This window comes from Actinosynnema sp. NPDC050436, from assembly GCF_040655415.1.
In the GTDB taxonomy this organism is placed as follows: Bacteria; Actinomycetota; Actinomycetes; order Mycobacteriales; family Pseudonocardiaceae; genus Actinosynnema.
The window spans coordinates 259,501-315,124 of sequence record NZ_JBFAJV010000010.1 but is presented as its reverse complement, the minus strand read 5'-3'; the positions used below and the strand labels follow the sequence as shown (position 1 = coordinate 315,124).

The window sequence follows — 55,624 nt, the reverse complement described above, 5'->3', positions numbered from 1 at the left end:
ACGACGGCTACCAGGCCAAGCCCGAGATGTTCCTGATCCTGACCGGCCCGGACTCGACCATCAAGTCGCCGAAGGACCTGGCCGGCAAGACGATCGCGATCAACACGTTCAAGAACATCGCCGAGCTGACCGCGAAGGCGACCCTGGAGGCCAACGACGTCGACCCCAAGTCGGTGACCTTCAAGGAGTTCCCGTTCCCGGACATGCAGGCCGCGCTGCAGAACAAGACCGTCGACGCCGCGTTCATGGTGGAGCCGTTCATCAGCAAGGCGCAGCGCTCGATCGGCGCGATCACGGTGCTCGACGCCGCGTCCGGCCCGACGGACGGCATCCCGGTCGCGGGCTACGGCACGACCGGCAAGTTCGCCAAGGAGAACCCGAACACCGTCGCCGCGTTCCAGCGCGCGCTGACCAAGGGCCAGCGCGACGCGGCCGACCGCCCCACGGTCGAGCCGCTGCTGGTCGAGTACGCCAAGGTCGACAAGGAAACGGCGAGCCTGGTCCACTTCGGCGAGTTCCCCACCACGCTCGACGCGACCCGGTTGCAGCGGGTGGCGACCCTGATGAAGACCTACGGCCTGCTGGAGAAGGAGTTCGACGTCAAGCCGATGCTCGTGGCGGCGTCGGGCAGCTGACCCGGTCGCCGGGGGAGTCCGGCGACGGGCTCCCCCGGTTTCGGCGTTCGACCGGCGACGTGAAATGGTGTGGCCGCGGCTTAGCGATCGTTTAGCCCGTTGCGCCGCGAGGTGCGGGACAATGGTTGATTTGCAAAACACCTGCGTCCTGGTCCGAACGGCGGTATGACTTCCGGGGATTTTCCACCAAGATCCACCGGGTTTGCAAGGACGTGTCGTTTACTGGCTGGGGGGCTGGGGAGTGTGCTGACGGTGCGCGGTCACGACGACCACGCCTCCGGGAGTGAACCGGAGCGGATTGAACCCGACGAGACGGTGGACGCCGTTCCGCCCGAACCGGGTCCGAGCACAGGCACCACCGCGCCCGCCGACCGGGAGGTCTCCCGGTGGCGCCTGCGCAACTGGAGGCTGCGCAGCAAGCTCGCCGTGGTGCTCCTGGTGCCCGCGCTGAGCACGCTGACCCTCGCGGGCCTGCGGCTCAACACCCAGCTCGACGACGTCGAGCTGTACGGCAAGGTCCAGCGCGAGCTCCAGCTCTCCGCCCAGGCCGCCGCCGTGGCCGACGCCCTCCACCTGGAGCGCGACGCCGCCGTGTGGTTCGTCGCCGGCGGGCGCGCGGACAACAGCGCCGACCTGGTCGCGCGGTCCGCGAAGGTCGACCAGGAGGTCGGCCGGTACCGCGACGTCGCGGAGTCCACCTCGGGCATCGAGGAGAGCGTGCGCGACTCGTTCCAGAAGTCGATGCAGGCGCTGGACGGCCTGTCCGCGCTGCGCAACACCACGCTGACCACGAAGTACCCCGACATCTCGGTGGCCAGCGCCTACGGCCAGGTGCTCAGCGCGCTCGCGCAGGTCCACCGCACCACGGCCAGCAGCCTGAGCAACGACCGGATCACCCCGCTCTCCGGCGCCAACCTCGCGCTCTACAGCGCGAAGGAGCAGCTCTTCCAGCAGAACGCGATCCTGCTGTCCACCGCGAAGCGCGGCGAGTTCGCGCCGGGCCAGGTCAACGCCCTGCGCGCGGCGCAGTCCCGGTTGGACGCGGCGCTCACCGACTTCGCCAACACCGCGAGCCAGGAGAACCGCCAGCGCTACTCCGACACGGTGTCCGGTGCCGCCGTGGACGCCCGCAGCCGGCTGGTGCAGCTCGCGCTGGTGCAGCAAGACGAGTCCGGCGAGGTGTCCATCTCCGACGCCGAGGTGATGCGGGTCGGCGAGGAGACCGGCGCGCTCTACCGGCGGATCGCGATGGACATCGAGAAGCAGGCCGACGACGTGTCGGTGGCGCTGACCGAGGAGGCCCGGGGCGCGGCCTGGCGCGACGCGGCGCTGGTCGCCGTCGCGCTGATCATCGCCTTCGCCCTGATGGCCTTCGTCGCGCGGTCCATGCTCACGCCGCTGCGCGTGCTGCGCCGGTCCGCGATGGACGTCGCCCGCAACCGCCTGCCGGAGGCGATCAAGCGCATCCGGACGCACCGCGACCCGGCCCGCGCGGCGGAGGAGTCGCTGGTGCCGGTGCCGATCCACACCACCGAGGAGGTCGGGCAGGTCGCGCGCGCGTTCGACGCGGTGCAGCGCGAAGCCGTCCGCCTCGCGGTCGAGCAGGTGGCGCTGCGCGCGAACGTCAACGACATGTTCATCAACCTCTCGCGCCGCTCCCAGGCGCTGGTCGAGCGGCAGATCACCGTCATCGACCGGCTGGAGCAGGACGAGCAGGACCCCGACCAGCTCGCCAGCCTGTTCGAGCTGGACCACCTGGCCACCCAGATGCGCCGCAACAGCGAGAACCTGCTGGTCCTCTCCGGCACCACGGTCAACCGCCGGGTCACCCGGCCGGTGCCGATCTCCGAGGTGCTCGGCGCGGCGGTGTCTGAGGTGGAGAAGTACGCCCGGGTGCAGGTCGCGCCCGCGCCGGAGCTGCGGGTGCAGGGCCGCGTGGTCAACGACCTCGCGCACCTCATCGCCGAGCTGCTGGACAACGCGACCGCGTTCTCCAAGCCGACCACCAAGGTGACCGTGCGGGCCATCGAGACCCGGCGCGGCGAGGTGTCCATCCGCATCCACGACCGGGGTGTCGGGATGCAGGAGCAGGACATCGTCGAGGCCAACACCAAGCTCGCCGACCCGCCCGAGGTCGACGTGTCGGTGGCCCGCGAGATGGGCCTGTACGTGGTCGGCCAGCTCGCCAAGCGGCACGAGATCCGGGTGACGCTGACCAACAACGACGACATAGAGGGCGGGGTGACCGCCCAGGTCGTGCTGCCCGTGTCGCTGCTGCACCGGGGCCCCGAGCCGCTGGCCCCCCGCCCCGCCGCGCCCGCGCTCCCGCAGCGTCCGGCGTCGCCGGAGCTGGAGGGCAGCGGGGTCGGCGTGCTGGCGGGCGTCCCGAAGTGGACGCCGGACCAGGCACCCGCGTCGTTCGCCACCCCGGACGCGACTCCCGCGCCGTTCCCGGCGCCCGCCGAGTCCGCGCCCTACCCGCAGGTCGTGCCCGCCCCGGCGGACGAGGGCACCAACTTCTTCGAGGTCGAGCAGACCTCGGCGGCCGACCTGTTCACCGCCACCGTCGCGGAGACCGTGCCGCCCGCCCAGGGCGCGATCGACTACTCCTACCCCGGCGCGGCCAAGGCCCCGCCGATCGTGGTGGAGGAGGACGACGCGTCCACTCAGCGGCTGCCGATCTACGAGGACGTGCTGTCACGCTGGTTCCAGGGCGGCGAGGGAGCGGAGGCGGCGGTGCAGGGCGAGCTCACCGACGGTGTGCCACCGGAGTCCCCGGCCGAGCGGACCATGTTCGCCGACCGGGTCGACCTGGTCGGCCCCGACGAGCCGTCGTCCGAGCCGACCGCGTTCACCGACCGCGCCGACCTCCTCGACGACCCGGTCCGCGCGGACAAGCCGGAGCAGGTGGAGCGGGTCAGCCCGCAGCCCACCGCCGCCGGCCTGCCCAAGCGCGCGCCCGCGCCGTCCCCCGTGCCCGCGACCGCTCCCGGCTGGGGACCGGCCGACGAGGGTTGGTCCGCTGCGGGCAAGGTGCTCAAGTCCGACGTGGACGACACCACCACCGCCGGTCTGCCCAAGCGGGTGCCCAACGCCCGCCTGATGCCCGGCTCCCTCAGCGCGCCGCCGCCGCGCCCGTCCTCGCCGTCCGCAACCGGGAACCCCGCCGCCTCGGGCGTGGCCACCGCCGCTCCGCCGCGTCGCTCCGCCGACCGGCTTCGCCAGCGGTTCGCCACCTACCAGCGCGGCATCCAACTGGGACGCGAGTCCGCCGACGACAACGGGATGCCCTGGGAGGGCGCACCGTTCGGCAACGGAGAAAACACCGGCAACCAAGGCAAGGAGCAGACGTGACCACCGCAGCCGAGGAACTGGACAACTTCAGTTGGCTGGTCGACGACTTCGTGAGCCGCGTCGCGGGCGTGGCCCACGCGATCGTGGTCTCCGCGGACGGTTTGTTGCTCGCGTCCTCGGAACGGCTCCCGATCGACCGCGCGGAGCAGCTCGCGGCCGTGGCGTCCGGTCTGGTCAGCCTCAACCTCGGCGCGGCGCGCTGCTTCGAGGCGGGCGACGTGAAGCAGACCGTGGTGGAGATGGAGCGGGGCTACCTGTTCCTGATGTCGATCAGCGACGGCTCGTGCCTGGCCGTGCTGGCCGCGCCCAACTGCGACATCGGCCTGATCGGCTACGCGATGACCCGGCTGGTCGAGCGGGTGGGCGTGCAGCTCACGCCGGAGATCAGGTCCCAACTGCACGTCGCCATGCGTGGCTGAGTCCTCTCCTAGGGAAAGCGGAAGCAACATGAACGGTGGCGCTCCCGGTGGGCCGGGCACACCGAGCCCGACCGTCACGTCGACCAAGATCGTGGTCGCCGGCGGGTTCGGCGTCGGTAAGACCACGTTCGTCGGATCGGTGTCGGAGATCGTGCCGCTGACCACCGAGGCGGTGATGACCGAGGCCAGCGTCGGCGTGGACGACCTGTCCAGCACGCCGAACAAGATGACCACCACGGTGGCCATGGACTTCGGTCGCGTGTCGCTGGACCAGGACCTGATCCTGTACCTGTTCGGCACGCCCGGCCAGCACCGCTTCTGGTTCATGTGGGACGACCTGGTGCGCGGCGCGATCGGCGCGGTCGTGCTGGTCGACACCCGGCGGCTGTCCGACGCGTTCGCCTCGATCGACTTCTTCGAGGACCGCGAGCTGCCCTACGTCGTCGGCGTGAACTGCTTCGACGGCCTGCTGCACCACCGGATCGAGGACATCCGCGAGGCGCTGACCATCGACCAGGCGGTGCCGATCGTGCCGTGCGACGCGCGCAACCGGCAGTCGACCAAGCAGACGCTGATCACGCTCGTGCAGCACGCGATGCGGCTGCCGACCTTCGCCTGACGATTCCCCCTCGGCGGGGTCGCGGGAATAACCCCGCGACCCCGCCGAGGTGCGTGCGGGACACTGCGGCGCATGGTGGACCCCTTCGAGGACGAGCGGCTGGCGGCCCTCTACGACACGATCAACGGCTGGGACGCGAGCGACGAGTTCTACCTGCGGCTGGTGATGTCCGCGTCGTCCGTGCTGGACGTCGGCTGCGGCACCGGCACGCTGCTGGCCGCCGCCCGCGCCACCGGGCACACCGGCCGGCTGTGCGGGCTCGACCCGGCCGACGGGATGCTGGACCAGGCCCGCCGGCGGGACGACGTCGAGTGGGTGCGCGGCACGCTGGGCAGCACCGCGTTCGCGGACGAGTTCGACCTCGTGGTGATGACCGGGCACGTGTTCCAGATCTTCCTCACCGACGACGAGGTGCGCGCGCAGTTCGCCGGCGTGCGGCGGGCCCTGACCGGTGGCGGCCGGTTCGCGTTCGAGACCCGCAACCCGGCCGTGCGCGGGTGGGAGCGGTGGAACCCGGCCAACGCCACCGAGATCACCGACGAGGAGGGCAACCGGGTCGTCGTCGCGCACGAGGTGGAGAGCGTGGTGGACGGCGTGGTGCGGTTCAGCGAGACGTTCACCGGGCCGTGGGAGGAGCCCCGGGTCGGCTGGGCGTCGCTGCGCTTCCTGCCCGCGCCGGAGCTGGACGAGCTGTTGCGGGACAGCGGTTTCCGGGTGGACGAGCGCTACGGCTGGTGGGACCGCTCGGCGTTCGCCGAGGACAGCCGGGAGATCATCACCGTCGCCCGGCCGCGTTGACGGTCCGGCGGTGGTCCTATGCTCCGCGCATGGCGATCCAGCAGATGCACCACGTCGGCGTCGTGGTGGACGACCTCCCGGCGGCCATCGCGTTCTTCGTGGCGCTCGGCATGGAGTTGGAGGGCGAGTCGCCGGTCTCCGGCGAGTGGGTGGACCGCGTGGTCGGGCTCGACGGGGTCGAGGTCGACATCGCCATGGTGCGCACGCCGGACGGGCACAGCCGGCTCGAACTGACGCGGTTCCGCACCCCGCAGTCCATCGACGTCGAGCAGAGCGCGCCCGCGAACGCGGTGGGGCTGCGGCGCGTCATGTTCTCCGTGGACGACCTGGACGACGTCCTCGTGCGCCTGCGCGCCCACGGCGGGGAACTCGTCGGCGAGGTGGTGCCGTACGGGGACGTCCTGCGGATCTGCTACGTCCGGGGCCCGGCGGGCATCATCGTCGCGCTGTCCGAGCCGATCGGCTGACCCGCACCCGCCGCGCGACCCGGTCCACGGCACCGGGAACCGAGGCGCGGCAACGCTCTGCGCGTCACCACGGCGTGCGTCACCAGTGCGCGGGTCACCACTGCACGGCGAGGTCCGCGCCCGGCACGTCGCCGACCACCAGCGCGCCCGTCGCGCGCAGCAGCGGGACCAGCAGCCTCAACGCCTCGCCGGCCAGCGGGTCGTCGGGCGGCGGGGCCAGTTCCACGCCGTGCAGGTCGTGCCGGCGCACCGCGGACAGCTCGCGCAGGCCGCAGTCGAACCCGTGCAGCAGCCGCCGGACGCCCATGTCCGCCAACGTGGCCAGGTTGTCCTCCGCCGCGTCCGGACCGTCCTCCAGGCAGCGCGAGTCCAGCCTCAGCCACAACCCCGGCGCGGCCAGGCCGGAGGAGCGCAGCGCGGTCCCGACCGCCGCGGCCAGGTCCGGGTCGCGGGACTGGTCGGCCGACAGCCGCACCACCACCGGCACGTCCTCGGCGGCGGCGAACGCGCACGCCTCGTCCAGCAGCCACTCGCCGAGGTGACCGCTCAACCCCAGCGCGTCGGCGAAGTCGAGGCACTCCTCGTGGCCCACCACGCCGAACTCCGGCTCGTCCCAGCGCAGCCGGGCCGCCACCGCGACGAGGTCGCCGCCGGGCCGGCGCACCGGCCGGTAGTCGATGGCGATCTCGCCGTTCTCCAGCGCGCCCGGCATGGCCGCGATCTGCGCGAGCCGGCCCCGGTCGCGGGCGTCCTGGCCGGCGTCGTAGATGCCCCACTGGCCCTTGCCGCCGCTCTCCGCCCGCCGCAGCGTCGAATGTGCTTGGCGCAGCAGGGACATCGCGTCGCCGTCGCGCGCCGACGTGCGCACGAAACCCATGCCCGCCGTGATGCCGACGCCGCGCCCGGACAGGTACACCGGTTCGGACAGCTCCCGGTCGATCGCCTCGGCCAGCGCGGAGATGGTGGGCGTCGTGGGCGAGTCCTCGATCAGCACGACGAACTCGTCGCCGCCGATCCGGGCCACCGTCGCGTCCTCGCCGGCCACGGCGGCGGTCAGCCGCCGCGCCACCACCCGCAGCATCTCGTCGCCGGCCTCGTAGCCGATGCCGTCGTTGACGATCGCCACGCTGTCCACGTCCAGGTAGCACAGCGTGATCGAGCCGGGCCGGCCCAGCGCCCGCTCCAGGTCGGGCAGGAAGCTCTGCCGGTTCGGCAGGCCGGTCAGCACGTCGTGCAGCGCCTGGTGGCGCAGGTAGTCGCGCAGCACCCGCTGCTCGGTCACGTCCTCGACGACCGCGACGTGGTACTTCGGCCGGTCCTCGGCGTCGCGCACCACGGACAGCGCCACGGTCGTCCACAGGGGATCGTCCAGCGCGCCCGCGAACTGCTGCTCGACCCGGGTGTCCGCGCCGTCCGCCGCCGTCCACGCGGCGCGCAGCGCGGCCAGCTCCGCCGGCGCGAACAGCTCCGCCGCGTCGCCGCCGGCGTGCCCCAGCATCCGCACCAGCGCCGGGTTCGCCTCCACCACCTCGCCCGCCAGGTCGAAGATCGCGATGCCCACGCCGGAGTTGGTGAACACCTGCCGGAAGCGGGCCTCGCTGTCGTGCAGTTCCCGGCGGGTCCGCTCCAGGGTGAGCAGCAGCGCCCCGTGCACCTCGTCCTGCTCGGTGAAGACCTTGGCGCGCAGGGCGTTCGCGTAACCGGCGGCGACCGCGCCGAGCACCTGCGCCACCCGCACCGGGTCCGCGCCGGCCAGCGCCGGGCCCAGCAGCCCGACCGTGCGCCGGAGGCTGTCCGGACCGGTGAAGTTCGCCCGCACCAGCCACTCGCCCAGCGCGGTCGCCGCGTCCGGCCGGAACGCCGGCGCGTCCACCAGGGCGGTCAGCGCCGCCCAGTGGCCCGCCAGCCGCGCGCGGACCTCCGCCCGGGACAGCGGCGTGCAGGCGGAGTCGACGAGGGCGCGGGTCCACCGGCCGACCGGGTCGGCACGTGCGGCACCCGCCCCGGGCGGCGCTCCCGGGGCTCTCGGGTCTGGTGCCGGATCGGTCATCGCGGAGGGGTGGTGCGCATGATCAGGTGCGCTGATCTTGCGTACCCGACCCGTCCCGCGTCAAGGCTTGCGGCCGACCGCCGCGTACATGTTCGCGCGCCCCGGGTCGTCCGGCACGTCCTCGGGCGACTCCGGCCGCCACTCGGGGGTGCACACCAGGCCCGGTTCGACCAGGTCGAAGCCGTCCAGCAGGGCCAGCACGTCGGCGCGCGAACGCGGGGTGACCCGCTCGGCGGACCGCCCGAAGATGCCCACCCCGGCCGCCGCCTCGCGCGGCATCCGGTCGGAGGTGAAGTGCGACAGGGCCAGGAAGCTGCCCGGTGCCAGCCGGTCCCGGTAGCGGGCCAGCACGCCCCACGGGTCGTCCCGGTCCGGCACGAAGTGCAGCACGCTCACCGCGAGCACGCCGACCGGCCGGTCGAGGTCGATCAGCAGCCGGGTCCCGGGCGCGTCGAGCACCGCCTCGGGCCCGCGCAGGTCGGCCAGCAGCGCGGTGGCGCCCGGGTTCGCGGCCAGCAGCAGCTCCGCGTGCGTCACCGCGACCGGCTCGAAGTCCACGTAGACCACCCGGCACGCCGGGTCCGCCTCCTGCGCCACCTCGTGCACGTTGCCCACGGTCGGGATGCCCGAACCCAGGTCGAGGAACTGGGTGACGCCCTCCGCCACCAGCGCCTGCACCGCGCGCCGCAGGAAGGAGCGGTTCATCCGGGCCATGTCGCGCACCGGCAGCACGCCGGCCAGCTCCTCGGCCACCGCCCGGTCGGCGGCGAAGTTGTGGCCGCCGCCCAGCAGGTAGTCGTAGACGCGGGCGGAGCTGGGCACGTCGAGGTCCACCGCGGCCGGAGCCCAGCGCACCCGTTCGGACACCGACCCGCCTCCGCCACCGAGGGATTTCGGCCCACGGTACTGACGGGTAGGGCCGGGCCGCCGCGCGACGGCGCCGCAATCACCCGCACCAGTGACACGCCCCGGGCGTGAAAGGGCCCCGTCGCGCCGGGCAGGCAACGCGACGGGGCTAGACGCAGACCCAGTCGGTCAGCACGGTCGTGCCGCCGGTCTCGAAGCGGAACCGGATGGGCCCCGCCGGGGGCGGCCCGAGCAGGAAGCACCCCAGCTCGTCCAGGCCGGTGTCCTCCACCGGTCCGGTGGCGGTCAGCAGCGCGACCCGGGCCGGTCGCGCGGGCAGCACCTGCCCCGCCACGCCGGCTTCGGTGACCTCGACCTGCACGGAGATCCCCTCGGCGTCGAACACGAGCTGCCGGGCGGTCAGCGCGGCCCGCGCCCGGCCCGCCAGCTCGGCGTCCAGGATCGAGTCGTAGCTGGTCAGCAGCATCAGTTCGGCGTCGACGGTGCGCCAGGCGAACGCGGCCCGCGCCGCCTCGGCGAACTCGGCGGGCACGGCGCGCGCCTCGGCCAGCGCCTCGGTCAGGTCCCCGAGCAGGACCTCATCGCTTCCCCACCCCGGAACGCTCACCGAGCACACCTCCTCCGACTCCGCCCCGGACCGGCCGGGGGTCGAGGTGCCGCAGCACCTCGGGGGTCCGGCGCAGCTTCTCCAGGCACCGGATGCGGGTCGGCCCGATGCTGCCGACCGGCATGGCCAACTGCTCGCCGACCTCGGCGTAGCTGGGCGGCGGGTCGGCCATCAGCCTCGCCAGCAGCTCCCGGCACTGCGCGCTCAACGAGCGGAAGCCGTCGCGCAGCGCCTGCCGGCGCTGCGCGGCCTCCATCTCCTCGTCCAGGTCCGCCACCGCGTCGACCGGGCTGGCCGGCTCCTCGTCGGACAGCGGGTCGTACGGCTGGGTGCGCTGCTGGATGCGCAGCATCCGCAGGCACTCGTTGCGGGTGGTGGTGGAGATCCAGCCGGGCAGCGCCTCGGGGTCGCGCAGCCTGCCGATCTGCTCGACGAGGCGCAGCCACAGCGTCTGGTTGACGTCCGCCGCGTCCGCCGGGCGCAGCCGGTGCTTGTAGATCACCGACAGCACCAGCGGCGTGTAGCGGTCCACGATCTCGTTCCAGGCCCGCTGGTCGCCCTGCGCCGCCGCGCCGACCAGCGCGGCGATGGGAGATGCAGGGGTCACGGCCCCTCCTGGGCTCGGGTCTCCTCGTTGCTTCCACGTACTACGGAGCGCGGACCTCCCCGCCGGATACAGCTATTCCACGAGAACACCGTAATTGGGGAAGAAGACCGGCCCGTCGAGCAGCTCGTCCCGGGCGGCCTCGGCCGACAGGCCGCGCGTGGTCATGGTCTCGGCGATGCGCCCGGCCACGTGCGGCGCGGCGAACGACGTGCCCAGCCAGTAGGCGAAGCGGTCGTAGACGTCCACCACGGCGTCACCGGGCAGCGCCCACCGGCCCTTGAGGTAGGTGCTGGTGCGGTTGCCGACCGCGCACGCGTCCACCCAGTGCCCGAAGTTCGAGTAGCACGCCGGCGCGCGCGAGCCGTCCCGCTCCTGGGCCACCGCCGCCACCCCGACCACGCCGGGCAGCGCGGCGGGCCAGCTCGGACGGTTGGTGCCCTGGTTGCCGGCGGACGCGACCACGACGGTCGTCCGGGGCAGCTTGGCCAGCGCCCGGCGGACCGGTTCGGAGGCCACGTCGTCCTGGGTGAAGCAGCCCAGCGAGATGTTCACGACCTGCACGCGCTCGTCGAACGCCCCCAGCGCCCGCGCGAAGTCCTCCTCGGTGCCCAGCCCCCACTGGTCCAGGGCCTTCTCCGGGTCGAAGCGCACGCCCGGCGCGGCCTGCCGCACCACGCCCGCGACGAACGTGCCGTGCCCGCCCTCCAGCGCGAACACGTCACCGCTGGAGTAGGCCGGGTCCACCTCGTCGGCCTTGGGCAGGAACGCGCCGCCCAGCCACAGCGGGTGGTCGGACCCGGCGGTCTTGGAGATGCCGGTGTCCAGGATGCCGACGACGACGCCCTTGCCCTTGCCCTCGGAGCCGTTCGGCGGGTCCGGGATGGGGCCCGCGACGTGCGGCGGCTGCCCCGGGTGGCCGTGCATGTTGCCGCCGTGGCCGACGACCGCGTGGTGCGGCTGCACGAACGGCACCCGCTCGCCGGGCCACTGGCGGGGGTCGCGCAGCAGCCGGACGATCGCCGGGATGTCGTCGGGGTTGCGCGGCAGCACCAATCGGGCCATGCCCGCGAAGTCGCGCCCGCGCTCGTTCCCGATGCCGTTCTGGGACAGTTTCCGGCCGACCCGCAGCACGTCCTCGGGAATGGTCAACAACTCCCGCGCGACGAACAGGAACTCGCGCCCGCGCTCGGGGTGCAGCCGCAGGTCCTTGTGCTCCTTGATCGCCTGTTCGAACGCTCGCACGTACAGCTCTGGGCGGTTCGACGATTCGGACACCACGGCCTCACATGCAGCGTAGACGGGTGCTGAGCTTGATCAAGCTACCACAGTGTTCTTGGTAATAAAGTGTGGTTCGTGGCCGGTATTTCCGCCGCCGCAGCGCTGGAAGCCCGGCAACGGGACCCGCACGCGGCAATAGAGATGGGCCGTTCGGCGCTGAAGGCGGCGCGGGCGGCGGGCGACGCGCGCGAGGCGTCGACCGCCGAACGGGCGATCGGCCTGTCGCTGCGCGAGCTGCACGAGTTCGACGGCGCGCTGCGGCACCTGAGGCGGGCGGTTCGGATCGCCGAACTGGCGGGCTCCGGCCGGCTCGCCGCGCTGGCGCGGGTCAGCCTCGCGTTCGTGCTGTCCACCACCGGGCGGCACGCGCAGGCGCTGCGCGCGGTCAACGCGGCGCTGCCCGAGCTGCGCGGCGTGGACGCCGACTACGCGCGGATGCAACGAGGCCTGGTGCTGCACTACCTGTGCCGCTACGACGAGGCGCGGCGCGAGTACAACTGGGCGATCGAGGCGGCCCGCCGCGAGGGCGACAAGCTGGGCGAGGCCCGCGCCCGCAACAACCGGGGCCTGCTGCGCGCCTACACCGGCGGCCTGCGGGCCGCCGACGAGGACTTCGACCGGGCCGCCGCGCTCTACCGCGAGCTGGACCAGGAGCTGGCGGTCGCGGACGTGCGGTGGAACGCGGGCATCTCGGCGTCGCGCGCCGGGGACGTGCCGCGCGCGCTGACCATGTTCGCCGAGGCCGAGCGCGAGTACCGGCGGTTGGAGGTGCCGCGCCCGGCGCTGCTGATCAACCGGCTGGAGGTGCTGGTGTCCGTGCCGCTGCTGGAGGAGGCGCGGGCGGCGGCCGACCGGGCGCTGGCCGAACTGGGCAAGGGCCTCGTGCTGGCGCGCTCCGAGGCGCTGTTCTACCGGGCCCGGATCGCCCTGATGGAGGGCGACCTCGACCTTGCCGTGCGGATGGCAGTGGCGGCGCGCAAGGGGTTCCGCCGCGAGAAGCGCGAGGTGTGGGAGGTCGGGGCGCGGCACGTGGAGCTGCGCGCGGCGTACCTCAGCGGCGAGCGGTCGCGGTCGCTGTGCACCGCGATGGCCCGGGTGGCGTCCCGGCTGGACGAGCTGGGCTGGCGGATGGCCGGCCTGGAGGCGCGGGTGGACGCCGCGCTGATCGCCCGCGAGATCGGCGACCGGCGGCGCGCGGTGGTCGAGCTGACGGCGGCCGGCGCGGCCCGGCGCGGCGGCCCGGCGGCGCACCGCGTGCAGGGCTGGTACGCCGAGGCGCTGCGGCGCGACCTGGCGGGCAACGCCCGGGGCGCGCAGAGCGCGCTGCGGCGCGGGCTCGGCCTGCTCGACGAGTACCGGGTGTCGCTGGGCGCGGCGGAGCTGCGCGCGCTGAGCGGCGCGCAGGGCAAGGCGCTCGCGCTGGAGGGGCTGCGCGCGGCGGTCGCCGGCGGGCACGCCGGGCGGGTGCTCCGCTGGGCGGAGAGCTGGCGGGCCGGTGCCATGCGGATGACGCCCGCGCGCCCGCCGGAGGACTCCGGGCTGGCCGACGCGCTGGCCGAGCTGCGCGCGGTGACCTCGGACATCGACCTCGCGCTGCTGGCCGGCAAGCCCACGGCGGCGCTGCGGCAGCGGCAGGTGCGCGGCGAGCAGCGGGTGCGCGAGCTGACCCGGCAGACCAGCGGCGGGGGAGCGGTCGACCGGGTGCCCGCCGTGCGCGAGCTGGCGCAGGCGCTGGCGGACGCGGCGCTGGTGGAGTACATCGACTTCGAGGGCGCGCTGCTGGCCGTGGTCGTCGCGGGCGGCCGGGCGAGCCTGCACCGGCTGGGGCCGCTGGACGGCGCGGTGCGGGAGATCCGGCTGCTGCGGTTCGCGCTGCACCGGCTGGTCACCCTGCCCGAGCACGTCGACCGGACGGCGGTGCGCGCGGGCGCGGAGCACGCGGCGTCCCTGCTGGACCGCCGGCTGCTGTCGCCGTTGCGGCGCAGGCTGGACGAGCGCGCGCTCGTGCTCGCGCCCACCGGTCTGCTCGGCGGCCTGCCGTGGTCGGCGCTGCCCGGGTGCCGGGGGCGCTCGGTGACCGTCGTGCCGTCCGCGACGGTGTGGCAGCGCGCGGTGTCGTCCTCCCGCGTCCCGCACGACCGGCCGCTGCTCGCCGCCGGGCCGAGGCTGCCCGCCGCGCCGACCGAGATCGCCGCCATCACGCCGTTCGCGGGCGCGGCGTCGGTGCTGGTCGGCGCGGCGGCGACGGTGGACGCGGTGGCGTCGGCGATGGACGGCGCACCGCTGGCGCACGTCGCCGCGCACGGCTCGTTCCGCGCGGACAACCCGCTGTTCTCGGCGCTGGAGCTGGCGGACGGCCCGCTCACCGTCTACGACCTGGAACGCCTGCGCAACCCGCCCGAGCGGGTGGTGCTCTCGGCGTGCGACTCGGGCTTGTCGGCGGTGCGGCCGGGCGACGAGCTGATGGGCTTCACGTCGGCGCTGCTCGGGTTGGGCACGCGCACCCTGGTCGCCCCGGTGGTGCCGGTGCCGGCCGAGGTGACCACGCCGCTGATGGTCGACCTGCACCGGCGGCTGGGGCTGGGGGAGGAACCGGCGGTTGCGCTGGCGGGGGCGCAGCGGGCCCACGCGGACGGCGGGGACGCCGCTTTCGCGGCCAGCGTCGGGTTTCTCTGCTTCGGCGGGTAGAGCCCTTCGGGGCCACTCGCCGTGTGATCCCGGCCGGGTCGGTGTCCTTTGTGGCCGGTGCCCGTCGGTGCCGGCACCGCTGGATTGGGCCGGTGGACGCACGGGAGATGCTGGCGGTGGCGGTGCGGGAGGCCCGGACCGGGCTGGCCGAGGGCGGCATCCCGATCGGCGCGGCGCTGTTCGACGGGCACGGCGAGCTGCTGGGCAGCGGCCACAACCGGCGGGTCCAGGACGGTGACGCGTCCACCCACGCCGAGACCGCCGCGTTCCGCGCCGCCGGGCGGCGCCGCCGCTACCGCGACACGGTCGTGGTGACCACGCTCTCGCCGTGCTGGTACTGCAGCGGGCTCGTCCGCCGGTTCGGCATCCCGCGCGTGGTGGTCGGCGAGGCCCGCACGTTCCACGGCGGCCACGACTGGCTGGCCGGCAACGGCGTGGAGATCACCCTGCTCGACGACCCGGCGTGCGCCGCGCTGATGGCGGAGTTCGTCGAGGCGCACCCGGAGCTGTGGTTCGAGGACATCGGCCAGGGCTGGCCCGGCCCGTGCACGAGGGGCCGTGCGCCCCGACGCGCGGTCGCCGGGCACGGTCGGGTGTCCCGCGTGCGGGCACGATCACCGGGTGCGGGAACGCGAACGGCGGGCGGAGCAGCGGCGTCCGCCGCACCCCGCCCGCCGCACCGCCGTGCGCGAGGGGACTAGATCCGCCCGAGCGCCTCCTCCAGGGTGGCGGCCAGGGTGAACACCGCCGTCAGGCCGGTCGCCTCGATCGGCCGCAGCACCGCCCGGCCGGAGGCGACCACCAGCAGCGGCACGCTCAGCTCGGTCGCCCGCTTGCTGCCGGTGACCAGTGACTCCAGGCCCGCCGAGCCGAGGAAGCGGACCTGCGTCAGGTCGACCACCACGCCCCGCACGCCGGCCACCAGGGCACTGCCGAGCGGCCTGGCCAGTTCGTCCGCGCTGCTCGCGTCCAGCTCACCGGACACGCGCAGCACCACCACCCCGTCCGATCGGTCCACCTGTACGGACGCGAGTGCTGCCGAGGGCTCTGGCACGCCCGTCTCCTCTCTCATCGCGCACCGCCGGTGCGGCGCGTGCTCCACGGTAGTCCGGAGCGCACGATCGCGGTGGCCCTGTCCGGGCCTCCCGCAGGCGTGCGGCAACTCCGGGTGATCGACCGCACAGAGCGGACCCGGGCACGCCGAACGGGCGTGGGACCCCGTCCCACGCCCGCCGTCCGCAGATGCGTCATGGCGGTCCAGTACCCAGTGCGGACCCGCCTCAACCCAAACTTCCGGGGGAATTTTCTGCTCAGTCGCGCAGCAGCGCGCCGACGTCCTGGTGCAACCGGACGCACCCGCCGACCAGCACGACCTCCGCGCCGGACACGGCGGCGAGCAGCGGCAGCACCTCGTCCGCCCGTCCGCCGTCGGCGTCGAGCGACCCGACGAGCGGGTCGCTGAGCAGCAGCGTGCCGACCTCGCCGGCTTCCAGCGCCGCCTGCACCGCCTCCACTCCGTGCACGGCTCGCCCGGTCAGCCGCGCCGACTCGTCCCGGAACCGCTGCACCACGGCCCGCCGCCCGTCCTGGTCGGCCCGCCCGGCCAGCGCCGCGACCGTCCGGTCGGGCGCACCCTCCACCTCGACCACGAGGTGCCGGTACCGCTCCGGCAGCGCCACCCGCAGCGACCGCCGCGCGGACAGCGGCCCGGCCAGCACGAGCAGCGGCGCGTCCAGCAGCTCCACCAGCGCGGTCGTCTCGGATGCCACGTCGGCCAGCTCGGCCTGGTCCAGCCGCCGGTCGGGGCGGCGCGCGCCCACCGACGCCACGGCCACCGACCGCCCGGTGGGGTCGACCGCGCGCAGCTCCGCGCCGTGGTCGCGCACGTCCACGACGACGTGCGGCAGCAACGGTTCGGACAGGTCCACCATCGGCAGCAGGTAGGGCAGCTCGCCGAAGCGGGCCACGTACCCGGACGGCGGCACCGGCAGGAACACGTCCACCAGCACCCGCCCGTCCCCGGCGACCAGCGCGCGCCCGGTCATCCCCGGCGGTGTCGTGCTGATCAGCGCCTCGTCGAGCGCGGCCAGGAGCGCGGGGTCGGCACCGGCGCCTTCGAGCTGGTCCCGCGCCGCCCGCCACCGCGCTTCCAGGTGGGTGCCCACGTCGAGGTACACGGAGGCGAACGGGCCCTCGACGCCCACCACGCCCTGCCAGCTCTGCATCGCGGTCCTCCCGTTCGGTGTCACCCGAGAGGTACCCGTCCCACGTCCGGGACAATCGTTTCGTTACTACGGAAGGGGTTCCGCGCGGCGGCGCGCGCCCCGGGCGCGCTGCTCGCACCACACGCAGCTCTCCGCGATGCCCACGGAGGCGAACCCGAGCAGCAGGTGCGCCGCGTTGCCCACCGGCCCGGCGTCCAGCGGACCGCCCGGGTCGCCCAGCCCGTAGGCGAACGCGACCAGGAACAGCAGCGCCATCAACGTGCCCACCAGCCGGGCGGCGCGGGTCCGGAACGCGGCCACGAGCACCGCCGCCCCGGTGAGCACGTGGAACCAGCCCAGCGGGCCGCGCCCGCCCACGAGGTCGACCGACCCCCACACCACCAGCAGCGCTCCGAGGACCAGCGCCGCGCGTTGCGGCCAGGACAGGTTCGCCACGGCGACCACCCGCTTTCCAGCCCGCTATGGGCTCAGTCACACATCATCGAGCAGACTGCGCAACCGGGCCAGCGATCGGCTCAACAGCCGGGACACGTGCATCTGCGAGACGCCCACCGAGTCGGCGATCTGGCTCTGCGTCATGCCCCGGAAGAACCGGAGCACGACGATCCGCCGCTCCCGGCGGGGCAGGCCGCGCAGCATCGGGTCCAGCGCGTGCTGCAGCTCGACCACCTCCAGCGCCGGGTCGTCGAACGCCAGGCCGTCGGCGGTCAGCTCGCCGCCGGTCAGCTCGTCCAGCGACAGCAGGTGGTGCGCGGACGTGGCGTGCAGGCCCTCGTAGACCTCGTCCAGGGTGATGCCCAGGTGCCGCGCGACCTCGGTGGGCTTGGGTGAGCGGCCGGTGCGGCGGGCCAGCTCGACCCGCGCGCCGTCGATCGACAGGCACAGCTCCTTGAGCCGGCGCGGCACGCGCACCGCCCAGCCCTGGTCGCGCAGGTAGCGCCGCACCTCGCCGGTGATCGTCGGCACCGCGAACGCCAGGAACTCGATCCCCCTCCCGGCGTCGAACCGGTCCACGGCGTGGATCAGCCCCAAGGCGGCGACCTGCCTCAGGTCGTCCGCGTTCTCCCCGCGTTCGGCGAACCGATCGGCGATGTGCCTGGCGAGCGGTAGGTGCTCGGTGACCAGGTGGTCGCGCAGCCGCGCGTAGCGCGAGCCGTCACGTTGTGCCGCCGCCAGTTCCACGAACAGCGGCTGGTAGTCGACCGCGTTCATGCCCGGCACCTCAACTCGACGTGCAACAGGCCGTCTCCGTCCACCCAGGTGGCCACCTTGTCGGTCACCGAACTGACGACCCGCCAGTACAACGAGCGGTGGTCGGGGACGGTCACGGCCGATGAGCGGACCTGTGCGCGAAACCGAACCGAATCACCGTCCCGGACGAACCGGCACACCAGCACGGCGGAGCGGCTGGCCTTGGCGATCAAGGTGCCGCACGCCTCGTCCACCGCGATGACCAGGTCGACGGCGAGTCCGGGCAGCGGCCGGGCGACGGCCTTGGCGACCGCGCGGATCGTGGACAGGTGCGCCGGCCGAGCTGCCAGTCTCAATTCCACGTCCGCGCCGTCCATGGGTGGCGCATACCCGGCGCGCGGCCCCCCTACACACCCGTCCACACAGGACCGGGGCTCGGAATCGTGAAAGTCGCGGCGGTTTCCCAGGGGCGGAACCGCGCGGTTCCGGCACGCCGGGAGCACCCGCCGGGCACGCCGTCCTACCGGCTACCGGGTGCGGTGCTGCTGCGCCGTCCGGGCCTGCGCCCGACCGGCCGCCGGGTGCCGGGAGGGTGCGCCGTCCGGGCGTGCCCGCCGCCCGGCCCCGACCGCGCGGCCGGGTGCCGTCCCCGGGTCGGGTCGGCCGCCCTCCGACGGGGTTCAGCCCGCCGGGACCAGCAGCGGGTCGGCCCACACGCCGACCCGCTCGGGGCCGGGGCAGTTGCTCGGGTCGCCCGCCGGCGGCTGCACGCCGATCACCAGGCGGGTCACCCCGGCGACCGGGACGTCCACCGCCCGGGGCGTCCTGCTCTGCACCACCGGGAAATCGACCACGCGATTTCCGTCCGCCAGTGCGAAGAAGTGCAGCGGTTTCGTCTCGGCGGATTCGTCGGCTATTCCGACGAGGGCCTGGAAACGCGCGAACCGGCCGTCCAGCGCGTATTCCACCTGGTTCGAGCCGCACCACGCCCCGGTGGCCGCGACCGCCTTGTCGTGCGGCACGCCGGCCAGCCTGGTCGGACCCGAGGTCCACAGGTTCCGCGCCGGGTCGCCGCGCACCGGGCCGAGGTCGACCAGCGACACCGCGCCGGGCGGCGGCGGTGGTGTCGCCTGCGCGGTGCCGATGGTGCCCGCCGTGGTGGCCGAGGAGCCCGGCGCGGCCCGGGGCGAGGTCGGCTCGGCCGGGGCGTCCTGGCTGCCCAGCACGATCACCAGCGCCAACGCCGCAACGCTGACCAGCGACAACGACAGCAGGACGCGCGGTGCGGGACGGTCGCGGACCCGCGCGGTGGTCAGGATGGTCGCCCCGATCAGCAGGCAGACGACCGCGCCGACGACCTTCAGCGACACCGTGGGGAAGGTGATGACCGCGATCAGCGTGCCGGTGAGGCTGGTCGCCGCGCCCGACCACCGGGCGGCCGTCACGGCGGCCCGCCCGCCCTCCGGGTCGGCCGCCGTGGAGCGCGCCCGCTGGTGCCGACCGTCCATTGGTCGATAATCCTTTCCACGGCAACCATGTCGAGGACGGCTCGCTATCTCGCGGCAGCCCTCGGTTGGCGCGCACAGTAGCACCGATCCGGAGGTTATCAATACGCGGAAAGCGGGAGTCCGAACCCGATCTCACCGTATTAGTGCGGTAATTGCGATTGAAATGGTCGGGCCGGTGAACTGCCCTTGCGGGCAGCGAGCGGTGCCCCGAGGTCCGTCGCCGCGCCGCTGCCGGCGCGACCGGCTCCGGCCCCATCGTGGGTGCGTGATTCACGAGGTGGACGAGGCCCTGCGCCGGCTGGTCCGGGACGACGCGCTGCGCGGCACGGACGTCGAGGTCGCGTTCGACGCGCCGACCAAGGACTGGGCGGCCCGCCGCAACGCCCCCACCGTGGACGTCTACCTCTACGACATCCGCGAGGACATGCGCCGCCGCCAGCGCGGCCTGCTCAACGAGTACGGCGACGGCAAGGTCGTCGCGCGCCACCTGCCGCCCCGCTACGTGAAGCTGTCCTACCTCGTCACCGCGTGGACCCAGCGGTCCGAGGACGAGCACCGCCTGCTGTCGGAGCTGCTGGTCGGGTTCCTCCGGCACGAGTCCGTGCCCACCGCCCTGCTGTCCGGTTCGCTGGCCGCGCTGGAGCTGCCGGTGCCCATGACCGTCGCGCTGCCGCCGCCCGAGGACCGGGCGTTCGCCGACGTGTGGACGGCGCTGGGCGGCGAGCTGAAGCCGTCGCTGGACGTCGTGGTGTCCGCGCCGGTCGACGCGGGCCGGGTCTTCCCGGCCGGCCCCCCGGTGGAGGGCGTGCGCCTGGAGATGGGCGGCGACCCGGTCGCGCACCGGCCCGTCCCGGCGCGCGGGTCCCCGTGAACGCGGGCAGCCTGCCGCACCTGTTCTCCCGGCTCGCGGCGCTGGAGCGGCGCATCCGGGACGCCGTCGCCGCCCGCCGGCAGGCCGACCCGAACCCCGACGACCCGTTCCGGGGCCTGTACCTGTCCGACGAGGCGATCGAGGCACTGCTGACCTCCCGGCGCGACCCGTTCGTGCCGCCGGCCCCCTCGGCGGCGTCCGGGCGGCTGGGCCGGCTGGCCGAGGTCGCCGGGCTGTCCGGGGTGGACGTCGAGGTGCTCCTCGTGGCGCTCGCCCCGGACGTGGACAGCCGGTTCGAGCAGTTCTACGGCTACCTGAACGACGACGTGACCCGCCGGCGGGCCACGGCGGGGCTCGCGCTGCGGCTGTGCGGCCTGCCCGAGGCGTCCGCCGCCGGGCGCGCGCGGCTGGACCCGTCCTCCCCGCTGCTCGCGGCCGGCCTGCTCGTCGTGGAGGACCGGGAGCGGCCGTTCCTGTCGCGCTCCCTGCGGGTGCCGGACCGGGTGGTCAACCACCTGCTGGGCGACGACACGCCGGACGCGGCGCTGTCCGGGGTCGCGGAGGTGGTGGCCGGACCGGCGCTCGCCGCCGACGTGACCCGGCTGGTGCGGGCGCTGCGGGCCCGGGTCCGGCTGGTGTACCTGCGGGAGCGGCCCGGTGGCGGCGCGCGCGAGCTGGCCGCCTCGGCGCTGGCGCGCGCGGGGCTCGCGGTGCTGGAGGTCGACGCGGCCCGGCTGCGCGCCGAACCCGACCACGACGAGCTGGCCGCCGCAGTGCTGCGGGAGGCGGTGCTGCGCGGCGCGGGCCTGGTCCTCGGGCCGGTGGAGGACGCGCCGGCACTGCGCCCGCTGACCCACCCGTCGGTGCCGCTGGTGGTGCACGGGGCCGAGGTGTGGAACCCGCAGTGGAGCGCCGAACCGCCGCTGCTGCACGAAGCTGCGGCGCTGCCCGTCACGTCCCGCGCCGACCTGTGGCGCGAGCGCCTGCACGACCGGCTCGCACCCGGCGTCGACCCGGCGGCGGCCACCGCCCACTTCGTGCTCGGCCCCGGCCAGATCGCCCGCGCCGCGCGGGCGGCCTCGGTGTCCGCGCTGGTCGACGGCGGCGTCGTGACGACCGCGCACCTGCGGGCCGGTGCGCGCAGCCAGAACGCGGCCGGCCTGCAACGCCTGGCCCGGCGCATCGAACCGGCCGTGTCGTGGGAGGACCTGGTGCTGCCGGCCGGGGTGGTGGGCCTGCTGCGGGAGCTGGCGGCCCGCGCCGAGCACCGGGGCCGGGTCATCGACGAGTGGCGGATGCGCCCCGGCGGCGGCCGGGGGCGCGGCGTGACCGGGCTGTTCGCCGGGGACTCCGGCACCGGCAAGACGATGTCGGCCGAGGTGGTCGCCGCGTCGCTCGGCCTCGACCTGTACACGGTGAACCTGGCGACCGTGGTGGACAAGTACGTCGGCGAGACGGAGAAGAACCTGGAGCGGATCTTCACCGAGGCGGCGGGCGTCAACGGCGTGCTGCTGTTCGACGAGGCCGACGCGATCTTCGGCAAGCGGTCCGAGGTCCGCGACGCGCACGACCGGTACGCCAACATCGAGAGCGCGTACCTGTTGCAGCGCATGGAGACCTTCGACGGGATCGCCGTGCTGGCCACCAACCTGCGGGCCAACCTGGACGAGGCGTTCACCCGCCGGCTGGACGTCGTGGTCGACTTCCCGGTGCCCGAGCCCGACCTGCGCCGCGTGCTGTGGGACAAGTGCCTCGGCCGCACCGCGCCGCGCGCGGAGGTGGACCTGGACTTCCTGTCCTCGGCGTTCGAGCTGGCGGGCGGCCACATCCGGTCGGCGGCGGTGACCGCCGCGTACCTGGCCGCCGGGGCCGGGCGACCGGTCGGCATGGCCGAGGTGGTCGGCGCGGTGGCCCGGGAGTACCGCAAGCTGGGCCGCCTGGTCGGCGCGCGCGAGTTCGGGCCGTACCTGGGCCTCGCCGCGTCCTGACCGCCGGCCGGCGTCGGGCGTCGGGTGCCCCGGGGTGGACGCGCCGCAGACACCCGGCTTTCCGCCCGCTGCGGCGGGGTGCTGCGCCGGCCCTGTCCGGACTGCCGCCGGTTGCGGTGGGGGTGGCTGCGCCGGCCTTGCCTGGACCGCCGCCCGCTGCGGTGGGGTGCCTGTGCCGGCCCTGCCCGGACTGCCGCCGGCTGCCCCTTCGGGCAGTCGACAGCGCCCGTGCGGGCGTGCGGCCGATGCCGGCGCGGCCCGGACCGCCCGACCATCCTCTAGGGCGACCCGTCCTCCAGGCGGCACACCTCTCACGCGGGGGCGACCATGCGCGGTCACGAGCACGACGGCGAAACCTCCTTCCGCCCCGGGGGCGACCGGGTCGAGCGCGAGGAGCACGACCTCATGGGCCGCGCGGCGGCGGCCGGGCGGCCCGACGTCCTCGGCCCGGCGGGTCTGCTGGGGCTGCAACGCGCGGTCGGCAACGCGGGTGCGGGCGCCGCCGTCGAGGACGCCACCGAGGAAAGGTCCCCGGTGCACGACGTGATCCGGGCCGGCGGCTCGCCGCTCGACGCGGACGTGCGCGGGGACATGGAGGCCCGGTTCGGCCAGGACTTCTCCGCCGTCCGCGTGCACACCGACGGCGCGGCGCACGAGTCGGCCAGGTCGGTCAACGCGCAGGCGTACACGGTCGGCGAGAACATCGTGTTCCAGAGCGACGAGTTCGACCCGTCGTCCGACTCCGGCAAGCACGTGCTCGCGCACGAGCTGACGCACGTCGTGCAGCAGCGCAGCGGCCCGGTCGACGGCACGGCCGCCGGCGGCGGCGTCAAGTTGAGCGACCCGTCGGACCGTTTCGAGCGCGAAGCGAGCGCCAACGCCGACCGCGTGATGTCCACCGCGCCGGCGGCCCCCGTGCAGCGGCACGAGGACCACGACGGCGCGGAGGCGGTGCAGCGCGAGGACGTGCCCGCCGAGGACGAGGAAGTCCCGGCCGCGCAGACGTACGTGCAGCGCGAGGAAGAAGAGGACGCGGCCGAGTAGCCCCCGGCCCGTCCTCGCAAGCCCGTCGAGGAGTGTCCGGTGCGGCGGTGTCGGCTGCCCCCTGCCCGGTGCGCTCGGGCGGTTGCCTCTTCGGGCAGCTATCGGTTCCCCCTGGCACAGCCCGATGGTCGTTTCGCCGAGGTGCCCGCCGGCCGGAGCATTCACGCCACAGCCGGTTCCGCACGGACTTGGGAGGCAACGCAAATGCCCACCTATCTCTCGCCGGGGGTGTACGTCGAGGAGGTGGAAGCGGGTGCGCGGCCCATCGAGGGCGTGGGCACCGCCGTCGCCGCCTTCGTCGGGTTCGCCGCGCGCGGCCCCTTCAACACCCCGACCCTCGTGTCCAACTGGGCCCAGTACACGCAGGCGTTCGGCGACTTCGTCGAGGACTGCTACCTGGCGCAGTCGGTGTACGGCTACTTCCTCAACGGCGGGGCCAACTGCTACGTGGTCCGCATCGGCGGCGAGCGCGGCAACGGCAGCGGAAACGGCTCGGAGGCCGCCGGACCGCAGGCCGCCCTGGGCGGCTACCGCGTGCACGCCAAGGAGCTGGGCGCGGGCGACATCACCGTCGAGGTGGCCGACCCCGCCGGCGAGAACCCGCCGGACGACCGGTTCACCCTGCTGGTCAAGCAGAACGGCAAGGTGGTCGAGACGCACAACGTGACCACCAAGCGCACCAAGGACAACGTGCTCACCGTCGTGCAGGAGAAGTCGAACCTGATCACGATCGAGGAGACGTCGACCGCGCCGGCCAGGCCCGACAAGGGCGCGGTGGCGCTGAAGGACTCGCCCGCCGCACCGCCCGTGCCGCGCAAGGTCGCGCCGGACGACTACGTCGGCGACGTCGCGGACCGCACCGGGTTCGGCGGCCTGGAGGCCATCGAGGACATCACCATGGTCGCGGTGCCCGACCTGATGGGCTCCTACCAGCGCGGGCTGATCACGCTGGAGTCGGTCAAGGCCGTGCAACTGGCGATCACCGCCCACTGCGAGCTGATGGGCAACCGGATGGCGATCCTCGACCCGCCGCCCTCCCTCACCCCGCAGGAGGTCCGCGACTGGCGGCAGAACGCCGCCGGCTACGACTCGAAGTACGCGGCGCTGTACTACCCGTGGATCAAGGTCTTCGACCCGGCCGGCGACGAGCACCGGTTCGTGCCGCCGAGCGGCCACCTGGCCGGCGTGTGGGCGCGCACGGACGGCACGCGCGGCGTCCACAAGGCACCCGCCAACGAGGTCGTGCGCGGTGCCGTGGCGCTGGAGACCCAGCTCACCAAGGCCGAGCAGGAGCTGCTCAACCCGATCGGCGTGAACTGCGTGCGCTCGTTCCCCGGCCGGGGCATCCGGGTGTGGGGCGCGCGCACGCTGTCGTCCGACCCGGCGTGGCGGTACCTGAACGTGCGGCGGCTGTTCAACTACCTGGAGGACTCCATCCTCATCGGCACCCAGTGGGTGGTGTTCGAGCCGAACGACGACGCGCTGTGGGCCCGCATCCGCCGCACCATCAGCTCCTTCCTGGTGACCGAGTGGCGCAAGGGCGCGCTGTTCGGCCTCACCCCGGACGAGGCGTTCTACGTCAAGTGCGACCGGGAGACCAACCCGGCCGAGAGCATCGACGTCGGCCAGGTGGTGTGCGAGGTGGGCATCGCACCGGTCAAGCCCGCCGAGTTCGTGATCTTCCGCCTGGCCCAGGTCTCCGGCGGCACCAGCCTCGTCAACGAGTAAAGGCGGTTGAGTCATGGCCCTTCCCGACCTCGACACCTCGGTCGGCCATTCGTTCGGGCTCGAAGTCGACGGCGTCGCCATCAAGCAGATCTCCGAGGTCTCCGGCCTGAAGATGGAGCAGGACGTCATCGAGCTCAAGCAGAACACCAACGACGGCAAGTACATGGTCAAGAAGCTGCCCGGCAGGCCCAAGGCGGGCGAGGTCACCCTCACCCGGGGCCTCACCGGCGACAACAGCTTCGAGAAGTGGGTCAAGGACGCCCACTTCGGCAAGATGGGCAACGCCCGCAAGGGCGGCGCGATCATCGTCTACGACTACGAGGGCCAGGCGATCAAGCGGTACAAGCTGACCAACGCGTGGCCGAAGTCGTTGGAGATCGGCACGTTGAAGGCCGGCGACACCAGCGTGCTCACCGAGAAGCTCGTGATCACCTACGAGCAGATGGAAATCGAGTGACGCCATGCGCAGGGTGATGGCGGCAGTGCCCCCGCAGGCCCCGGAACCGGCGTCCGCGCCGGAGTCGGCGATGCGCACCGAGTTCGCGTTCGAGCTGCCGCGCGGGTACGTGGACGACGCGGGCGTCGTGCACCGGTCGGGCGTGATGCGCCTGGCCACCGCGCGGGACGAGCTGGTGCCGCTGCGCGACGACCGGGTGCGGGAGAACGCGGCCTACCTCACGGTGGTGCTGCTGGCCAGGGTGGTCGAGCGGATCGGCACGGTGACCGACGTCCACGTCGGCGTGGTGGAGAACCTGTTCGCGTCGGACCTGGCGTTCCTCCAGGACATGTACCGCAGGGTGAACAGCGAGGGCCACACCCGCGCGGCGGTGGCGTGCCCGGAGTGCGGTCACGGCTTCAGCGTGGACGTCGCCGGTGGCCGCCTGGGGGAACCGTGACGTGCGCGACCGACCGCCTGCACGAGGAGGTCGCGTACGTGGCGTACCACTTCCACTGGTCGTGGGAGTCCATCCTGGACATGGAGCACCACGACCGGGTGCGGTACGTGTCCGAGATCGCCCGCATCAACAACCGGATCAGCCAGGGGCGGTGAAGCGCGATGTGGCCGTGGGGCAGGAGGAAGGCCGAGCCGAACCCCGTGCTGCGCGGCGAGTGGCGCACGCTCCCGCCGATCCGCCGGGTCCTGCCCGACCACCCGCTGGTGAACCCGGTGGAGCGGTTCACCGCGTCGTTGGCGTCCTGGCGCTCGCCTGCCTACCTGGAGCCGCTGACGCACCGGGTGGAGCCGGGCGAGCCGTCCGGCGTGATCGACGGCTTGGTTCGTCCGGTGCGATCGGAGTGGAGCGGGCCTCGTGCGCCGGAGATGCCCTTCGCCCGTGCGCCGAAGCGCGGTTCACGGGGGTCGGTGATCCAACGGCTGCTGGGTGCGGTTCGGCACTCCACCCCCACTCCGGCTCCCGCCCCCACGTCGGTTCCGGTTCCGGTTTCCCCTCCGGCTCCTGATCCGATGCCGGAGCCGGTTCAGAACCTCCTGGCCGAGCCTTCCGCTGTCGACCCGTTGCCGAACTCCGTGCCGGATGAGGTTCTGCCGCCCGCCGGGATCCCGCCGGCGGAAACGTTTGCGGACCCGGTGCTTCCTGTCGCGGAGACGATCCAGAGTGTCGGGACCCCGGTGGACCGGCCGGTCGTGGCGCAGAGGGCAGCGGAGCCGAGGACCGTCGTACCCCGGCTGGGTCTGGGACTGCCCCGGGTCGAGCCTGCTCCCGTGTCCGTTGCGGAGCGCTGGAATGGTGACCCGCCCGGGGTGACCGGAGTCGTGGAAGGGCCTGAAGAGGTGGTGGCCGAAACGTCCGGACAGACCTCGGCTGTGCACAAGGCCCCGACTGGTCCGACACCGAGCAGGGGAGTGGCGAGCGAATCTGTGCCGGGCTCGTCCGCGCCGGGCGCGTTGGTATCGGGCGGGTTGGTTCCTCGCCGGCAGGCTGCGACTGGTTCGCCGGCATCAAGGTTTGCGCCACCAGTAGCTGTGTCACGCAGTGCGGAGCCGAGCGGTGCGCCAACCGGCCACCCCACACCCGCCACTGGGGCACCGGCGCTGGCGCTGGCACCGGCGCCAGTACTGGCACGCGGATTGGGCTCTGCCGGCCTTGATCACGCCGCGCCTGCTTCCACCGCGCCTGCGTCCGGTCTCGCTGGTCCTGCCGCCGTGGGTCTCGCCATGGCCGCCTCTGCAACGCCCGCTGGTGCGGCTCCTGGGGCTGGGTCTTCCGCTTCGAGCACGCCGGCTGCTGGTCCGGGTGTCGACCCTGGCGGGGCGGGGATGGCTGGTGCCGGACAGCGGGTGACCGTGTCGCGGCTCGTCCCGGCGGCCGGAAGCCCGCTGGGGAAGCCCGTGTCGGTGCCCACCGCGTCTGAGCCTCCCGTGCCAGGGTCCGTGCCGGTGGAGGCCGTGGTCGCGGTTTCCAGGGCGCGGGTTGATCGGCCGGTGCTCGGTGGTCGCGCGGTGGGGCTTGGGAAGCCGAGGTCCCTCTCGCCGGTCGGGGCGGCGGCGGAGGTGCCGTTGGTGCAGCGTTGGGAGAACGCCGTGCGGGATGGGGGCGGCGGCCCGGCAGCGGTTGTGCCGGGGGTGGTCGGGCCGGGGGTGTCGGTGCAGGCGGTGGGTGAGGCGGTGGCCGATGGGCCGGCAGTGGCTGAGCACGCAGTGGCTGGGCCGGCAGTGGTTGGGCAGGCAGTGGTTGGGCCGGCGGGGGAGCAGGTCGTCGGGGAGTCGGGTGTGGTGGCCCCGCCGGGCGTCGGTGCCGTTGGTGCCGTCGGGGGTGGTGGGGCGGAACCCGAGGAGTTGCTCAAGAAGCTCTACGAACCGTTGTTGCGGCGGCTCAAGGCCGAGCTCTGGCTCGACCGCGAGCGGCGGGGTGCGTTGACCGACCGGTGGCACTGAGAGGACTGGGCGATGGCTGAGGTGGAAGAGGCGGTTGCCGTGTGCTTCGTGGTGCGCATCGACGACGAGAGCCTCGGGTCCTTCAACAGCTGTGACGGGCTCGGCGTGGAGTTCACCGTCGAGCAGCGCGAGGAGGGCGGCAACAACGGGATGGTGTGGCAGTTGCCCACGCGGATCAAGTACTCCAACGTCAAGCTGTCCCGGCCGGTCACCAAGGACTCCGCCAAGGTGATCAAGTGGATCGCGGGCATGGCGGCCGGGATCGCGCGTCGGACGGCGGTCATCGAGGCGCGGACGTTGCAGGGCACGGTGATCGCCAGTTGGGCGCTGTCCGGCGTCGTCCCGGTGCGGTGGAGCGGGCCGCAGCTGTCCGCCGACTCGCCCAAGGTCGCCACCGAGACGCTCGAACTGGCGCACCACGGCTTCCTGTCGTCGGCGAGGTGAACCACGATGGCCTCCCCGATCACGTTCACGTCGGCCGGCGCGTCGAAGGCCACCAGCTACGCCGCGCCCAGCAACCTCCAGAAGGCCGTGCTCGCCGTGCACAGCCCGCCCAAGGCGGGCGGGGCGGCGAGGCCCGGCGGGCTGCTGCACGAGATCGCCTTCCAGTTCAACCCGAAGGAGCTCTCGCTCACCAAGAACGCCAAGTGGGAGCGCAGCCGCCAGGCCAACAACCCGAAGTCCGGCACGCCGGAGTTCAAGGGCTCGGACCCGGCCAAGCTCGCGCTCGAACTCTTCCTCGACGCCACCGAGCACATGGACGACAGCGTGGTGAAGAAGGTCGAGCTGCTGTTCGCCTGCTGCGTGCCCACCGAGGACAGCCGGCAGCACGGCAAGGGCTCGCCGCCGTGGGTGATCTTCAAGTGGGGCGGCATGACCGGCTTCCCGGCCTACGTCTCGTCGGTCACCGCGAAGTACACCCTGTTCACCCCGGCGGGCACGCCGGTTCGCGCGCTGTGCACGGTGAACCTGGAGGAGATCTCCGGCGAGCAGGGCGGCCAGAACCCGACCTCGGGCGCGCTGGCGGCCCGCGACTCGCACGTCCTGGTCGCGGGCGACACGTTGCAGTCGCTGGCCTACCGGGCCTACGGCAACGCCGAGCTGTGGCGGGAGATCGCGGAGGCCAACGACATCGACGACCCGATGCGGCTGCGGCCGGGGACGCGGTTGCTGGTGCCCGCGCTGGAGGAGGTGCGCGGTGGTCAATGAGAGCTTCGCCAACACCCTCGTGGTCGAGGTCGAGTCCGCGCCGCTGCCCGCCGACGTCAAACCGCTGCTGACGCACGCCTACGTGGACGGCAGCCGCAACCTCCCGGACCTCTTCGTGCTGCGGTTCCGCGACCCCGGGCACGTCGTGCTGGCCAAGGGCAGGTTCGCGGTCGGCGCGAAGGTCGCGCTCAAGGTGCAGACCTCGGACCCGGGCGGGCCGCAACCGCTGATGAGCGGCGAGGTCACCGCCGTCGGCGTCCAGTTCGACGGCGACGGCACGTTCACCGAGGTGCGCGGGTACGACCTGGCGCACCGGCTGTTCCGGGGCCGCCGCACGGTCGCCTACCCGGGCATGACGCTCGCCGACATCGTCCGGAAGGTGGCGCAGCGGGCGAAGATCCCGGTCGGCCGGGTCGACGACGTCAGGGGCTTCGGCGGGCGACCCCACACCCAGATCAGCCAGGACAACCTCAGCGACTGGGACTTCCTGTCCCGGCTCGCCGGCGCGGTCGGCGCGCAGATCACCGTGCTGGAGGGGAAGCTGGAGTTCACGCTGCCCGACGCGCCGTCCGGTGCGCCGGCGAAGAACGCGAAGGCCGGGTCCAACCCGCTGGTGCTGGAGATGCACCGGACCCTGCTGTCGCTGCGCGCCTCCATCACGGCGGCCGAGCAGGTGCCCGAGGTGCAGGTGCGGGGCTGGGACTACGAGAACAAGAAGGAGGTCACCTCCGCGAAGAAGCCCGGGATGACCGGCACCGAGGTGACCGGGGTCGACCCGGTCGAGCTGGCGACCCGGTTCGGCAGCCCGCCGTTCCTGGCCACCGGGCCGTACCGGGCGCAGGGCGAGGTGGACGCGGTCGGCGCGGCGCTGAGCACGCAGCTCGGCGGGGCGTGCGCGGAGATCTCCGGTGTGGCGCGGGGCAACCCGAAGCTGCGCGCGGGCACGGCCGTGGCGCTGACCAACATCGGCGACCCGTTCGCGGGCAGGTACACGCTCACCAGCACCCGGCACCTGTTCGCCGACCACGGCGGCTACACCACGGAGTTCACCGTTTCCGGCCGCCAGGAGCGCTCGCTCTACGGGCTCGCCAACGGCGGTGGCGGCGGACCGAGGGGTCGGTCCGGGCTCGTGCCGGCGGTGGTCACCGACGCCCGCGACCCGGCCCACCTCGGGCGCGTCAAGGTCAAGTACCCGTGGCTGTCCGACGACTTCGCCAGCGGCTGGGCGCGGACCCTGCAACCCGGCGCGGGCCGGGACCGGGGTTCGCTGGTGCTGCCCGAGGTCGGCGACGAGGTGCTGGTGGGCTTCGAGCACGGCGACTTCGACGCGCCGTACGTGCTCGGCGGCCTCCACAACAGCAAGGACACCGCGCCGAAGTACACCAGGGAGCCCGTCGACGGCGGCACCGGCGCGGTGACCGTGCGGGGCTTCACCTCCCGCGAGGGGCACAAGGTCGAGTTCGTCGAGGACGAGGGTATCCTGATCTCCAGCGGTGACGGGGGGTTCTCCGTCAAGCTCGACCAGAAGGCCCAGGTGGTCGAGGTGACCAGCGGCAAGGCCGTGGCGGTCAGGGCGCGCAACGGGATCACCATCGACGCGGGCACCGGGCCGTTGGAGCTCAAGGGCCAGAAGATCACCGCGCGGGCCCAGGCGGACGTCGAGGTCGCGGCCGGCGCGGTGCTGGAGCTGAAGGGCGCGGCCGGCGCGAAGGTCGAGGGCGCGACGGTGTCGGTGGCCGGGCAGGGGCAGACCGAGGTCACGTCGAGCGGCGTGCTGACCGTGCGCGGCAGCCTCGTGAAGATCAACTGAGCGGAGGCGGACATGCCACCAGCGGCCCGCGCGGGCGACCCGACCGCCCACCCCGGCGTGGTCGGGCCGCCGGGTGTGCCGACCGTGCTGGTCGGCGGGCTGCCCGCCGCGGTCGTGGGCAACCCGCACCTGTGCTCGTTCCCCGGCCTGCCACCGCACCCGCCGACCGCGATCGTGCCGCCGGGCTGCCCGACGGTGCTGATCGGCGGCCGGCCGGCAGCGCGGGTGGGCGACCTGTCCGCGTGCGGTGCGCCCGTCGTGGCGGGCTGCCCGACCGTGCTGATCGGGGGGTGACGTGGACTTCGTCGGGCGGGGCCTGGCGTTCCCGGTCCGCACCGACGCCACCGGGTCGGTGGCGCTGGTCGGCGGCGAGCGCGAGGTGGTGGAGAGCATCCGGCTGATCCTGGCCACCGCGCCCGGTGAGCGGCCGATGCGCCCGGAGTTCGGCTGCGCCATCCACGACCTGGTGTTCGCGCCCGCCGACGCGGCCACGGCGGGCCGGATCGCCTACGAGGTGCGGCTGTCCCTGGAGCGCTGGGAACCCCGCATCGCGCTGGCCGACGTGTCGGTCGGCTTCGACGAGGTCGACCGGGGCACCCTGCTCATCGACATCCGGTACGCGCTGCGCGGCACCAACGACCCGCGCAACCTGGTCTTCCCCTTCTACGTCATCCCGCCGCACGAAGCCGACGAGGAGGGGGCCTGATGTCCCTGCCCACGCCGAACCTGGACGACCGCCGGTTCCAGGACCTGGTGGACGAGGCCAAGCGCCGCGTCCAGCAGCACTGTCCCGAGTGGACGGACCACAACGTGTCCGACCCGGGCGTCACGCTGATCGAGGCGTTCGCGCACATGGTGGACGAGCTGCTCTACCGGCTCAACCGGGTGCCGGACCTGCACTACCTGCGGTTCCTGGACCTCATCGGGGTCACGCTGTTCCCGCCGACGGCCGCCCGCGCCGAGGTCACGTTCTGGCTGGCCGCGCCCCGGGACGTGCCGGTGGTGGTGCCCAGCGGTGCGCAGGTCGCCACCGAGCGCAGCGAGGTCGAGGACCCGGTCGTGTTCACCGTCGACCGGGAGCTGTCGATCACGCCGTGCCGGCTGGCGCACCTGGTGACCGCGCCCGCCGACGCCTCGGTGCCGCCCGCCGACCGCACCGACGAGCTGCTGGACGGCAAGTCGCCCGGGTGCTTCGGCGACCCACCGGTCGCGGGCGACTCCGTCCTGTTCGGACTGTCGGGCGCGGTCCCCGGCTGCGCCGTGCTGTTCCGGGTCGAGGCGCACGCCGAGGGCCGGGGCGTCGACCCGCGCGACCCGCCGTGGGTGTGGGAGGCGTGGAACGGCGGCGGGTGGTCCCGGTGCGAGGTCGAGCGCGACTCGACCGGCGGGTTCAACACGGCCGGTGACGTCGTCGTGCACGTCCCCCGCGCGCACGCCGTCTCCGTGGTCGCCCGGCAGCGCGCCGGCTGGGTGCGCTGCCGGGCCGTGGAACCCGCGCCGGACCGGCCGTTCTACCAGCGCCCGCCGAAGCTGTTGTCCGCCACGGCCGCCACGGTCGGCGGCACCACCGACGCCACGCACGCCGACATCGTGCGCGGCGAGGTGGTCGGCGTGTCCGAGGGGGTGCCGGGGCAGCGCTTCGCGCTCGCCCGCACGCCGGTCGTGGTCGCCGACGGCGCGCTGGTCGTCGAGGTCGCCTCGCCGGACGGCTGGGAGCGGTGGACCGAGGTCCGCACGTTCGCCGAGTCCGGGCCGGGCGACCGGCACGTCGTGCTCGACCGGGTCGGCGGCGAGCTGATCTTCGGGCCGGCGATCCGCCAGCCGGACGGCAGCGTGCGCCACTTCGGCGCGGTGCCGGGGAAGTCGGCCGCGATCCGGGTGCCCGAGTACCGGACCGGCGGCGGTCTGCGCGGCAACGTCGCGCGCGGCCTGCTCCAGGTGCAGCGCGACCCGGTGCCGTTCGTCAGCTCGGTCACCAACCGGGAGCCCGCGAGCGGCGGCGTGGCCGGCGAGTCGGTGCGGGACGCGGCGCTGCGCGGGCCGCTCGTGCTGCGCACCCGCGACCGCGCGGTCACCGCCGAGGACTACGAGCTGCTCACCCGCGAGGCCGCGCCGGAGATCGCCCGGGTGCGGTGCGTGCCGGCGGGCCAGGGCTCGGCGGCGGTGCGGGTGCTGGTGGTGCCCGCCGTCGGCCCGGACGAGGAGTCCGACTTCGGGGCGCTGCAACCGGGTGCGGAGGTGCGGCAGCGGATCGAGCGGTTCCTCGACGACCGGCGGTGCGTCGGGGCGCGGGTGTCCGTGGAGCCGCCGTTCTACCAGGGCGTGACGGTCGTCGGGCAGCTCAAGGCCCGTGCCGGCACCCCGGAGGACGTGCTGCGCTCGCGGGCCGTGCAGGCGCTCTACGCCTACTTCAACCCGGTCAGCGGCGGCCCGGACGACGACGGCTGGCCGTTCGGCCGGCCCGTGCAGTCCGGGGAGGTGTTCGCCGTGCTCCAACGGGTCGCCGGGGTGGAGCTGGTCGAGGACGTCAAGCTGTTCGGCGCGAACCCGGTGACCGGTGAGCGCGGCAACGCGGTGCCGAGGCTGGACCTGCCGCCCAACGGGCTGGCGTTCTCCTACGGCCACCAGGTGCGGGTGACGCGATGAGGACCGGCGGACCCACCCTGCCCACGCCGCACCCGCTGGCCGACCGGCTGCCGGCGGTGTACCTGGAGGACGGGTTCACCCAGCGGTTCCTGCTGGCGCTGGACGAGGTGCTCGCGCCGGTGTTCACCGCGCTGGACGGCTTCGCGGGCTACCTGGACCCGCGCGTCGCGCCGGAGGACTTCCTGGACTGGCTGGCGCACTGGGTGGCGCTGGACGTCGGCGAGGGCTGGTCGGTGCGGCACCGCCGGCTGCTGGTGGCCACCGCCGTCCGGCTGCACCGCAGGCGCGGCACCCGGCCGGGCCTGGCGGAGCACGTGGGCCTGCTGACCGGCGGGCGGGTCGAGGTGGTCGACAGCGGGGGCTGCACGTCGACCGACCGGCCGGGCGTGCCGCTGCCGGACGGGAACCCCGCGCGGGTCACCGTCCGGGTCCTGGTCGCGGACCCGGACGCGGTCGACCGGGTGCGGCTGGCCTCGGCGATCGCCGACGCGGTGCCCGCCCACGTGGTCGTGGAACTGGAGGTCGGGGGAACGTGATGGTCTGCGCGCAGTGCGGCGAGCGCAACGCCGGGGGTGCGGAGTTCTGCGGCTCGTGCGGCACCTACCTGGAGTGGGAGCCGAAACCGGCCCCGCAGCCCGCTCCCGGCCGGCACCCGGATCCCGGCCACGGGGCACCCGCCCCGCCTCCCCCCGGGTGGCCGGGCGGGCCGAACCCGCCGGGCACGCCCGCCCGACCGCCGGGTGCACCGGGGGCCGGCGGGAGCGGGTCGCCGGGATGGCCGCCCCCGCCGGGGCACGGAGGAAGCGGGCCGCCGGGCGCCGGGCCGAACCCGCCGGGGTGGCCGGACCTGCCGGGTGCACCGGGGAGCGGCGGGAGCGGGCCGGCGGGTCCGCAGCCCGTCGCACCCCACCCGGACCAGCCGCAGCCTGCACCCCGGCAGCCGGGCGCGATGCAGCCCACCGACCGGCGGTCGGCCCCGGCGGGCCACCGGCCCCGGCTCACCGAGCGGCGGGCACCGCAGGCCGGCGACCTGATCTGCGGCCAGTGCGGCGAGGCCAACCCACCGACCCGGCGGTTCTGCGCGCGCTGCGGGTCGGGCCTGGTGGAGGCGCAGGTCGTCGAGGAGAAGTGGTGGCGCAGGATCTTCCCGGAGCGGGAGGCCGCGCGAGCGGGCACCCGGCACCGCCGCGGGGCGTCGGCGGGCCGCGCGGTCGGGCGGGTGGTCCGGTGGGCGCTGGTCGTGCTGCTGCTCGGCGGCGTGGCCGCCTACGGGGTGGTCGGCCCGTTCCGGCAGGCGATCAACACGCAGGCGGTGTCCGCAGCGAACACGGTGCGGGACTGGTTCTCCAAGGCGGCCGAGCCGGTGCGGCCCAGCGAGGTCACGGCGAGCGCGTCGACCGCCGGCCACGGACCGGACCTGGTCGCGGACAACGCCAAGAACACCCACTGGGCCGCACCCGCCACGCCGCCGCCCGCGCTGGTGTTCACGTTCGAGTCCCCGGTCACCCTGGACGAGGCCATCTTCCAGATCGGCATCGGCGACGACTTCCAGGCCGCCAAGCGCCCCGACAAGGTGCACCTCGTCTACTCGACCGGCAAGACCTTCGACCTCTCGCTCGCCGACCAGCCCGACCCGCAGACCGTCAGGATCGGCAACGCCGAGGGCGTGCGGACCGTCGAGCTGTACGTCGAGACGATGCACCCGTCGTTGCAGGGCAGCGACGTCGCCATCTCCGAGATCGAGTTCTTCACGGTGGAATGAGGCAGCGGTGGTGATCGGACGGACGAACCGGCCGACGGCGGTCGCGGTGGTCTGCGCGCTGTCAGGGGGTCTCCTGCTCGGGGACCGGCCCACGGTGGCGTCCGCGCAGCCGGAACCGCTCGCACCGTACCGGATCGGCGCGAGCCGGGGCGGCCCGCCGGACATCTGGAGCGCCGACTCGCGCGGCGGCGACCAGCGCGCGGTCACCCTCGGCGGCGACCCCGCCGACCGCCACCCCGCCTACTCGCCGGACGGCACGCGCATCGCGTGGACCGAATCCGGCGGCGCGGAGGAGCCCTCCCGGGTGCGGGTGGCGGACGCCGACGGCACGAACGCCCGCTACCTCGACGACCGCCGGGGCGAGTCCCGGCCGACCTGGTCACCTGACGGGACCCGGCTCGCGGTGGAGGACGGGGACTCCATCAGCGTCGTCCGGGTCTCCGACGGCGCGCTCCTGACGACCGTGCCCCGGCCGGACCACCTGCGCAGCCGGGACAGCACGCCCGCGTGGTCGCCGGACGGCCGCACGATCGCGTTCAGCCGCACCAGCCAGGGCTTGGACGTGCCGCTGGTCGCGCCGCGCTCGGTGGGCGGGTCGACACCGGTCGGCGGCGCGTTCACCACCTCGGCCACGCTGCGCACTCCCGCCGTGCCCCGGCTGCCGGAGATCATGTTCCTGGTGGACACCACGGGGTCGATGGGCGAGGCGCTCGCCGCGTTCAAGCTCCAGATCCCGAAGGTGATGGCGGAGATCACCGCGAAGGACCCGGGCGCGCGCTTCGGCGTGGCCTCCTACAAGGACACGCCCGACCGGGGGCGGCGCTACGAGCTGCTGCTCAACCTGACGACGGCCGACGAGGTCGTGGCACTGCTGGGGGACCGGGACAAGCTGAAGGCCGAGGGAGGCGGGGACAGCGCGCCGGAGGACTGGTTCAACGGGCTGCACCGGATCGCCCGCGACCTGGACGCCGGGAACGAGGGCAGGCACCTGGTGTTCGACCGGCCCGGCACCAGCCGGATCGTCGTGCTGGCGGGCGACGCGAGCAGCAAGGAGACCGGCGACCCGTGCGAGTCCGGCGTCCACCCGCCGGTGTGCGAGTGGTACTGGTCCCTCGACCAGGTCGGGCTGGACCTGACCGGGACCTACCCGCCCACCGGAGAACCCCGCGCCATCAAGCTCGTCGCGGTGCCCGTCCTCGGCGGCGGCGACGGCCTGGACCGCCGGCGGCAGGCGAGCGAGCTGGTGGGGCGCACCGGCGGCTCCCTGGTCGACCAGGGAGCGGAACCGCCCGCGATCGCCACCGCCATCGACCAGGGCATCAGGAACATCCCGGTCACCGTCACGCCCGTCGCGCACTGCCCGTCCGGCGTGTCCGTCACGTTCACGCCGCCCACCGCCTCGGTCAACGGCGACACCGAGGTCACGTTCCTGGAGACCGTCCGGCTGGACCCGCCGGACGGGCCCGGCCTGCGCGCGGTCGGCGACCGGTCGGCGTGCACGGTCCGCTTCCTGTTCGACGGCGAGGAACCGACCCGCCCCCACGAGCAGACCATCCGGGTCACCGAGGCCGCCGCCGGCTCGCCGACCGTGGTGGTGGACGGGGCCGCCGTGCCCAGCGCGCAGGGCGTCCCGGTTCGGGTCGCGTTCGGCGCCACCGCCACGTCGGCGGCCGGCGCGCGGCTCACGCCCACCTGCGACGCCACCCCCGGCGCGCTGTTCCCGCTCGGCATCACCAGCGTCACCTGCACCGCGACCGACGCCGGCCGGACCACCCGGGCCGCGTCGGTGGTGGCCGTGTTCGTGCCGGAGGACCGGCCGTACCGGGACATCTGGCTGGCCGACGTCGGCGGGTCCGTGGTGCAGACCGACCTGTCGGTGCGGTTCGCGGCCGGGTGCGGGCGTGCCGACGACCAGCCGGACTGGTCGCCGGACGGCCGGAAGCTGGTGTTCCGGCACGAGGACGGGCTCTGCACGGCCGACGCCGACGGCCGCAACGCACTCCCGCTGGTGCCGCCGGGCCTCCGCGCCGGAGAACCCGCGTGGTCCCCGGACGGCGCGCTGGTCGCGTTCGCCCGGCCGGTCGGGGCGGAGGGGCCGGAGCGGGTCTTCGCGGTGCCGCCGGGCGGCGGCACCGCGCGCGAGCTGCTGTCCTTCGGCGAGCAGGACGCGGGCGACCCGACCTTCCGGCGGCTGCCCGACCTGGCGCTCACCGGGGCGGTGGTGCCCGCCCGAATCCCGTTCCAGGGCACCACGACCGCCGTGTTCCGGGCGGGTGCCACCGGGCTCGTGCCGTCCGAGGCGACCGTGGTGCTCACCGTGCCGGACGGCCTGCGGGTCGACGGGCTGACCACGTCGGCCGGCACCTGCGACGTGGCCGCGAGGACCTGCTCGCCGGGCCGGGTCGCGCGCGGGTCGGCGGTGGAGATCCGGCTCACCGCCACCGGGCTCGCCCCCGGCGCGCACGTGGTGCGCGCCGACGCGGGTACCGACGTGAACCCGGCCGACAACCGGGCCGAGGTCACCGTCACCGTGGCCGAGGAGGTCAAGCCGCCGCCCACGCCGGGGTCGCTGTCGATGGCGGTGGCCGTGCTGCCCGCCGAGGGCTACGTGGGCGGCGAGGACGTCGTGCTGGTGTTCAAGGTGCGCAACGGCGCGGGCACGCCGATGACGGCGGTCCGGGTGGCGACCTCGCTGCCGCCGCAACTGGTGCCGCCGACGGCCGTGTCACCGGGCTGCACGGCCGACGGCGCGTCGTGTGACATCGGTGTGCTGCAACCACTCCAGGAGGCCGAGGTCCGGATCTCGTTGCCCGCCAGGGCCGCCGTCGACACCAGTGCGGGCGGTTCCGTCCTGGCCACCGGGCCCGACAGCGACGCGGCCGACAACACGGCGGTCGGCAAGGTCGTGGTGCGCCGACCGAAGGTCGCCGTCGAGCCGCTGGTCGGGCCGACCGGGTTCGTGCCGAGGGTGACCGCCGGCGGCCTGCCGCCCGGTGCCGAGGTCCGGCTGACCTGGTCGCAGGGCATCTCCGCCACGCCCGGCACGGTGACCGTCCGGGACGACGGCACGGTCGACACCGGCTTCCTGGTCTTCGAGAACGACCTCGTCGGCCCCCGGGAGCTGGTGGCGACGCCGGCCGGGGGACCGGGATTCGCCCCGGTGCGGTCGACCCCGTTCCTCGTCGTCCAGCGCACGCTGCAACCACCCGACTTCGCGTCCCGGGGCTGAACGGTTGCCCGTTGGGGCAGTGCGGAGCGCACCGCACCCCACCCCCGGGCCCGGTGCCCGCGCGACCCGTCCACCGGAGGATTCACGACATGGGCGCTACCGCGACGTTGTCCGCCACAGGTCTGGCCGTGGAGCCGGGCTCCGAGACCACCTGCACGGTCGTCGTGCGCAACACCGGGGAGCTGGTCGACCAGTTCGCGGTCGACGTGGTGGGCGACGCGGCCGGCTGGGCGGTCGCCGAACCCGGGTCGGTCAACCTCGTCCCGCAGGCGTCCGCCGAGGTGGTGGTCCGGTTCGCGCCGCCGCGCCGGGCGGACGTGCCGGCCGGGCCGGTGCCGTTCGGCGTGCGGGTGACCTCCCGCGAGGACCCGTACGGCTCGGTGGTCGAGGAGGGCGAGGTCGAGGTCGGCCCGTTCACCGACCTGAGCGCGGAGCTGGTGCCCACCAGGGTGGAGGCGGGCAGGCGGGCCCGGTTCGAGCTGGCCGTCGACAACGTCGGCAACCACCCCGTGGGCGTGCGGTTCACGCCCGGCGACCCGGACGGCGAGCTGGACTTCGCGCTGGACCGGCCGGAGGTCGTGCTCGCGCCCGGGACCGCCGCGTTCGTGCGGCTGGTGGTCAAGCCGCGTGACACGTTCCTGCGCGGTCAGCCGCAGTCCCGGCCGTTCCGGGTGGAGGTCGTGCCGGACGCGGGCACCCCGCTCGTCGCCGACGGGATGTTCGTCCAGCGCCAGCTGCTGCCCAAGTGGCTGCTGCCGGTGCTGCTCGCCCTGGTCGCGCTGGCGGCCTTGCTCGGCGCCTTGTGGTTCACCGTCCTGCAACCGGCCGTGAAGTCCGCCGCCCGGGACGCGGCGACCGAGCAGGCGGGCGACGTGAAGGCCGCCGTGCAGCGCGCGGAGGACAGCGCGGGCCAGGCGAAGACGGACTCCCAGCAGGCGAAGGGGAACTCGGAGGCCGCCATGCAGGCGGTCGGCCTCGACCCCGGTGCCGCGCCGGGCACCCCGCCGACGGTCGTGCGCCCGGTCGCCGGGCCCGCCGGGGACCCCACCGACTTCCGGGTGGCCGCCGACGCTGCCGCCACCACCAACCCCGACCTGTTCACCGACTTCGTGTTCACCCCGGCCGACGACAAGAAGTCGGTGAACGTCAGCGACATCGTGCTGCAGAACCCGCGCGGCGACTCGGGCACCGCCCGGGTCCTGCGCGACAGCAACGGGACCCGCAGCATCATCCTGGAGGTCAACCTGGCCAACTTCCGCGACCTGGACCGCCACTACGTGCAGCCGCTGCGGTTCAAGCCGGGCGAGAAGGTCGTCTTCGCGGTCAGCTGCCAGAACCCGGCGGAGAAGGGGAACTGCAAGCCGGCCGTGTCGTTCTCCGGACGGGTCGAGTGAGGCGGTCGACGGGCGCGTGCCGGACGGGGGATGACCGGGCGGGTGGTCCCGGCGGTCAGATCAGGCCCTCGCGCAGCGCGAACGCCACGGCGTGGGCGCGGTTGCGCAGCTGGAACCGGTTGGTGATGTCGTGCAGGATGCTCTTCACGGTCCGCTGCGAGTAGCAGAGCTGATCGGCGATCTCCTTGGTCTCGAAGCCGTCCGCGATCAGCCGCAGCACCTCGGTCTCCCGGTCGGACATGCCGGCCATGGTCCAGCCGTTGGGGTTGAGCACGTTGCGCTGCAACCGGGACACCCGGTCCAGCAACCGGCCCAGCAGGTCCGGCGGCAGCGCGCCCTGGCCGGCGGCGGTCGCCTTCACCAGGCGCACCAACGTGTCCGGGGTGGCGTCGCAGCGCCGGATCACCGCCGACACGCCGCTGCTGACGATGTCGAGCAGCTCCGGGTCGGTGATGTCGCCCGCCACCAGCACGATGTTCGGGCTGCCGTGCACCTGGAGCCTGCGCAGGAGCTGCTGGGCCCCGCCGTCCAGCTTCTCCAGCACCACCAGGGCGACCGGCGCGGGCTCCTCCGGCCCGACCAGGCGGATCTCCGGCCGGGACCGCAGGGCCGAGGTGACCCCGGCCCGGGTGATCGAGTCCGCCGCGTGCAGCGCCACCGCGATCTGCTCACCGTTCATGACCTCTCCCCGCCTCCGTGACCGACGCCCCGCCCGGGTCGATCGTCCCGAGCGGAGGTGTCCCGGCACTACGGCCCCGGTGTCCCGACCTGTCCCGGCTCGTCGCCCAAACCGGCCCGCTTGGCCCGGGACACGGCCTGCGCGCGGTCGGCCACGTGCAGCTTGCGCAGGATGTTCGACACGTGGTTGCGGACGGTCTTGGGGCTGAGCACCAGCAGCCGGGCGATCGTCGCGTTGCCCCGGCCGTCCGCCATCAGCCGCAGCACCTCGCGCTCGCGCGTGGTCAACTCCGGGAACGCCTCCGGCTCGGACCGGGGCGACGTGCCGAAGTAGGCCAGCAGCCGCACCGCGATGCCGGGGCTGAAGATCGCCTCGCCCTCGGCGACCGCCCGCACCGCGCGCACGATCTGCTGCGGCCGGGCCGCCTTGAGCAGGTAGCCCAGCGCGCCCGCGCGCATCGCCGCGAACACCGAGTCGTCGTCGTCGAACATGGTCAGCACCAGCACCCGCACGGTCGGGTCGTGCGCCACGATCCGCCGGGTCGCCTCGACCCCGCCCAGGTCGGGCATGTTCAGGTCCATCACGACCACGTCGGGGCGCAGCCGCGCGGCCAGCTCGACCGCCATCGCGCCGCCGGACGCCTCGCCCACCAGCTCCAGGTCGCTCGCCGCCGCCAGGGCCGTGGCCAGGCCGTAGCGGAACAGCGGGTGGTCGTCCACCACCAGCGCCCGGAGCGCGGGCGGCACTGCGCTCACACTCCGCCCGCGACCGGAAGGTCGACGGCTATCCGGGTGCCGCCGGTGGCGGCGTCCTCCATGGCCCACGTCCCGCCGACCTCGCGCGCCCGTTCCCGCATCGAGTCCAGTCCCACGCCGTTCCCCTCGGGTTCGCCCGCGCCGCAGCCGTCGTCGACGACTTCGACGTGCAGGCCGTCCGCGCACCACAGCCGCACCGCGCAGGTGCGCGCGCCGGCGTGCCGGACCACGTTGGTCAGCGCCTCGCAGATGATCCGGTAGGCCGCCACCTGGACGGCGACCGGCAGTTCCGGGAGGTCCCGCTCGGCCTCCACGACCACGCGCACGGGGTGCCGGTCGGCCAGCGTGGCGACGTGCGCCCGCACCGCGCCCGCCAGCCCCAGCCGGGCCAGCCCGGTCGGGTACGCGCCGGCCGCCAGCCGGCGGATCTCGCCGACCGCGCCGTGCACCTCCTCCTCCAGCCGGGCCAGCAGGGTGCCCGCCGAGGCCGGGTCGCGCGCCACCAGGTGCCGCGCGGCGCGCAGCCCGAGGGCGATCGCGGCGAGGGAGGGGCCCACGCCGTCGTGCAGGTCGCGCAGCACCCGGCGGCGGGCTTCGTCGGCCACGTCGGTGGACACTGCGAACTTGCGGCGCACGTCCCCTCCCCGTCAGGCGGCACTCGGGCCTCGCCGCCTCGTGTAGAACGTCGCAGATCCGACAGCCGTTGTTTCAACCAAACGCGCAGGTTCCCACGTTGGGGGGAATGCCCTGTGGTGTTGGTGACGCAATGACGTATCACCAGTCCGTCTGCCTGCTCCATACGGATATCAGGGATCACGGGAGGGCGGAATGGGGCACATGGGCGGCAGGGCGGTCCTCCAGGTTCACCCGACCAGGCTGTGCAACCTGCGGTGCCTGCACTGCTACTCCAGCTCAGGGCCCGACGTGGCCGAGTCGGTGCCGGTGGGCGTGCTGTCCCAAGTGGTCGGCGACGCGGCAGGGCTCGGGTACGACGTCATGAGCGTCTCGGGCGGGGAACCGTTCCTCTACCCGGAACTGCCCGCATTGTTGCGGGCCGCGCGCGAAGTCGGGATGCGAACGACCGTCACGACCAACGCGGTCGCGCTCACCCAACGCCGGATCGGCCTGGTGCGCGGGCTGGTCGACCTGGTCGCCGTGTCGCTGGACGGCGACCAGCCCACCCACGACCGCATCCGGGACCAGGAGGGCGCGTTCGGCAGGGCGCTGGCGGGCATCCGGCGGCTCACCGAGGCGGGCATCCCGGTCGGCGTCGTCACCACCCTCACCCAGGGCAACGCCACCCAGCTCGGCGACGTGGCGCTGGCCGCGTCCCGGTCCGGCGCGCTCCTGCTCCAGGTGCACCCGCTGGAACCCGAGGGCGCGGCGAACCGGCGGATGGCGGGGGAGCGGCCGGACGCGGTCGAGCTGGCCTACGCGGCCGTCGAGTTGGGACGGATCGCCGAGGAGCACGGAATGGCCGTGCAGCTCGACGCGGTGCCGAGGACCGTGCTGGCCCGCGACCCGGGCGCGTTCATGGCCGGCCCGGTGGCCGAGGAGCTGCCGCTGGGCCGCTGGTTGACCCCGCTGGTGATCGAGGCGAACGGCGCGGCCGTGCCGGTCGCCTACAACTTCGACCGCCGCTACTGGCTGGGCAACGTGCACGACCGCCCGCTGGCCGACCTCGCCGTCGGCTGGGACGCCGGCCCGTTCCGCGACCTGTGCCGCGCCACCTGGCGGCGCCTGGTCGACGGCCGCACCGGCCCGCTGGTCCCGTGGTACGGGCACCTGGTGCGGGCCTCCCGCACCACCCGCACCGCCGCCGCCGGGAGGTGAGCGCCGCCGGCGCGGCGGTGACCGCTAGGTCAGGGAGGCGAGCAGGTCCGCCGCCGAGCGGGTGTTGATCACCTGCTCGGGCTCGACGCCGCACTCCTCGGCCCGCTCGCAGCCGTAGGACAGCCAGTCGAGCTGGCCCGGCGCGTGCGCGTCGCTGTCGATGGCGAACTCGCACCCCAGCTCCACCGCGAGCCGCAGCAGCCTGCCCGGCGGGTCCCGGCGCTCCGGGCGGGAATTGATCTCCACGGCGGTCCCGTGCTCCCGGCACGCGGTGAAGACCGCCTCGGCGTCGAACCGGGACTCCGGGCGGCCCCGGCCCTCCACCAGCCGGCCGGTGCAGTGGCCCAGGACGTCCACGTCCGGGTTCGCCACGGCGGTGAGCAGCCGCTCGGTCATCTCCGCCTCGGGCATCCGCAGCTTGGAGTGCACGCTGGCCACCACGACGTCGAGCCGCGCCAACAGGTCCGGGTCCTGGTCGAGCGAGCCGTCGTCGAGGATGTCCACCTCGATCCCGGTCAGCAGCAGGAACGGCGCCAGCTCGGTGTTCAGCCCGGCGACCACGTCGAGCTGCGCGCGCAACCGGTCTGCGGACAGGCCGTTGGCCACGGTCAACCTCGGCGAGTGGTCGGTCAGCACCACCCACTCGTGCCCGAGGTCGCGCGCGGTCTCGGCCATCTCCCGGATCGGGCTGCCGCCGTCGGACCAGTCGGAATGCGTGTGGCAGTCGCCTTTCAGCAGCGCGCGCAGCGCCTGGCCGCCGACGACGGGTGCGGGGATCCGGCTCAGGTACGCCGGTTCGCGGCCCGCCGCCGCGTCCGCGATCACGCCCGCCGTCGACTTGCCGATGCCGTCGAGGGCGGTGAGCGTGCCGTTCCGGACCCGCGCGGCCAGCTCGCCCGGCGGCAGCGCGGCCACCACCTCCGCCGCCCGGCGGAACGCCCTGACCCGGTACGTCGGCTCGCCCGCGCGTTCGAGCCGGAAGGCCACCTGCCGCAATGCCCGGACGGGATCCACCCGTCCTGTCTACCCCTCCGGCGGGCCGGACGCGCGCCGACCGGGGTCGTGGCGCGGGGTGGCCGTGGGCTTTGCGCCGGGTCCACTCCGGACCCCGCCTTGCGAGACGGCACCGGTTCGTCGCGAAGGGTTGCGGTCCCGGGTGCGGTGCAGCCAGCATGTCCGCCATGTCCCCACGGTCACCGGTCGGGTCCCTCGGGTCACGACGTCGGCCCAGCAAAGGCGATCTCACCTCGCAGGCCATCCTGGACACCGCCGAACGGCTGCTCCAGACCCGTTCCCTGGACGACATCGCGGTGGACGAGCTGGCCGCCGGCGCGGGCATCTCGCGGTCCACGTTCTACTTCCACTTCTCGTCCCGGGAAGCCGTCCTGCACGCCCTGTCCGCCCGCGTGCTGGACGCGCTCTACGAGTCGGCGTCGTCCTGGCTGCGCCGGGGGAGCGAACCGCCCGAAGCCGCCATAAGGCGGGCGCTGGGCGCGACCCTGGCGGTGTGGCGGGCGCACGGCCCGGTGCTGCGCGCCGCCGTCCGCGCCCGCGACACCGACCCGCTGATGCGCGACTTCTGGACCGGCGTGGCGCGGCGGTTCGTCGACGCCACGGCGGAGCAGATCACGTGGGAGCGGGACGCCGGCGTGGCGGTCGACGGCCCGGACGCGCGGTCGCTGGCGGCGGTCCTGGTGTCGATGAACGAGCAGGCGTTCCTGGGCCGGTCGGTCGCCCGCCGTTCGGCGAAGAAGGACCGCGAACTGGTCGACGCGCTGACGTTCGTCTGGCTCCGATCGGTCTACGGCGACTCGTCCTGACGGCGTGCGACCCGGCGGTCGCTGTCCACAGAGGACGGTCGACGGGCGGGTCAGGAGACCTGGGCGACCCAGGCCGGCTCCCGCACCTCCTTCTCGGCCACCTCGACCCGGTTGAACGCCGCCGGGTCGACCCGGCGGTAGCCGTGCCGGACCACGCCCCGGTAGAGCACGTCCGAGACGACCAGCACCGCGTCGCCCAGGAGCCCGGCGCGCACCGGGTCGGCGTCGGCCAGCCGGCAGGCGGTGTTCAGGTCGCTGCCCACCCAGCCGTGGGCGTCGCGGTGCACCTCGCCCGCGTGCAGGCCGATCCGCAGCCGGATGTGCGGCGCGGCGGTCGCGTTGTGCCGGCGCAGCCGGGCGATCACGTGCGGGATCACCGGGTCCAGGATGTCCACTTTGGACACCCGGGCCGGGACGAGCACCATCATCCCGTCGCCCCGGTCCTGCCACCCCAGGTCGGCCGGGCGCACGCCCGCCGCGCGGAAGCCGTCCCGCACGGCGGTGGTCAGCACGTCGCGCGCCACGATCTGGTGCGGGTTGGGCCAGCGCCCGAAGCCCGCGATGTCCACCACCAGGATGGACCGGTACTCGGGGCCGGGCGGGTGGCGGAACCGCCGCCAGGCGCGGGGCAGCTCGACGGTCACCGGGGCTCCCCCTGCAACGCGCGGCGCAGCATCCAGGACCGGCTCAGCAGGCGCACGGCGTGCGGCACCCGGCGGGCCGGCGGGAGGTCGTCCAGCTCGGCGCGGAACTCCTCGTGGTAGCGGGCCTGGTGGTGCGGCGGCAGCACGGCCACCGCCAGGCCCAGCAGCCGGCCGCACGGCCGGGGCTCCAACTCCACGCGGATGATCCGGGCGGCGGCGACCATGGGTTCGAAGCTCGCCGTGGCCAGGTAGTTCCGCTCCACCGCGAACTCCAGCCACAGCACCCGCCGGTAGACCTCGCGCAGCCGCGCGTCGCCGTCGCGCTCCAGCGCCCGGCGCAGCTCCAGCGCGAGGTGGTGCGCGAGGTGGCGGTCCAGGATGCGGTCGAGCCTGCCGTCCAGCACGGCCTCCAGGTCGTGCGCGAGCAGCCGGATCCTGGCCAGTCGGTCCCGCCTGGTCATGTCCCACCTGCCGCGTGCGGTCGCAGCAGGCCGAGCCTGGGCACCGAGCCCCGGGCCCGCGCGACGGCGGCGCGGGCGACCGCGACGCTGTCCGCGTCGAGCCGGTAGTACCGCCGGCGGGGCCGGCCGCGCTCGCGCGGGTCGGCGTCCTCCCACCGGCTCTCCAGCCACCCGCACTGCTCCAGCCGCGCGAGGATCGGGTGCACGGTCCCGCTGGGCAGCTCGGCCACCTGGCAGATCTCCAGCCCGTACCGCTCCCGGGCGGGGTCCTCCAGCAGCACACCCAGCACGAGCTGGGTGGGCAGGGTCATCTTCGGTCCCTTCCGTGCCGCAACCATGGTCTAACTCTACCTAGGGTGGTGGCGGTGCGCAACCGGTCGGACACGCGGAGTCGCGCCCGGGTGGAATCGCGCAGCGCACGCCCTCGGCGGGGTCCGCGACGCCTGCTCACCGCCGACGAGCGGGCGACCTGCGCCCCGTCCCGCGTCCGTTCGGCTGCTGTCCTGTTGCCCGTTCGGTCGACGTCGACGGGAACCACCCTCGCCGCCGTCGCGCTCGTCGGCGGGCTGCACCTCGGCCGGCCCGGGGAACGCGTCCTGGAAGCCACCGCCGGCCCGACCCGGATCACCACCACCGTCACGCCGGTCGACGGCCGGCTGCGGCTGCGCGCCCGGGTCGCCGGCGTCGACGCCGGCGAGCGGTGCACCCTGGTCGCCACCGACTCGCGGGGCCGCCGCGCCGTCGCCGGGGGCTGGGTCGCGGCCCGGCGGGGGGACACGGACCTCGCCGGGGCGGCGGTCGACCCGGACGAGCCGGCGGCGGTCGGCGTCGTCACGGCCGAAGGCCGCACCCTCGTCACCGCAACGGCCTAGGCACCGGCCGGACGAGGGCACGACCCCGCCGGCCGCCGGGGTGGCAAGCTTGGGCGGGTGCGGCGGATGCTCCCCCTGTGCCTCGTGCTCCTGCTCGGCTCCTGCGGGGCCGGCGACCGGTTCGTCGACATCGAGGACGTGCCCCCGCCGCCCCGGCCGGCGGCCCCCGGCGCCGGCGCGTCCGCCGGGACGTTCACCGTCGAGTGCGGGCACAACGAGCAGCGGCACCTCAACGCCGACAACGTGGTCATCGCGCCCGGCACGCCGTTCGGCGCGCACCACACCCACGAGTACGTCGGCAACCTGAGCACCGACCACACCAGCACCGACCGGTCGCTGGCCGCCGCGACCACGTCGTGCGCCGGCGGTGACCTGTCCAGCTACTACTGGCCCGTGCTGCGGCTGACCGACCGCGTCGGCCACGACGCGCACGCCCCGGGCGGCGGCGCGCACGGCAACACCGGCGAGGTGCTGCCGCCGGCCCGGGTGTCCGTCACGTTCACCGGCAGCCCGGTCGGCAAGGTGGTGCCGGTGCCGAGGTTCCTGCGGATGATCACCGGCGACCCGGCCGCGCTCACCTCCGGCGGCGGCACCGCCCGCTGGAGCTGCTCCGGCTACGAGGACCGGCACACCGACCGCTACCCGGTGTGCGGCCCCGACCGCGAGGTGCTGCGCACCTACGAGTTCCCGAGCTGCTGGGACGGCCGCAACACCGACAGCGCCTCGCACCGGGCGCACGTCGTGCCCGCCGCGTCGAACGGCGCGTGCCGGCCGGGGACGTTCCCGATCCCGAAGCTGAGCGTGCGGGTGGCCTACCGGGTGCCCGCCGGCCGGCCGTTCGCGCTCGACAGCTTCCCCGAGCAGCTCCGCGACCCGCGCACCGACCACGCCATGGCGGTCAACGCCATGCCGGACGCCCTCGCCGCCGAGGTCGCGGCCTGCGTCAACGAGAACCGCTCCTGCCCGTGACGCCCCGCTCTGAACCGGACCGGCTCCGCAGCCGTGTCCCTCGGCGGGGAGTTGACGAGAGGAGTGGGTGGATGGCGGCTCTGTGGTCCCGGAGACGGGAGACCGCGGCCGACGAGGCCCTGATCCGGTCCCTCTACGAGGAGCACGGCCGGGCGCTGCTGGCCTACGCGACCAGGCTCACCGGCGACCGGGCGGCGGCCGAGGACGTCGTCCAGGAGACCCTGGTGCGGGCCTGGCGGCACCCGGACGCCCTCGTCAACGGCAAGGGCTCGGTGCGCGGCTGGCTGCTCACGGTGGCCCGCAACCTCGTCACCGACCGGATCAGGGCGCGCGCGGCCCGGCCCAGGGAGGTGCCGGAGACGCCGGCCACCCCGCCGGTCGAGCGCGACCACGCGGAATCCGTGGTGGACTCGGTCGTGGTGCTGGAAGCGCTCGACCGGCTGTCGTCGGACCACCGCGACGTGCTGGTGGAGATCTACTTCCGGGGCCGGAGCGTGTCCGAGGCGGCGCAGGCGCTGGGCGTGCCGCCCGGCACGGTCAAGTCGCGGTCGCACTACGCGCTGCGGGCACTGCGGGAGACGTTCACCGGACAACGGGTCGCGTTGAAGGGGGTGGCCGGATGACCACGAACCACGATCCACAGCTGCTGGGCGCCTACGTACTGGGCGTCTTGGACGAGCCGGAGGTGCGGGCGGTGGAGGAGCACGTGGCGGCCTGCCCGGCGTGCCGCACCGAGGTCGGTGAGCTGCGGGCGGTCGAGGGGGCAATGGGCGGTGTGCCGCCCGAGGCGCTGCTCGACGGGCCGCCGGAGGGCGACCTGGTGCTGCAACGGGCGCTGCGGCAGGTGCGCCGGGAGCGGGCGGGGCGGGTGCGGCGGCGGCAGGTCGGGCTCGGCCTGGTCGCGGCGGTGGTGGCGGCGGTCGTGCTGGGCGGCGGGTTCGCGGTCGGCCGGAGCACCGCGCCGACCCCGCCGGTCGCCGAGTCGACGCCGCCGGTCGTGCCGGACGCCCGGGTCGGCACCGCCGTCGACCCGGTCACCGGCGCGCGGATGACCGTGCAGGTGAAGCCGGCCGCCGGCTGGGTGCGGCTCAACGTGTCGGCGGCGGGCATCGCCAAGGACCGCAAGTGCCGGGTGGTGGTCGTCGCCAAGGACGGCAGCAGCCACGAGGCGGGCAGTTGGCTGGTCTCCGCGCTCGGCGAGCGGGAGGGCACCAACCTGGACGGGTCGGCGCTGGTCGCGCCGGACGACGTGGCGGCGGTGGAGATCCGGGACTTCGACGGTGAGCGGATCGTCTCGGTCGGGCTGTGAGCTGGTCGGGCTGTGAGCCGGTCGGGCTGTGAGCTGGTCGGGCTGTGAGCCGGTCGGGCTGTGAGCCGCAGGGCCGGGCCGACCGGGCTGCGGGCCGACCGGGCTGCGGGATGACCGGGGAAGGCCGTGCGCCCCGCTTTCGGGCGGGCGCACGGCCGGCGTTGCCCGGTGAGCCCTGCTCGGTGGGCACTCACACGGTGGGCACTCACACGGTGAGCACGACCTTGCCCGTCGTCTCCCGGTTCTCCAGCGCGTCGTGCGCCTTGCCCACGTCGGCGAGCGGGAACGCGGTGGTGCGCGGCGTCAGCCGGCCCTCCGCGAGCGCCCGCAGCGCCTCCGTCTCCAGCTCGCGCAGGTTCATCCCCTTGAGGATGCGCGGCCCCACGGCGACCGTCGCGGTCAGGCCGCCCTTGTACAGGTCGAGGGTCTCGATCCTGGTCGGCTCGCCGGAGGACCAGCCGAACATGACGATCCGCCCGGCGAGCCCGAGCAGCTCGAACGCCTGCCTGCCCACCGCGCCGCCGACGCCGTCGAGCACCAGGCTCACCTCGCCGACCTCGGCGCGCACGTCGTCGGCCCAGTCCGGGCGGGTGTAGTCGACCACGAGGTCGGCACCCAGCTCGCGCACGAGGTCCAGCTTCGCCGTGCTCGCCGCCCCGACCACCCGCGCGCCGACCGCCTTGGCCTCCTGCACGAACAGCGCGCCGAGCCCGCCGGCGGCGGCGGGCACCAGCACCACGTCGTCGGCGGTCGGCTGCGCCACCCGCAGGACCCCGAACGCCGTCCGCCCGGTGCCGATCATGGCCACCGCCGCGTCGTCCGCGACGTGCGCGGGCACCTCGTGCAGCGACGCGGCGTTCACGGCGGCCAGCTCGGCGTACCCGCCACTGGCCATGCCGAGGTGCGCCACGACCCGCTTGCCCAGCCAGGACCCGTCGACGCCGTCACCGACCCCGGTCACCACGCCCGCGACCTCGCGGCCCGGCGTCATGGGCAGCGGGGGCGGCGGGAACGGCCCGGCCTGCTCGCCCCGGCGGATCGCCGCGTCCAGCAGGTGCACGCCCGCCACGTTCACCGCCACCAGCACCTGCCCGGCCTGCGGGACCGGGTCGGGCACGTCCTCCAGGAGCAGGTTCTCCGCCGGTCCGAACTCGTGCTGTCGGATGGCACGCATCGGTCGATCCCCCATTCGTAGGTTGCCGAACCACCGTAGGAGTTCGACCAAGGTCGAGGTCAACCCCTCACCACCCCCGGGATGGGATGGGCGGCCGAACAGAGCCGGCGGGGCGAGTGGGATCGGACGGCGGACGGGGCCGGTGGTCGGCGGGAGCGGCGGCGGTCGGGTGCGGGGCGGTGGCCGGGGCGGGAGTCGGCGGCGGTTGGGCGTGGGGCGGCGGTGGTCGGGCGGGGCCAACCCGGTGGTCGGGTCGTGCGTCCTCGGTGCGTGAAGCGCTTCGACCACAACGCGCACTACCACCCGTTCCTGCTCGCGCACGTTCCCCCGGGCGCCCGGACCGCGTTGGACGTCGGGTGCGGGCACGGGGCGTTCGCGCGCCGGCTCGCCGCACGCGGGCTGGCCGTCACGGCGGTGGACCGGGCCGTCGACGGGTCCGCGCCCGGCGTGCGGTTCCGGCGGGCCGACGTGCTCACCGACCCGCTCGGCGGGCCGTACGACTTCGTGTCGTGCCTGGCCGTCCTGCACCACCTGCCGTTCGACGCCGGCCTGACCCGCCTGCGGGACGCCGTCGCGCCCGGCGGCGTGCTCGCCGTCCTCGGGCTCGCCAAGGAGAAGACGGCGTGGGACTGGGCGCTGAGCCTGGTCTCCTCGCCGCTCAACGTAGCGATGAACCTGGTGCGCGACGACCCGGTCGGTTCCGCCCCGGTCCGCGACTGGTCGATGGGCGTGGACGAGATCAAGGCCGGCGCGGCCCGGCTGGTGCCCGGCGCGCGCATCCGCCGGCACCTGTACTGGCGGTACTCGCTGGTGTGGACCAAACCGCGCGAAGAAGGATATTCCTTTGACGACAACGCGTCTCCGGGGAGATAGTCGTAGCCGACACAGGAAAGGGGAGAGCCAGTGGAAAGCGGTCGAACCGACTGGACCGGTGCGGCGACGCGCCGGGTCCGGTGATGCGCCCGGCTCACCTCCCGACCTGCGCGTAGGGCGGTCCGGCCGCGCTCGTGGAAACGAGTGCGCGGCCATTGTCCGAAGCTCGCGCGAATTGTCGCCTTGATCTGCGCGTGATATCGCGCACCGCGACGCCCCGGCCTTCATGGGGTGGGTCGGGACGACCTCGGCACGGCGGGGTTGGTGGCTCCTGTCGAAATCGGGGAACGGGTCCGCGCGCCCGTTCCCCACCCCGGGTTTGCCCTCTGTGACGGTCGGGTAGCCGGGGGTGGTCCGGAGCCCGGCAGGCGGGCTCTCGTGTCCTCATGGGAGGGCGTGATGACCCACTCGACCGTCGGTCGCGTCAAGGTCGCTGGCCTCCAGCCCGCCCAGGTGCTGGCAGGTCTGCTCGGCCTCGCATTCCTCGTCGCCGGCATCGCCGGCTTCGTCCGCACCGGGTTCGGCGACTTCGCGGGCGAGCAGCACTCGATGCTGCTCGGTTTCGCCGTCAACCCGCTGCACAACGTCGTCCACCTGGCGTTCGGCGTGCTCGGTCTGCTGATGGCGACCGGTTCGGGACTGTCCCGGCTCTACGGCTGGATCGTGTTCCTCGCCTACGGCGTGGTGCTGGTGTGGGGTCTGATGCTGGTCGGCGTGGTCGCGGTGAACCCCGTCGAGCGGCTCGGGAACCCGTTGGCGCTCAACGTGAACGACAACTGGCTGCACCTCGGCCTCGCGGCCGTCGGGCTGCTGATCGCGGTGCTGCCGGCGCGGCGCAAGGTCGTCGTGCCGGAGGAGGACGTCGAGCCGGTCGTGGAGCACCCGACCCCGGAGCACCAGGTCGTGGACCGGCCCGTCGGGGAGCGCCCCGTCGCCCAGCGCGACGAGAGCATCCGCGACCCGGAGATGCCGGTCCAGCGCGACCGGGAGGAGCTGCGCCCGCACGACCAGCGCGTGGAATCGGCCGACCCGACCGTGTCGCCCCACCAGACGCGGCCCATCGACCCGGCCGTCGCCGAGCAGCACAAGGCCCGGCACTACCGCTGACCCACCACCCGAGCGGGGCACCGTCCACTGTGGACGGTGCCCCGTCGGCGTCCGGGGGCAGCGCCCGGGACCGCACCTCGCGGACCTGGCATCCTGGAGCGCGATGTCGACACTCGCGCAGTGGGCACCCGCCGTGCTCGCGCTGGTCCTGGTGGCCAGCCCGGGCATCTGGCGGTGGAGCCGCACCACGATCACCATCGCGCACGAGGGCGGGCACGCCCTGGTCGCGCTGCTCACCGGCCGCCGGCTGGAGGGCATCAAGCTGAACGCGGACACCTCCGGCGTGACCGTGTCGCGCGGCAAGCCCACCGGGGTCGCCGTGGTGCTGATGTACCTGGCCGGGTACGTCACGCCGTCGCTGCTCGGCCTCGGCGCGGCGGCACTGGTCACCTCGGACCAGGTCCGCCCGCTGCTGTGGGCGACCGTGGGGCTGCTCGCCGCCATGCTGGTCATGATCCGCAACCTGTTCGGCGTGCTGTCCGTGGTGGTGACCGGCGGGGTGATGTTCGCCGTCTCCTGGTACGCCACCGCCGAGTGGCAGGCCGCCTTCGCGCTGTTCGTCGCCTGGTTCCTGCTGCTGGGCGGCGTGCGCCCGGTGGGCGAGCTGCAGAGCCGCCGGGTCCGGGGGCGCGCGCCCCAGTCGGACGCCGACCAGCTCGCCCGGATCACCCGCGTGCCGGGCGTGCTGTGGGTGCTGGTGTTCGCCGCCGTCACCCTCGGCGCGCTGGTGCTCGGCGGGCGGATGTTGTTACCGCTCTGACTCCCCGGGTACCCGGTCGGCACCAGCACCGACCGGGAGGAGCAAGCCGTGCTCGTCGCCGACTACGTGCTCGAACGCCTGCGGGACTGGGGCGTGGAGCACGTGTTCGCCTACCCCGGTGACGGGGTGAACGGCCTGGTGGCAGCCTTCGGGCGGGCCGACAACCGGCCCAAGTTCGTGCAGTCGCGGCACGAGGAGATGTCCGCGCTGGCGGCCGTGGGCTACGCCAAGTTCAGCGGGCGGGTCGGGGTGTGCCTGGCCACCTCCGGACCGGGCGCGATCCACCTGCTCAACGGCCTCTACGACGCCAAGCTGGACCACGTCCCGGTGGTGGCGATCGTCGGGCAGACGGCGCGCACCGCGATGGGCGGCTCCTACCAGCAGGAGATCGACCTGCACGCGCTGTTCAAGGACGTCGCCTCGGAGTACCTGGTCGACGTGACCGTGCCCGAGCAGCTCCCCAACGCCCTCGACCGGGCCATCCGCACGGCCGAGGCGCAGCGCGCGCCCACCGCCCTGATCATCCCGGCGGACGTGCAGGAGCTGCCCTACGAGCCGCCGCAGCACGCGTTCAAGCACGTGCCGTCCAGCAGGCCCAACCGGTCCTGGACCACCTCCGTGCCGCCGCGCTCCGAGCTGGACCGCGCCGCCGCCGTGCTCAACGAGGGCGAGCGGGTGGCCATCCTGGTCGGCCAGGGCGCGCGCGGTGCCGCCGCCGAGGTCCGCGAGATCGCCGAGCTGACCGGGGCCGGCGTCGCCAAGGCGCTGCTCGGCAAGGACGTCCTGCCCGACGACCTGCCCTACGGCACCGGGTCGATCGGGCTGCTCGGCACGCGACCGAGCTACGAGCTGATGCGCGACTGCGACACGCTGCTGATCGTCGGCTCCAGCTTCCCCTACTCGCAGTTCCTGCCCGAGTACGGCAAGGCGCGCGGGGTGCAGGTCGACGTGGACGGCCGGTTCATCGGCATGAGGTACCCCACGGAGGTCAACCTCGTCGGCGACGCCGCCTCGACGCTGCGGGCGCTGCTGCCGTCGCTGCGGCGCAAGGAGGACCGCTCCTGGCAGGACACCGTCGTGGGCAACGTGGCGCAGTCCTGGGAAGCCCTCCGCGCCCAGGCGCACGTCGACGCCGACCCGGTCAACCCGATGCGGATCGCGTGGGAGCTGTCCGAGCGCCTCCCGGCCGACGCGATCGTCACCGCCGACTCCGGTTCGGCCGCCAACTGGTACGCCCGGCTGGTCCGGTTCGGCCCCGGCAACCGGGGCTCGCTGTCCGGCACGCTGGCCACGATGGGAGCGGGCGTGCCGTACGCGATCGGCGCCAAGTTCGCCCACCCCGACCGCCCGGTGGTCGCGCTGGTCGGCGACGGCGCGATGCAGATGAACGGCCTGGCCGAACTGCTCACCATGGCCCGCTACCAGCACGAGTGGGCGGACCGGCGGTGCGTGGTGTGCGTGCTGCACAACAACGACCTCAACCAGGTCACGTGGGAGCTGCGCGCCATGGGCGGCGCACCGAAGTTCACCGAGTCCCAGTCGCTGCCCGAGGTCGGCTACGCCGAGTTCGCCCGCTCCATCGGGCTGGTCGGCATCGACGTGACCGACCCGGGCGCGCTCGGCGCGGCCTGGGACTCCGCGCTGGCCGCCGACCGGCCCGCCGTGCTGGACGTGCGGTGCGACCCGGACATCCCGCCGATCCCGCCGCACGCCTCGTTCGACCAGGTCAAATCGGTGGCCGAGGCCATGATCAAGGGCGACCCGGACGCCTGGGGCGTGATGGCCAAGGGCGTGCGCACCAAGGCCAGGGAGTTCCTGCACCGGCGACCGTCCGACCAGGACTCACCGTGATCGCGCCGGAGCCCGGCGGAGTGGGGTAACCCGATGGGGGAGGACACGTTTGTCCCCCCGACCGGCCGGGGTACGTCTTGATCGCACCTGAAACGACTCCAGCAGGGGGTATGTCCGCCATGACCAGCACCGCGCGCCTGCCGAAGCCAGTCACCGACGTGTGGGACTGGCAGAAGGAGGGACTCTGCCGAGGCCGTGACAGCGCGGTCTTCTTCCACCCGGACAACGAGCGCGGCTCCGCCCGCGCCGCCCGGGAGGACCGGGCCAAGCAGCTCTGCGGGCGCTGCCCCGTGCTGCTGGAGTGCCGGCGGCACGCGCTGTCCGCCCAGGAGCCCTACGGCGTGTGGGGCGGCATGGGCGAGGACGAGCGCCGCCGCCTGATCGCCGCCGCCCGGCGCGGCACCGACGAGCGCAGGCACACCGCGGCGTGACCCCGCGCCCGCTCGGCGACCCCTGCCCGAGCGGGCCACCAGGCTCGCGGCCGGCGGCGTCCCCTGACCGCCGGCCGCGACGAAGGCCCGGGGCCGGGGGGGCCGGCCCCCCGCCCCCGGCCGCGGTGACCCCCCCCGGCCACACCGCGGGCCGCGGGCCCCCCGCCGAACCGTTGGTCGGCCGCGGTGAGGACGG

General features: G+C 74.3%; 55 protein-coding genes and 1 pseudogene (1 of these 56 cut by a window edge). 37 read left to right on the top strand and 19 right to left on the bottom strand.

What is annotated here, in order from left to right; all coding sequences use genetic code 11:
- The 6 genes from AB0I60_RS24690 to AB0I60_RS24665 form a co-directional block, all read left to right on the top strand.
- Positions 1-635 carry the 3' portion of an ABC transporter substrate-binding protein gene (locus tag AB0I60_RS24690; RefSeq protein ID WP_360733303.1) on the top strand. 391 nt of this gene lie to the left of the window's left edge, so 635 of the gene's 1,026 nt are visible here — the last part of the coding sequence; the start codon falls outside the window, past its left edge; it ends in the stop codon at positions 633-635.
- 252 nt (positions 636-887) lie between these two features.
- Positions 888-3,989, top strand: coding sequence for a nitrate- and nitrite sensing domain-containing protein (locus AB0I60_RS24685; RefSeq protein WP_360733301.1), 3,102 nt, complete (start codon positions 888-890; stop codon positions 3,987-3,989).
- On the top strand, positions 3,986-4,408 hold the full coding sequence (locus tag AB0I60_RS24680; protein WP_015103904.1) for a roadblock/LC7 domain-containing protein: 423 nt from the start codon (positions 3,986-3,988) through the stop codon (positions 4,406-4,408). Before AB0I60_RS24685 ends, AB0I60_RS24680 begins: the two co-directional genes overlap by 4 nt.
- 28 nt (positions 4,409-4,436) lie before the next feature.
- Positions 4,437-5,027 carry an ATP/GTP-binding protein gene (locus AB0I60_RS24675; RefSeq protein ID WP_360733299.1) on the top strand — a complete coding sequence of 197 codons (591 nt, stop codon included), beginning with the start codon at positions 4,437-4,439 and terminating at the stop codon, positions 5,025-5,027.
- Positions 5,028-5,099: 72 nt separating this feature from the next.
- Positions 5,100-5,825 carry a class I SAM-dependent methyltransferase gene (locus AB0I60_RS24670; protein WP_360733297.1) on the top strand — a complete coding sequence of 242 codons (726 nt, stop codon included), beginning with the start codon at positions 5,100-5,102 and terminating at the stop codon, positions 5,823-5,825.
- Between the two features lie 29 nt (positions 5,826-5,854).
- A complete protein-coding gene (locus tag AB0I60_RS24665) occupies positions 5,855-6,292 on the top strand; it encodes a VOC family protein (protein ID WP_360733295.1) in 438 nt (145 codons plus the stop codon).
- A 94-nt stretch (positions 6,293-6,386) separates the two neighbouring features.
- Here AB0I60_RS24665 and AB0I60_RS24660 read toward each other — a convergent pair whose 3' ends face one another.
- The 5 genes from AB0I60_RS24660 to AB0I60_RS24640 all read right to left on the bottom strand — a co-directional run bounded on the left by AB0I60_RS24660 (position 6,387) and on the right by AB0I60_RS24640 (position 11,665).
- The gene (locus tag AB0I60_RS24660; protein ID WP_360733293.1) at positions 6,387-8,342 is read right to left on the bottom strand and encodes a diguanylate cyclase; all 1,956 of its coding nucleotides are present in this window, start codon (positions 8,340-8,342) and stop codon (positions 6,387-6,389) included.
- A gap of 60 nt (positions 8,343-8,402) precedes the next feature.
- Positions 8,403-9,209, bottom strand: a complete 807-nt coding sequence (locus tag AB0I60_RS24655; RefSeq protein WP_360733291.1) for an SAM-dependent methyltransferase — start codon at positions 9,207-9,209, stop codon at positions 8,403-8,405.
- A gap of 148 nt (positions 9,210-9,357) precedes the next feature.
- Positions 9,358-9,816 carry a hypothetical protein gene (locus AB0I60_RS24650; RefSeq protein ID WP_360733290.1) on the bottom strand — a complete coding sequence of 153 codons (459 nt, stop codon included), beginning with the start codon at positions 9,814-9,816 and terminating at the stop codon, positions 9,358-9,360.
- Positions 9,788-10,423: a sigma-70 family RNA polymerase sigma factor gene (locus AB0I60_RS24645; RefSeq protein ID WP_360733288.1), complete on the bottom strand. Its 636-nt coding sequence runs from the start codon at positions 10,421-10,423 to the stop codon at positions 9,788-9,790. The genes AB0I60_RS24650 and AB0I60_RS24645 overlap by 29 nt, the downstream gene beginning before the upstream one ends.
- Positions 10,424-10,495: 72 nt before the next feature.
- Complete coding sequence (locus tag AB0I60_RS24640; protein ID WP_360733286.1) at positions 10,496-11,665, bottom strand: S8 family serine peptidase; 1,170 nt, start codon at positions 11,663-11,665, stop codon at positions 10,496-10,498.
- 111 nt (positions 11,666-11,776) lie between these two features.
- Between AB0I60_RS24640 and AB0I60_RS24635 the strand changes: the two genes are divergently transcribed.
- Both AB0I60_RS24635 and AB0I60_RS24630 read left to right on the top strand, forming a co-directional pair.
- Positions 11,777-14,389, top strand: coding sequence for a CHAT domain-containing tetratricopeptide repeat protein (locus AB0I60_RS24635; RefSeq protein WP_360733284.1), 2,613 nt, complete (start codon positions 11,777-11,779; stop codon positions 14,387-14,389).
- A gap of 107 nt (positions 14,390-14,496) precedes the next feature.
- Positions 14,497-14,916: pseudogene (locus AB0I60_RS24630) on the top strand (nucleoside deaminase); the annotation flags it as partial.
- A 170-nt stretch (positions 14,917-15,086) separates the two neighbouring features.
- Here the strand turns inward: AB0I60_RS24630 and AB0I60_RS24625 are convergent.
- From AB0I60_RS24625 to AB0I60_RS24600, 6 genes are all read right to left on the bottom strand, one after another.
- Positions 15,087-15,443 carry an STAS domain-containing protein gene (locus tag AB0I60_RS24625; RefSeq protein WP_360733283.1) on the bottom strand — a complete coding sequence of 119 codons (357 nt, stop codon included), beginning with the start codon at positions 15,441-15,443 and terminating at the stop codon, positions 15,087-15,089.
- A 256-nt stretch (positions 15,444-15,699) separates the two neighbouring features.
- On the bottom strand, positions 15,700-16,614 hold the full coding sequence (locus tag AB0I60_RS24620; RefSeq protein ID WP_360733282.1) for a hypothetical protein: 915 nt from the start codon (positions 16,612-16,614) through the stop codon (positions 15,700-15,702).
- A gap of 66 nt (positions 16,615-16,680) precedes the next feature.
- A complete protein-coding gene (locus AB0I60_RS24615) occupies positions 16,681-17,049 on the bottom strand; it encodes a hypothetical protein (RefSeq protein WP_360733280.1) in 369 nt (122 codons plus the stop codon).
- 36 nt (positions 17,050-17,085) lie between these two features.
- A complete protein-coding gene (locus AB0I60_RS24610) occupies positions 17,086-17,826 on the bottom strand; it encodes a SigB/SigF/SigG family RNA polymerase sigma factor (protein ID WP_360733278.1) in 741 nt (246 codons plus the stop codon).
- Positions 17,823-18,167: an ATP-binding protein gene (locus AB0I60_RS24605; RefSeq protein ID WP_360733277.1), complete on the bottom strand. Its 345-nt coding sequence runs from the start codon at positions 18,165-18,167 to the stop codon at positions 17,823-17,825. The genes AB0I60_RS24610 and AB0I60_RS24605 overlap by 4 nt, the downstream gene beginning before the upstream one ends.
- A 318-nt stretch (positions 18,168-18,485) precedes the next feature.
- On the bottom strand, positions 18,486-19,313 hold the full coding sequence (locus AB0I60_RS24600; protein WP_360733275.1) for an NPCBM/NEW2 domain-containing protein: 828 nt from the start codon (positions 19,311-19,313) through the stop codon (positions 18,486-18,488).
- Between the two features lie 265 nt (positions 19,314-19,578).
- Between AB0I60_RS24600 and AB0I60_RS24595 the strand changes: the two genes are divergently transcribed.
- The 18 genes from AB0I60_RS24595 (at position 19,579) to AB0I60_RS24510 (ending at position 39,890) form a co-directional block, all read left to right on the top strand.
- Complete coding sequence (locus tag AB0I60_RS24595) at positions 19,579-20,184, top strand: DUF4255 domain-containing protein (RefSeq protein ID WP_360733273.1); 606 nt, start codon at positions 19,579-19,581, stop codon at positions 20,182-20,184.
- The gene (locus AB0I60_RS24590) at positions 20,181-22,172 is read left to right on the top strand and encodes an ATP-binding protein (protein ID WP_360733271.1); all 1,992 of its coding nucleotides are present in this window, start codon (positions 20,181-20,183) and stop codon (positions 22,170-22,172) included. The genes AB0I60_RS24595 and AB0I60_RS24590 overlap by 4 nt, the downstream gene beginning before the upstream one ends.
- Before the next feature lie 327 nt (positions 22,173-22,499).
- Entirely contained in the window at positions 22,500-23,216 is a 717-nt protein-coding gene (locus AB0I60_RS24585; RefSeq protein WP_360733270.1) for a DUF4157 domain-containing protein, read from the top strand.
- A gap of 204 nt (positions 23,217-23,420) precedes the next feature.
- Positions 23,421-24,944, top strand: coding sequence for a phage tail sheath subtilisin-like domain-containing protein (locus tag AB0I60_RS24580; RefSeq protein ID WP_360733269.1), 1,524 nt, complete (start codon positions 23,421-23,423; stop codon positions 24,942-24,944).
- Positions 24,945-24,957: 13 nt separating this feature from the next.
- Complete coding sequence (locus AB0I60_RS24575) at positions 24,958-25,401, top strand: phage tail protein (RefSeq protein ID WP_360733267.1); 444 nt, start codon at positions 24,958-24,960, stop codon at positions 25,399-25,401.
- 4 nt (positions 25,402-25,405) lie between these two features.
- Positions 25,406-25,840, top strand: coding sequence for a hypothetical protein (locus AB0I60_RS24570; protein WP_360733265.1), 435 nt, complete (start codon positions 25,406-25,408; stop codon positions 25,838-25,840).
- Positions 25,837-25,995 (top strand): DUF6760 family protein, encoded by a 159-nt coding sequence (locus tag AB0I60_RS24565; protein WP_360733263.1) that lies wholly within the window; start codon positions 25,837-25,839, stop codon positions 25,993-25,995. Before AB0I60_RS24570 ends, AB0I60_RS24565 begins: the two co-directional genes overlap by 4 nt.
- Before the next feature lie 1,680 nt (positions 25,996-27,675).
- Positions 27,676-27,840, top strand: a complete 165-nt coding sequence (locus AB0I60_RS24560; RefSeq protein WP_360733261.1) for a hypothetical protein — start codon at positions 27,676-27,678, stop codon at positions 27,838-27,840.
- A gap of 12 nt (positions 27,841-27,852) precedes the next feature.
- Positions 27,853-28,284, top strand: coding sequence for a phage tail protein (locus tag AB0I60_RS24555; RefSeq protein WP_360733260.1), 432 nt, complete (start codon positions 27,853-27,855; stop codon positions 28,282-28,284).
- Between the two features lie 6 nt (positions 28,285-28,290).
- Complete coding sequence (locus tag AB0I60_RS24550; protein WP_360733259.1) at positions 28,291-29,049, top strand: LysM peptidoglycan-binding domain-containing protein; 759 nt, start codon at positions 28,291-28,293, stop codon at positions 29,047-29,049.
- Positions 29,039-30,859 (top strand): VgrG-related protein, encoded by a 1,821-nt coding sequence (locus AB0I60_RS24545; RefSeq protein WP_360733257.1) that lies wholly within the window; start codon positions 29,039-29,041, stop codon positions 30,857-30,859. The genes AB0I60_RS24550 and AB0I60_RS24545 overlap by 11 nt, the downstream gene beginning before the upstream one ends.
- Positions 30,860-30,871: 12 nt before the next feature.
- On the top strand, positions 30,872-31,153 hold the full coding sequence (locus AB0I60_RS24540) for a PAAR domain-containing protein (protein WP_360733256.1): 282 nt from the start codon (positions 30,872-30,874) through the stop codon (positions 31,151-31,153).
- 1 nt (position 31,154) lies between these two features.
- The gene (locus AB0I60_RS24535) at positions 31,155-31,565 is read left to right on the top strand and encodes a GPW/gp25 family protein (RefSeq protein ID WP_360733255.1); all 411 of its coding nucleotides are present in this window, start codon (positions 31,155-31,157) and stop codon (positions 31,563-31,565) included.
- Positions 31,565-33,505: a putative baseplate assembly protein gene (locus AB0I60_RS24530; protein WP_360733254.1), complete on the top strand. Its 1,941-nt coding sequence runs from the start codon at positions 31,565-31,567 to the stop codon at positions 33,503-33,505. Before AB0I60_RS24535 ends, AB0I60_RS24530 begins: the two co-directional genes overlap by 1 nt.
- Positions 33,502-34,041 carry a phage tail protein gene (locus tag AB0I60_RS24525; protein WP_360733252.1) on the top strand — a complete coding sequence of 180 codons (540 nt, stop codon included), beginning with the start codon at positions 33,502-33,504 and terminating at the stop codon, positions 34,039-34,041. Before AB0I60_RS24530 ends, AB0I60_RS24525 begins: the two co-directional genes overlap by 4 nt.
- A gap of 413 nt (positions 34,042-34,454) precedes the next feature.
- A complete protein-coding gene (locus AB0I60_RS24520; protein ID WP_360733250.1) occupies positions 34,455-35,267 on the top strand; it encodes a zinc ribbon domain-containing protein in 813 nt (270 codons plus the stop codon).
- Between the two features lie 10 nt (positions 35,268-35,277).
- Positions 35,278-38,496: a hypothetical protein gene (locus AB0I60_RS24515; RefSeq protein ID WP_360733249.1), complete on the top strand. Its 3,219-nt coding sequence runs from the start codon at positions 35,278-35,280 to the stop codon at positions 38,494-38,496.
- Between the two features lie 89 nt (positions 38,497-38,585).
- On the top strand, positions 38,586-39,890 hold the full coding sequence (locus AB0I60_RS24510; RefSeq protein ID WP_360733247.1) for a hypothetical protein: 1,305 nt from the start codon (positions 38,586-38,588) through the stop codon (positions 39,888-39,890).
- 55 nt (positions 39,891-39,945) lie between these two features.
- On the opposite strand, the gene AB0I60_RS24505 is transcribed toward AB0I60_RS24510, so the two are convergent.
- The 3 genes from AB0I60_RS24505 to AB0I60_RS24495 form a co-directional block, all read right to left on the bottom strand.
- The gene (locus AB0I60_RS24505) at positions 39,946-40,569 is read right to left on the bottom strand and encodes a response regulator transcription factor (protein WP_360733245.1); all 624 of its coding nucleotides are present in this window, start codon (positions 40,567-40,569) and stop codon (positions 39,946-39,948) included.
- Between the two features lie 68 nt (positions 40,570-40,637).
- Positions 40,638-41,315, bottom strand: a complete 678-nt coding sequence (locus AB0I60_RS24500) for a response regulator transcription factor (RefSeq protein WP_360733243.1) — start codon at positions 41,313-41,315, stop codon at positions 40,638-40,640.
- 5 nt (positions 41,316-41,320) lie between these two features.
- Positions 41,321-41,959 (bottom strand): sensor histidine kinase, encoded by a 639-nt coding sequence (locus AB0I60_RS24495; RefSeq protein WP_360733241.1) that lies wholly within the window; start codon positions 41,957-41,959, stop codon positions 41,321-41,323.
- 202 nt (positions 41,960-42,161) lie between these two features.
- On the opposite strand from AB0I60_RS24495, the gene AB0I60_RS24490 reads away from it, so the two are divergent.
- Complete coding sequence (locus tag AB0I60_RS24490) at positions 42,162-43,157, top strand: radical SAM protein (RefSeq protein ID WP_360733240.1); 996 nt, start codon at positions 42,162-42,164, stop codon at positions 43,155-43,157.
- Positions 43,158-43,181: 24 nt separating this feature from the next.
- Here AB0I60_RS24490 and AB0I60_RS24485 read toward each other — a convergent pair whose 3' ends face one another.
- Positions 43,182-44,171: a PHP domain-containing protein gene (locus AB0I60_RS24485; RefSeq protein ID WP_360733238.1), complete on the bottom strand. Its 990-nt coding sequence runs from the start codon at positions 44,169-44,171 to the stop codon at positions 43,182-43,184.
- Positions 44,172-44,338: 167 nt separating this feature from the next.
- On the opposite strand from AB0I60_RS24485, the gene AB0I60_RS24480 reads away from it, so the two are divergent.
- On the top strand, positions 44,339-44,977 hold the full coding sequence (locus AB0I60_RS24480; protein ID WP_360733236.1) for a TetR/AcrR family transcriptional regulator: 639 nt from the start codon (positions 44,339-44,341) through the stop codon (positions 44,975-44,977).
- Between the two features lie 50 nt (positions 44,978-45,027).
- Here the strand turns inward: AB0I60_RS24480 and AB0I60_RS24475 are convergent, their stop codons facing one another.
- Genes AB0I60_RS24475 through AB0I60_RS24465 form a run of 3 tightly spaced genes read right to left on the bottom strand, consistent with a single transcriptional unit; the run spans position 45,028 to position 46,393 of the window.
- The gene (locus AB0I60_RS24475; protein WP_360733234.1) at positions 45,028-45,621 is read right to left on the bottom strand and encodes a hypothetical protein; all 594 of its coding nucleotides are present in this window, start codon (positions 45,619-45,621) and stop codon (positions 45,028-45,030) included.
- Positions 45,618-46,082, bottom strand: a complete 465-nt coding sequence (locus AB0I60_RS24470) for a hypothetical protein (protein WP_360733232.1) — start codon at positions 46,080-46,082, stop codon at positions 45,618-45,620. The genes AB0I60_RS24475 and AB0I60_RS24470 overlap by 4 nt, the downstream gene beginning before the upstream one ends.
- Positions 46,079-46,393 (bottom strand): helix-turn-helix transcriptional regulator, encoded by a 315-nt coding sequence (locus AB0I60_RS24465; RefSeq protein ID WP_360733230.1) that lies wholly within the window; start codon positions 46,391-46,393, stop codon positions 46,079-46,081. Before AB0I60_RS24465 ends, AB0I60_RS24470 begins: the two co-directional genes overlap by 4 nt.
- A 195-nt stretch (positions 46,394-46,588) precedes the next feature.
- Here AB0I60_RS24465 and AB0I60_RS24460 point away from each other — a divergent pair, with 195 nt between their 5' ends.
- The 4 genes from AB0I60_RS24460 (at position 46,589) to AB0I60_RS24445 (ending at position 49,232) form a co-directional block, all read left to right on the top strand.
- Positions 46,589-46,954, top strand: coding sequence for a hypothetical protein (locus AB0I60_RS24460; protein WP_360733228.1), 366 nt, complete (start codon positions 46,589-46,591; stop codon positions 46,952-46,954).
- A 66-nt stretch (positions 46,955-47,020) separates the two neighbouring features.
- Positions 47,021-47,923, top strand: coding sequence for a DUF1996 domain-containing protein (locus AB0I60_RS24455; RefSeq protein WP_360733226.1), 903 nt, complete (start codon positions 47,021-47,023; stop codon positions 47,921-47,923).
- A gap of 71 nt (positions 47,924-47,994) precedes the next feature.
- Positions 47,995-48,546, top strand: a complete 552-nt coding sequence (locus AB0I60_RS24450) for a sigma-70 family RNA polymerase sigma factor (protein WP_360733224.1) — start codon at positions 47,995-47,997, stop codon at positions 48,544-48,546.
- The gene (locus tag AB0I60_RS24445) at positions 48,543-49,232 is read left to right on the top strand and encodes a zf-HC2 domain-containing protein (RefSeq protein WP_360733223.1); all 690 of its coding nucleotides are present in this window, start codon (positions 48,543-48,545) and stop codon (positions 49,230-49,232) included. Before AB0I60_RS24450 ends, AB0I60_RS24445 begins: the two co-directional genes overlap by 4 nt.
- Positions 49,233-49,437: 205 nt before the next feature.
- Here AB0I60_RS24445 and AB0I60_RS24440 read toward each other — a convergent pair whose 3' ends face one another.
- On the bottom strand, positions 49,438-50,406 hold the full coding sequence (locus AB0I60_RS24440) for a zinc-binding dehydrogenase (RefSeq protein ID WP_360733222.1): 969 nt from the start codon (positions 50,404-50,406) through the stop codon (positions 49,438-49,440).
- Between the two features lie 270 nt (positions 50,407-50,676).
- On the opposite strand from AB0I60_RS24440, the gene AB0I60_RS24435 reads away from it, so the two are divergent.
- The 5 genes from AB0I60_RS24435 to AB0I60_RS24415 all read left to right on the top strand — a co-directional run bounded on the left by AB0I60_RS24435 (position 50,677) and on the right by AB0I60_RS24415 (position 55,428).
- Complete coding sequence (locus AB0I60_RS24435; RefSeq protein ID WP_360733220.1) at positions 50,677-51,279, top strand: class I SAM-dependent methyltransferase; 603 nt, start codon at positions 50,677-50,679, stop codon at positions 51,277-51,279.
- A 399-nt stretch (positions 51,280-51,678) separates the two neighbouring features.
- Positions 51,679-52,386 (top strand): DUF4383 domain-containing protein, encoded by a 708-nt coding sequence (locus tag AB0I60_RS24430; RefSeq protein ID WP_360733218.1) that lies wholly within the window; start codon positions 51,679-51,681, stop codon positions 52,384-52,386.
- 103 nt (positions 52,387-52,489) lie between these two features.
- Positions 52,490-53,146 carry a M50 family metallopeptidase gene (locus AB0I60_RS24425; RefSeq protein WP_360733217.1) on the top strand — a complete coding sequence of 219 codons (657 nt, stop codon included), beginning with the start codon at positions 52,490-52,492 and terminating at the stop codon, positions 53,144-53,146.
- A 48-nt stretch (positions 53,147-53,194) separates the two neighbouring features.
- Positions 53,195-54,997 (top strand): thiamine pyrophosphate-requiring protein, encoded by a 1,803-nt coding sequence (locus tag AB0I60_RS24420; protein ID WP_360733215.1) that lies wholly within the window; start codon positions 53,195-53,197, stop codon positions 54,995-54,997.
- Positions 54,998-55,116: 119 nt separating this feature from the next.
- Positions 55,117-55,428 (top strand): WhiB family transcriptional regulator, encoded by a 312-nt coding sequence (locus AB0I60_RS24415; protein WP_360733213.1) that lies wholly within the window; start codon positions 55,117-55,119, stop codon positions 55,426-55,428.
- The last annotated feature ends 196 nt before the right edge of the window (positions 55,429-55,624 follow it).

What these genes read in the sequence shown, in the direction of transcription:
- AB0I60_RS24675 (WP_360733299.1), top strand. Translation starts at nt 4,437, where the DNA reads ATGAACGGTGGCGCTCCCGGTGGGCCGGGCACACCGAGCCCGACCGTC.
- AB0I60_RS24670 (WP_360733297.1), top strand. Translation starts at nt 5,100, where the DNA reads ATGGTGGACCCCTTCGAGGACGAGCGGCTGGCGGCCCTCTACGACACG.
- AB0I60_RS24665 (WP_360733295.1), top strand. Translation starts at nt 5,855, where the DNA reads ATGGCGATCCAGCAGATGCACCACGTCGGCGTCGTGGTGGACGACCTC.
- AB0I60_RS24660 (WP_360733293.1), bottom strand. Translation starts at nt 8,342, where the DNA reads ATGACCGATCCGGCACCAGACCCGAGAGCCCCGGGAGCGCCGCCCGGG.
- AB0I60_RS24620 (WP_360733282.1), bottom strand. Translation starts at nt 16,614, where the DNA reads ATGCAGAGCTGGCAGGGCGTGGTGGGCGTCGAGGGCCCGTTCGCCTCC.
- AB0I60_RS24610 (WP_360733278.1), bottom strand. Translation starts at nt 17,826, where the DNA reads ATGAACGCGGTCGACTACCAGCCGCTGTTCGTGGAACTGGCGGCGGCA.
- AB0I60_RS24600 (WP_360733275.1), bottom strand. Translation starts at nt 19,313, where the DNA reads ATGGACGGTCGGCACCAGCGGGCGCGCTCCACGGCGGCCGACCCGGAG.
- AB0I60_RS24585 (WP_360733270.1), top strand. Translation starts at nt 22,500, where the DNA reads ATGCGCGGTCACGAGCACGACGGCGAAACCTCCTTCCGCCCCGGGGGC.
- AB0I60_RS24580 (WP_360733269.1), top strand. Translation starts at nt 23,421, where the DNA reads ATGCCCACCTATCTCTCGCCGGGGGTGTACGTCGAGGAGGTGGAAGCG.
- AB0I60_RS24575 (WP_360733267.1), top strand. Translation starts at nt 24,958, where the DNA reads ATGGCCCTTCCCGACCTCGACACCTCGGTCGGCCATTCGTTCGGGCTC.
- AB0I60_RS24570 (WP_360733265.1), top strand. Translation starts at nt 25,406, where the DNA reads ATGCGCAGGGTGATGGCGGCAGTGCCCCCGCAGGCCCCGGAACCGGCG.
- AB0I60_RS24555 (WP_360733260.1), top strand. Translation starts at nt 27,853, where the DNA reads ATGGCTGAGGTGGAAGAGGCGGTTGCCGTGTGCTTCGTGGTGCGCATC.
- AB0I60_RS24550 (WP_360733259.1), top strand. Translation starts at nt 28,291, where the DNA reads ATGGCCTCCCCGATCACGTTCACGTCGGCCGGCGCGTCGAAGGCCACC.
- AB0I60_RS24540 (WP_360733256.1), top strand. Translation starts at nt 30,872, where the DNA reads ATGCCACCAGCGGCCCGCGCGGGCGACCCGACCGCCCACCCCGGCGTG.
- AB0I60_RS24530 (WP_360733254.1), top strand. Translation starts at nt 31,565, where the DNA reads ATGTCCCTGCCCACGCCGAACCTGGACGACCGCCGGTTCCAGGACCTG.
- AB0I60_RS24525 (WP_360733252.1), top strand. Translation starts at nt 33,502, where the DNA reads ATGAGGACCGGCGGACCCACCCTGCCCACGCCGCACCCGCTGGCCGAC.
- AB0I60_RS24520 (WP_360733250.1), top strand. Translation starts at nt 34,455, where the DNA reads ATGCAGCCCACCGACCGGCGGTCGGCCCCGGCGGGCCACCGGCCCCGG.
- AB0I60_RS24510 (WP_360733247.1), top strand. Translation starts at nt 38,586, where the DNA reads ATGGGCGCTACCGCGACGTTGTCCGCCACAGGTCTGGCCGTGGAGCCG.
- AB0I60_RS24505 (WP_360733245.1), bottom strand. Translation starts at nt 40,569, where the DNA reads ATGAACGGTGAGCAGATCGCGGTGGCGCTGCACGCGGCGGACTCGATC.
- AB0I60_RS24490 (WP_360733240.1), top strand. Translation starts at nt 42,162, where the DNA reads ATGGGCGGCAGGGCGGTCCTCCAGGTTCACCCGACCAGGCTGTGCAAC.
- AB0I60_RS24480 (WP_360733236.1), top strand. Translation starts at nt 44,339, where the DNA reads ATGTCCCCACGGTCACCGGTCGGGTCCCTCGGGTCACGACGTCGGCCC.
- AB0I60_RS24470 (WP_360733232.1), bottom strand. Translation starts at nt 46,082, where the DNA reads ATGACCAGGCGGGACCGACTGGCCAGGATCCGGCTGCTCGCGCACGAC.
- AB0I60_RS24465 (WP_360733230.1), bottom strand. Translation starts at nt 46,393, where the DNA reads ATGACCCTGCCCACCCAGCTCGTGCTGGGTGTGCTGCTGGAGGACCCC.
- AB0I60_RS24455 (WP_360733226.1), top strand. Translation starts at nt 47,021, where the DNA reads ATGCTCCCCCTGTGCCTCGTGCTCCTGCTCGGCTCCTGCGGGGCCGGC.
- AB0I60_RS24450 (WP_360733224.1), top strand. Translation starts at nt 47,995, where the DNA reads ATGGCGGCTCTGTGGTCCCGGAGACGGGAGACCGCGGCCGACGAGGCC.
- AB0I60_RS24445 (WP_360733223.1), top strand. Translation starts at nt 48,543, where the DNA reads ATGACCACGAACCACGATCCACAGCTGCTGGGCGCCTACGTACTGGGC.
- AB0I60_RS24440 (WP_360733222.1), bottom strand. Translation starts at nt 50,406, where the DNA reads ATGCGTGCCATCCGACAGCACGAGTTCGGACCGGCGGAGAACCTGCTC.
- AB0I60_RS24430 (WP_360733218.1), top strand. Translation starts at nt 51,679, where the DNA reads ATGACCCACTCGACCGTCGGTCGCGTCAAGGTCGCTGGCCTCCAGCCC.
- AB0I60_RS24425 (WP_360733217.1), top strand. Translation starts at nt 52,490, where the DNA reads ATGTCGACACTCGCGCAGTGGGCACCCGCCGTGCTCGCGCTGGTCCTG.
- AB0I60_RS24415 (WP_360733213.1), top strand. Translation starts at nt 55,117, where the DNA reads ATGACCAGCACCGCGCGCCTGCCGAAGCCAGTCACCGACGTGTGGGAC.